This is a genomic window from Neobacillus kokaensis, assembly GCF_014656545.1.
GTDB classification, from domain to species: domain Bacteria; phylum Bacillota; class Bacilli; order Bacillales; family Cytobacillaceae; genus Neobacillus; species Neobacillus kokaensis.
The window spans coordinates 1-57,671 of the sequence record NZ_BNDS01000024.1 but is presented as its reverse complement, the minus strand read 5'-3'; the positions used below and the strand labels follow the sequence as shown (position 1 = coordinate 57,671).

51 protein-coding genes and 3 pseudogenes (1 of these 54 running past the window's edge) are annotated in these 57,671 nt (G+C 38.0%); 22 read left to right on the top strand and 32 right to left on the bottom strand.

The window, feature by feature from the left end; translation table 11 throughout:
* From IE222_RS20590 to IE222_RS20580, 3 genes are all read right to left on the bottom strand, one after another.
* On the bottom strand, positions 1 to 886 hold the 5' portion of the coding sequence (locus IE222_RS20590; RefSeq protein ID WP_191276094.1) for an amidohydrolase. It extends 335 nt beyond the left edge of the window; 886 of the gene's 1,221 nt are visible here — the first part of the coding sequence; it begins with the start codon at positions 884 to 886; its stop codon lies off the left edge, out of view.
* A gap of 12 nt (positions 887 to 898) precedes the next feature.
* The gene (locus tag IE222_RS20585) at positions 899 to 2,137 is read right to left on the bottom strand and encodes an amidohydrolase family protein (RefSeq protein ID WP_191276092.1); all 1,239 of its coding nucleotides are present in this window, start codon (positions 2,135 to 2,137) and stop codon (positions 899 to 901) included.
* Positions 2,138 to 2,213: 76 nt separating this feature from the next.
* Positions 2,214 to 3,791 carry a glutathione ABC transporter substrate-binding protein gene (locus IE222_RS20580; protein WP_370465074.1) on the bottom strand — a complete coding sequence of 526 codons (1,578 nt, stop codon included), beginning with the start codon at positions 3,789 to 3,791 and terminating at the stop codon, positions 2,214 to 2,216.
* 284 nt (positions 3,792 to 4,075) lie between these two features.
* Between IE222_RS20580 and IE222_RS20575 the strand changes: the two genes are divergently transcribed.
* The 8 genes from IE222_RS20575 (at position 4,076) to ncs1 (ending at position 12,274) form a co-directional block, all read left to right on the top strand.
* The gene (locus tag IE222_RS20575; protein ID WP_191276089.1) at positions 4,076 to 4,978 is read left to right on the top strand and encodes an ABC transporter permease; all 903 of its coding nucleotides are present in this window, start codon (positions 4,076 to 4,078) and stop codon (positions 4,976 to 4,978) included.
* A 25-nt stretch (positions 4,979 to 5,003) separates the two neighbouring features.
* Positions 5,004 to 5,924: a nickel ABC transporter permease gene (gene nikB / locus IE222_RS20570; protein WP_191276126.1), complete on the top strand. Its 921-nt coding sequence runs from the start codon at positions 5,004 to 5,006 to the stop codon at positions 5,922 to 5,924.
* 16 nt (positions 5,925 to 5,940) lie between these two features.
* Positions 5,941 to 6,960, top strand: a complete 1,020-nt coding sequence (locus IE222_RS20565; protein WP_370465073.1) for an ABC transporter ATP-binding protein — start codon at positions 5,941 to 5,943, stop codon at positions 6,958 to 6,960.
* Positions 6,960 to 7,952, top strand: coding sequence for an ABC transporter ATP-binding protein (locus IE222_RS20560; RefSeq protein ID WP_191276087.1), 993 nt, complete (start codon positions 6,960 to 6,962; stop codon positions 7,950 to 7,952). Before IE222_RS20565 ends, IE222_RS20560 begins: the two co-directional genes overlap by 1 nt.
* Positions 7,953 to 8,041: 89 nt before the next feature.
* Positions 8,042 to 8,791 (top strand): sensor histidine kinase, encoded by a 750-nt coding sequence (locus IE222_RS20555; protein ID WP_191276085.1) that lies wholly within the window; start codon positions 8,042 to 8,044, stop codon positions 8,789 to 8,791.
* Between the two features lie 18 nt (positions 8,792 to 8,809).
* Positions 8,810 to 9,502 carry a response regulator transcription factor gene (locus tag IE222_RS20550; RefSeq protein ID WP_191276083.1) on the top strand — a complete coding sequence of 231 codons (693 nt, stop codon included), beginning with the start codon at positions 8,810 to 8,812 and terminating at the stop codon, positions 9,500 to 9,502.
* Positions 9,499 to 10,812, top strand: a complete 1,314-nt coding sequence (locus IE222_RS20545) for a sodium:solute symporter family transporter (RefSeq protein WP_191276081.1) — start codon at positions 9,499 to 9,501, stop codon at positions 10,810 to 10,812. Before IE222_RS20550 ends, IE222_RS20545 begins: the two co-directional genes overlap by 4 nt.
* 13 nt (positions 10,813 to 10,825) lie before the next feature.
* Positions 10,826 to 12,274, top strand: coding sequence for an NCS1 family nucleobase:cation symporter (ncs1, locus tag IE222_RS20540; RefSeq protein ID WP_191276079.1), 1,449 nt, complete (start codon positions 10,826 to 10,828; stop codon positions 12,272 to 12,274).
* Between the two features lie 78 nt (positions 12,275 to 12,352).
* On the opposite strand, the gene IE222_RS20535 is transcribed toward ncs1, so the two are convergent.
* The gene (locus IE222_RS20535) at positions 12,353 to 13,918 is read right to left on the bottom strand and encodes a glutathione ABC transporter substrate-binding protein (protein WP_191276077.1); all 1,566 of its coding nucleotides are present in this window, start codon (positions 13,916 to 13,918) and stop codon (positions 12,353 to 12,355) included.
* 555 nt (positions 13,919 to 14,473) lie between these two features.
* Between IE222_RS20535 and IE222_RS20530 the strand changes: the two are divergent.
* Positions 14,474 to 15,103 (top strand): annotated as a pseudogene (locus IE222_RS20530) (transposase); the annotation flags it as partial.
* A 57-nt stretch (positions 15,104 to 15,160) separates the two neighbouring features.
* Here the strand turns inward: IE222_RS20530 and IE222_RS20525 are convergent.
* The 4 genes from IE222_RS20525 to IE222_RS20510 form a co-directional block, all read right to left on the bottom strand.
* On the bottom strand, positions 15,161 to 16,384 hold the full coding sequence (locus IE222_RS20525) for an amidohydrolase (RefSeq protein WP_191276073.1): 1,224 nt from the start codon (positions 16,382 to 16,384) through the stop codon (positions 15,161 to 15,163).
* A gap of 80 nt (positions 16,385 to 16,464) precedes the next feature.
* Positions 16,465 to 18,033 carry a glutathione ABC transporter substrate-binding protein gene (locus IE222_RS20520; RefSeq protein WP_191276071.1) on the bottom strand — a complete coding sequence of 523 codons (1,569 nt, stop codon included), beginning with the start codon at positions 18,031 to 18,033 and terminating at the stop codon, positions 16,465 to 16,467.
* Positions 18,034 to 18,164: 131 nt separating this feature from the next.
* Entirely contained in the window at positions 18,165 to 19,634 is a 1,470-nt protein-coding gene (locus tag IE222_RS20515) for an amidohydrolase family protein (RefSeq protein ID WP_191276068.1), read from the bottom strand.
* A 1-nt stretch (position 19,635) separates the two neighbouring features.
* Complete coding sequence (locus tag IE222_RS20510) at positions 19,636 to 21,147, bottom strand: amidohydrolase family protein (RefSeq protein ID WP_191276067.1); 1,512 nt, start codon at positions 21,145 to 21,147, stop codon at positions 19,636 to 19,638.
* A 216-nt stretch (positions 21,148 to 21,363) separates the two neighbouring features.
* Between IE222_RS20510 and IE222_RS20505 the strand changes: the two genes are divergently transcribed.
* Positions 21,364 to 22,077: a response regulator transcription factor gene (locus tag IE222_RS20505; protein WP_191276065.1), complete on the top strand. Its 714-nt coding sequence runs from the start codon at positions 21,364 to 21,366 to the stop codon at positions 22,075 to 22,077.
* Between the two features lie 31 nt (positions 22,078 to 22,108).
* On the opposite strand, the gene IE222_RS20500 is transcribed toward IE222_RS20505, so the two are convergent.
* Complete coding sequence (locus IE222_RS20500) at positions 22,109 to 22,801, bottom strand: ankyrin repeat domain-containing protein (protein WP_191276063.1); 693 nt, start codon at positions 22,799 to 22,801, stop codon at positions 22,109 to 22,111.
* A 250-nt stretch (positions 22,802 to 23,051) separates the two neighbouring features.
* Here IE222_RS20500 and IE222_RS20495 point away from each other — a divergent pair, with 250 nt between their 5' ends.
* Positions 23,052 to 23,921 carry a cation diffusion facilitator family transporter gene (locus IE222_RS20495; protein WP_191276061.1) on the top strand — a complete coding sequence of 290 codons (870 nt, stop codon included), beginning with the start codon at positions 23,052 to 23,054 and terminating at the stop codon, positions 23,919 to 23,921.
* 71 nt (positions 23,922 to 23,992) lie between these two features.
* Here IE222_RS20495 and IE222_RS20490 read toward each other — a convergent pair whose 3' ends face one another.
* The 4 genes from IE222_RS20490 to allB form a co-directional block, all read right to left on the bottom strand.
* On the bottom strand, positions 23,993 to 24,379 hold the full coding sequence (locus tag IE222_RS20490; protein ID WP_223282829.1) for a cupin domain-containing protein: 387 nt from the start codon (positions 24,377 to 24,379) through the stop codon (positions 23,993 to 23,995).
* 21 nt (positions 24,380 to 24,400) lie between these two features.
* A complete protein-coding gene (gene allE / locus IE222_RS20485; protein ID WP_191276059.1) occupies positions 24,401 to 25,165 on the bottom strand; it encodes a (S)-ureidoglycine aminohydrolase in 765 nt (254 codons plus the stop codon).
* A 20-nt stretch (positions 25,166 to 25,185) separates the two neighbouring features.
* On the bottom strand, positions 25,186 to 26,415 hold the full coding sequence (gene allC / locus IE222_RS20480; protein ID WP_191276120.1) for an allantoate deiminase: 1,230 nt from the start codon (positions 26,413 to 26,415) through the stop codon (positions 25,186 to 25,188).
* Between the two features lie 189 nt (positions 26,416 to 26,604).
* On the bottom strand, positions 26,605 to 27,993 hold the full coding sequence (gene allB, locus IE222_RS20475; RefSeq protein WP_191276057.1) for an allantoinase AllB: 1,389 nt from the start codon (positions 27,991 to 27,993) through the stop codon (positions 26,605 to 26,607).
* Between the two features lie 221 nt (positions 27,994 to 28,214).
* Here allB and IE222_RS20470 point away from each other — a divergent pair, with 221 nt between their 5' ends.
* Positions 28,215 to 29,867 carry a PucR family transcriptional regulator gene (locus IE222_RS20470; protein ID WP_191276055.1) on the top strand — a complete coding sequence of 551 codons (1,653 nt, stop codon included), beginning with the start codon at positions 28,215 to 28,217 and terminating at the stop codon, positions 29,865 to 29,867.
* Positions 29,868 to 29,995: 128 nt separating this feature from the next.
* Here IE222_RS20470 and IE222_RS20465 read toward each other — a convergent pair whose 3' ends face one another.
* The 7 genes from IE222_RS20465 to IE222_RS20435 form a co-directional block, all read right to left on the bottom strand.
* Positions 29,996 to 31,462, bottom strand: a complete 1,467-nt coding sequence (locus tag IE222_RS20465; protein WP_191276053.1) for an amidohydrolase family protein — start codon at positions 31,460 to 31,462, stop codon at positions 29,996 to 29,998.
* A gap of 30 nt (positions 31,463 to 31,492) precedes the next feature.
* Positions 31,493 to 32,956, bottom strand: coding sequence for a sodium:solute symporter family protein (locus IE222_RS20460; protein ID WP_191276052.1), 1,464 nt, complete (start codon positions 32,954 to 32,956; stop codon positions 31,493 to 31,495).
* 2 nt (positions 32,957 to 32,958) lie between these two features.
* The gene (locus IE222_RS20455; protein ID WP_191276050.1) at positions 32,959 to 33,189 is read right to left on the bottom strand and encodes a DUF3311 domain-containing protein; all 231 of its coding nucleotides are present in this window, start codon (positions 33,187 to 33,189) and stop codon (positions 32,959 to 32,961) included.
* A gap of 66 nt (positions 33,190 to 33,255) precedes the next feature.
* Positions 33,256 to 34,509 carry an amidohydrolase gene (locus IE222_RS20450; RefSeq protein ID WP_191276048.1) on the bottom strand — a complete coding sequence of 418 codons (1,254 nt, stop codon included), beginning with the start codon at positions 34,507 to 34,509 and terminating at the stop codon, positions 33,256 to 33,258.
* A 282-nt stretch (positions 34,510 to 34,791) separates the two neighbouring features.
* On the bottom strand, positions 34,792 to 35,394 hold the full coding sequence (locus IE222_RS20445; protein WP_191276046.1) for an NADPH-dependent FMN reductase: 603 nt from the start codon (positions 35,392 to 35,394) through the stop codon (positions 34,792 to 34,794).
* Between the two features lie 59 nt (positions 35,395 to 35,453).
* Positions 35,454 to 35,867, bottom strand: coding sequence for a DoxX family protein (locus IE222_RS20440; protein WP_191276044.1), 414 nt, complete (start codon positions 35,865 to 35,867; stop codon positions 35,454 to 35,456).
* A 109-nt stretch (positions 35,868 to 35,976) separates the two neighbouring features.
* On the bottom strand, positions 35,977 to 36,756 hold the full coding sequence (locus IE222_RS20435; RefSeq protein WP_191276042.1) for a dioxygenase family protein: 780 nt from the start codon (positions 36,754 to 36,756) through the stop codon (positions 35,977 to 35,979).
* Between the two features lie 285 nt (positions 36,757 to 37,041).
* Between IE222_RS20435 and IE222_RS20430 the strand changes: the two genes are divergently transcribed.
* Positions 37,042 to 37,569, top strand: coding sequence for a helix-turn-helix domain-containing protein (locus tag IE222_RS20430; RefSeq protein WP_191276040.1), 528 nt, complete (start codon positions 37,042 to 37,044; stop codon positions 37,567 to 37,569).
* 32 nt (positions 37,570 to 37,601) lie between these two features.
* Here IE222_RS20430 and IE222_RS20425 read toward each other — a convergent pair whose 3' ends face one another.
* Positions 37,602 to 39,014, bottom strand: coding sequence for a SpoVR family protein (locus IE222_RS20425; protein WP_191276038.1), 1,413 nt, complete (start codon positions 39,012 to 39,014; stop codon positions 37,602 to 37,604).
* A 120-nt stretch (positions 39,015 to 39,134) separates the two neighbouring features.
* Positions 39,135 to 40,118, bottom strand: coding sequence for a M14 family zinc carboxypeptidase (locus IE222_RS20420; protein ID WP_191276036.1), 984 nt, complete (start codon positions 40,116 to 40,118; stop codon positions 39,135 to 39,137).
* Between the two features lie 140 nt (positions 40,119 to 40,258).
* Here IE222_RS20420 and IE222_RS20415 point away from each other — a divergent pair, with 140 nt between their 5' ends.
* The gene (locus IE222_RS20415) at positions 40,259 to 40,513 is read left to right on the top strand and encodes a YhdB family protein (RefSeq protein WP_191276033.1); all 255 of its coding nucleotides are present in this window, start codon (positions 40,259 to 40,261) and stop codon (positions 40,511 to 40,513) included.
* Between the two features lie 103 nt (positions 40,514 to 40,616).
* Here IE222_RS20415 and IE222_RS20410 read toward each other — a convergent pair whose 3' ends face one another.
* Together IE222_RS20410 and IE222_RS20405 are read right to left on the bottom strand one after the other, a co-directional pair.
* Complete coding sequence (locus IE222_RS20410) at positions 40,617 to 42,350, bottom strand: phospho-sugar mutase (protein ID WP_191276032.1); 1,734 nt, start codon at positions 42,348 to 42,350, stop codon at positions 40,617 to 40,619.
* Positions 42,351 to 42,528: 178 nt separating this feature from the next.
* Entirely contained in the window at positions 42,529 to 42,927 is a 399-nt protein-coding gene (locus IE222_RS20405) for a DUF5365 family protein (protein ID WP_191276031.1), read from the bottom strand.
* Positions 42,928 to 43,035: 108 nt separating this feature from the next.
* On the opposite strand from IE222_RS20405, the gene IE222_RS20400 reads away from it, so the two are divergent.
* Positions 43,036 to 43,959, top strand: a complete 924-nt coding sequence (locus IE222_RS20400) for an RluA family pseudouridine synthase (RefSeq protein WP_191276030.1) — start codon at positions 43,036 to 43,038, stop codon at positions 43,957 to 43,959.
* A 43-nt stretch (positions 43,960 to 44,002) separates the two neighbouring features.
* Here IE222_RS20400 and IE222_RS20395 read toward each other — a convergent pair whose 3' ends face one another.
* Positions 44,003 to 44,257 (bottom strand): GlsB/YeaQ/YmgE family stress response membrane protein, encoded by a 255-nt coding sequence (locus IE222_RS20395; RefSeq protein WP_191276029.1) that lies wholly within the window; start codon positions 44,255 to 44,257, stop codon positions 44,003 to 44,005.
* Positions 44,258 to 44,598: 341 nt separating this feature from the next.
* Between IE222_RS20395 and IE222_RS20390 the strand changes: the two genes are divergently transcribed.
* Together IE222_RS20390 and IE222_RS20385 are read left to right on the top strand one after the other, a co-directional pair.
* Entirely contained in the window at positions 44,599 to 45,216 is a 618-nt protein-coding gene (locus IE222_RS20390; protein ID WP_191276118.1) for a DUF47 domain-containing protein, read from the top strand.
* 11 nt (positions 45,217 to 45,227) lie between these two features.
* Positions 45,228 to 46,229 carry an inorganic phosphate transporter gene (locus IE222_RS20385; protein ID WP_191276028.1) on the top strand — a complete coding sequence of 334 codons (1,002 nt, stop codon included), beginning with the start codon at positions 45,228 to 45,230 and terminating at the stop codon, positions 46,227 to 46,229.
* 67 nt (positions 46,230 to 46,296) lie between these two features.
* On the opposite strand, the gene deoC is transcribed toward IE222_RS20385, so the two are convergent.
* Positions 46,297 to 46,971: a deoxyribose-phosphate aldolase gene (gene deoC, locus IE222_RS20380; protein WP_191276027.1), complete on the bottom strand. Its 675-nt coding sequence runs from the start codon at positions 46,969 to 46,971 to the stop codon at positions 46,297 to 46,299.
* A 251-nt stretch (positions 46,972 to 47,222) separates the two neighbouring features.
* Here deoC and IE222_RS20375 point away from each other — a divergent pair, with 251 nt between their 5' ends.
* Positions 47,223 to 49,397: an MMPL family transporter gene (locus IE222_RS20375; RefSeq protein WP_191276026.1), complete on the top strand. Its 2,175-nt coding sequence runs from the start codon at positions 47,223 to 47,225 to the stop codon at positions 49,395 to 49,397.
* Between the two features lie 14 nt (positions 49,398 to 49,411).
* On the opposite strand, the gene IE222_RS20370 is transcribed toward IE222_RS20375, so the two are convergent.
* Together IE222_RS20370 and IE222_RS20365 are read right to left on the bottom strand one after the other, a co-directional pair.
* Positions 49,412 to 49,753, bottom strand: coding sequence for a cupin domain-containing protein (locus tag IE222_RS20370; protein ID WP_191276024.1), 342 nt, complete (start codon positions 49,751 to 49,753; stop codon positions 49,412 to 49,414).
* A 144-nt stretch (positions 49,754 to 49,897) separates the two neighbouring features.
* On the bottom strand, positions 49,898 to 50,218 hold the full coding sequence (locus tag IE222_RS20365) for a hypothetical protein (RefSeq protein WP_191276023.1): 321 nt from the start codon (positions 50,216 to 50,218) through the stop codon (positions 49,898 to 49,900).
* A gap of 201 nt (positions 50,219 to 50,419) precedes the next feature.
* On the opposite strand from IE222_RS20365, the gene IE222_RS20360 reads away from it, so the two are divergent.
* The gene (locus IE222_RS20360; RefSeq protein ID WP_191276021.1) at positions 50,420 to 52,558 is read left to right on the top strand and encodes a YhgE/Pip domain-containing protein; all 2,139 of its coding nucleotides are present in this window, start codon (positions 50,420 to 50,422) and stop codon (positions 52,556 to 52,558) included.
* Positions 52,559 to 52,605: 47 nt separating this feature from the next.
* Here the strand turns inward: IE222_RS20360 and IE222_RS20355 are convergent, their stop codons facing one another.
* The 3 genes from IE222_RS20355 to IE222_RS20345 form a co-directional block, all read right to left on the bottom strand.
* A complete protein-coding gene (locus IE222_RS20355; protein ID WP_191276019.1) occupies positions 52,606 to 54,918 on the bottom strand; it encodes a WD40/YVTN/BNR-like repeat-containing protein in 2,313 nt (770 codons plus the stop codon).
* A 652-nt stretch (positions 54,919 to 55,570) separates the two neighbouring features.
* The gene (locus IE222_RS20350; protein WP_191276017.1) at positions 55,571 to 56,584 is read right to left on the bottom strand and encodes a DUF1646 family protein; all 1,014 of its coding nucleotides are present in this window, start codon (positions 56,582 to 56,584) and stop codon (positions 55,571 to 55,573) included.
* A gap of 188 nt (positions 56,585 to 56,772) precedes the next feature.
* The gene (locus tag IE222_RS20345; protein WP_191276015.1) at positions 56,773 to 56,925 is read right to left on the bottom strand and encodes a hypothetical protein; all 153 of its coding nucleotides are present in this window, start codon (positions 56,923 to 56,925) and stop codon (positions 56,773 to 56,775) included.
* A gap of 20 nt (positions 56,926 to 56,945) precedes the next feature.
* On the opposite strand from IE222_RS20345, the gene larC reads away from it, so the two are divergent.
* From larC to IE222_RS26975, 3 genes and pseudogenes are all read left to right on the top strand, one after another.
* Positions 56,946 to 57,101: a nickel insertion protein gene (gene larC, locus IE222_RS26845; protein ID WP_308435615.1), complete on the top strand. Its 156-nt coding sequence runs from the start codon at positions 56,946 to 56,948 to the stop codon at positions 57,099 to 57,101.
* 2 nt (positions 57,102 to 57,103) lie between these two features.
* A pseudogene (locus tag IE222_RS26980) lies at positions 57,104 to 57,184 on the top strand (nickel pincer cofactor biosynthesis protein LarC2); the annotation flags it as partial.
* 76 nt (positions 57,185 to 57,260) lie between these two features.
* Positions 57,261 to 57,401, top strand: coding sequence for a hypothetical protein (locus IE222_RS26975; protein WP_191276012.1), 141 nt, complete (start codon positions 57,261 to 57,263; stop codon positions 57,399 to 57,401).
* Here the strand turns inward: IE222_RS26975 and IE222_RS20325 are convergent.
* A pseudogene (locus IE222_RS20325) lies at positions 57,372 to 57,518 on the bottom strand (nickel pincer cofactor biosynthesis protein LarB); the annotation flags it as partial. The gene IE222_RS26975 and the pseudogene IE222_RS20325 overlap by 30 nt on opposite strands.
* Between the last annotated feature and the right edge of the window lie 153 nt (positions 57,519 to 57,671).

Below are 57,671 nucleotides of genomic sequence, written 5' to 3'. Positions count from 1 at the left end.
CAATTGGAGGGAAAGTTCTATTGATTGGAATGGTAGACATAATAGACATGCCCATGGCACTCAATTTATCGGCGATTTCTACCTGCTGGGATACCGGGACATCACCCAGACTAAAGGCATGGCTGACAGCAGCCCGGTTTTCCCATTTTGCTTCTTCTACCATTTCTGTTAATTTATCAATAGTATAATAACCAACATGGCCGCCGTCATGTAAATGGATATCGATATCGGCATCGAATTCTACCGCAAGATTCATTACTTCATAAAGTGACTTTTCAATATTGCGGTCGATACCAGCCGGATCTAACCCTCCTACTAAATGGGCACCTGATCGCATCGCTTCCTTCATCAATGGTATGACATGTTCTCTTAATAAGCCATGCTGCGGAAAGGCAACAATTTCATACGTTAGTTTATCGGAATAATCTTCTAGTGCCGCTTTTACACCTTCAAGATTTTTTAAACCGATATATGGATCTATATTGACATGGGTTCGGATGTGCGTGGAACCTTGTGAAAGTAGAAGCTCAATCATAGCACTCGCCCGCTGTTTTGTTGTGGAAGCTAATTCCGTAAGTTCCAATGCCTCTAAACGTAACCGTTCCTCTAGGTTTTTTGCTGGAATCGGTGCTTTCCAATCAAGAGATAGGTAGGTTTTATCTAAATGATTGTGCATTTCTTTAAATGTCGGCAGAACTAAAAATCCTTTACCATTCATCGTTTTTTCCCCGTGTGGGATTGGTTCCTTGGCATTCTTTCTCTCTGCAATTCTTCCATCAACAATTTTTAAATGAAACAGCTCCGTTTTTGTTTCATAGACACCTTTGTCATCCTGGATATAGCCAGTTTCTAATCTTATATTTGTCAGCCAATATGGAGTAGACATTGTTTTTCCTCCTTACACTTGATCAGGAATTGATTCTATTAACTTACTTTCAACTTTTTTCCCTTTAAAAAATAATGCTTGCACAGAAGCTCTCCTAGCAACCGCTTCTGCTGAACAGGAGGCATTAACCAGCATCATCGTGGCATCATCGCCAGCCTTTGGCCAGACGCGCTCGCCCTGTTCATTCAGCGAAGTGATCCCGCCTGTTCCATATTTAAGAACCCTAGATAACGAAAATTCATCAGACAAACGGAATCGTTCTGCAAGCGTTCCAAGCTTTTGAATTGTATTTCCTGTTCCGAATGGCGACCAGTGGTCAGTAATGCTGTCATGCCCCACAGATACTGAAATTCCTAACTGATCCAATTTTGGAATTGGAATTGTCGGACGATTAACAGGTACTGTAGTTGTTACATCCATCTCCTGTTCCGCTAAAACAGCTGCAATTTCAGTTAGTGCATCACCTTGCAGATCTCCAAATGCAATGCCGTGGCTGATCGTAGCTCTTCCTTTAAGGCCGGCTTCCTTCGTATAATGAGCCATTCGTTCAAATGTAAATGCTCCTAAGGTATTGGGATCATGCAAATGTATATCGACCCCTTTATTATTTTCAACAGCAATTTCAAAAATGGTAGATAACGATTTTTCGATATTCCGATCCACAGTTGCAGGGTCCACCCCTCCAACCAATGTTGCCCCATTCTTCATGGCATCACGAATCAGTTGAACCGAATCACTCCGTAACAAACCATGCTGCGGAAAAGCAACAATCTCATAAGTTAAGACATCTTCATATTTTTTCAATGCATTGACAGTAGCCTCTAAATTCTTAAGGCCGATTATCGGATCAACATTACAGTGGGTGCGAATGTGAGTATGGCCATTTTTTAAGAATAATTCAATCATTTTCTCTGCACGCTCTTGAGCTGTCGGCAAAAGTTTTGGCAGGAGTTCTTTTTCTTCTTCTAATCTAGTAAAAATCCCTTTTGTGATTGGGGTACAGGCCTTCCAAGGACCTCCATAGTAAGTTTTATCAATATGAATATGCATATCTCTTAACGATGGCAATAAAAGCTGATGTTTAGCGTCAATTTGATTTTCTGTGGAATTCGGTAAATCGGTTGTAATTTCAGCTATTTTTCCATTTGAAATTTTAATATGGCATATTTCTGTCTCAGTACCCGAAATACGATTTTGATCGTAATAGAACCCCTTTTCTAAGCGGACATTGGTCAGCCAAAATGTATTCATTTCCATACCTCCCATTTAAATAAACAGGAAAAGTACTTTTTGCACAAAAAGTACTTCCCCAATGAATTATCATAAATTACTTTATTACTACATCGTCAATCATTAAGTAGTTGGCCGCATTTAACCAAAAACCGCTGACATTCTTGTTATATGCCGCTAAATGCTCATAATTACGAATTGGTATATAGACTGCATCATCCATTTCCTTTTGCATAACCTCTTCGTAAAGCTTTAAGCGTTTTGACTCATCTGTTTCTTTACGTGCTTCATCTATCAGCTTGTCAACATTAGGATTACTGTAGTAAAAATGGTTTCCAGCAGGACCTTGGGAAGATGAATGGAACAGGTTATATTGGTTGTAATCCCCGTCACCTGTCGCATTTCCCCATCCATTAATTACCATTTGATGTTCTCCATTGTTAAGCATTTCAATAAATGCGCCATATTCCATTACTTGAATTTTCACATTAACGCCAATCCCTTTTAATTGAGATTGAATAACTTCAGCCATGTTTACACGTTCTTTACGATCACTTGTTAATAATGTAATCTCAAGCCCTTTTTCATAGCCGGCTTCTTTTAATAATTGTTTTGCTTCGTTTAAATCATAACTATATGGCTTCACTTTGTCACTATAACCAAAAACTTTAGGGCTCATTGCCACATTTGCAAGGGTTCCAACATTATTATAGACACCCTTAATAATGGCTTCACGTTCAATCGCATGGCTGATGGCTTTACGTACTCTCACATCATCAAACGGCTTTTTCTTTACATTAAATCCTAGAAATTCAACCGCTAGCCCTTCAGTACGGTATAACCCCATGGTGTTAGAAGCTTCAATTCTTTCAATTTCCGTAACTGGAACCTGGTCGTTGATGTGGGCTTCGCCTGTTTCTATCATTGCCAGACGGGTTGTATCCTCCGGAACAACCTTAAAGACAACACGGTCGATGTTTGGTTTTTTACCCCAATATTTATCATTTTTCTTTAATGAGATTTCCTGCCCGCTCTTCCAATCCTCAAAGACAAATGGTCCTGTTCCAACTGGAAGTTTTGCAAGATTTTCAGGATTCTCTTTTATCGCTTTCGGACTGATAATGCTCCCTTCCTGGCTTGCCAAGATAGAAAGAAGCGGTGCATATGGATATTCAAGTAATAATTGAACAGTGTAATCATCAACAATCTTCACTTCTTTAATCATTGCAAACTTCTCGCGCTGCGGTGATTGTGTTTTAGGATCAAGCAAGCGGTCAAATGTTACCTTGACTGCTTCAGCATTAAATGGTGTTCCATCATGGAATGTGACATCATCTCTTAACTTAAATTCCCATGTTGTATCATTAACTATTTTCCATTCTTTTGCTAATAAGGGCTGAATTTTGAAATCTTTGTCTGGCACAACAAGACCTTGATAAACTTTTTGATAAATAATATTCGCTGAAGGAATATCCGTAATGAAATGCGGATCCAGCTTAGTTGCATCTGAAAGCCGAACCACCGTTAATGTACCGCCTTGCTTTGCTTCTTCTTTTTTACCATTTGTTTCATTGCCAGAATTTGATTTTGTTGAGCATGCTTGTGCAAATAACAACATTAATCCAATTAATACAAATAAGATACTATTTCTCATGATGCGTTTTGGCCGTTTCATTTTCTTCTCTCCTTTTGTTTTTCATGTACTGCCAATCTATGATGCTTCTCGTTTTCCCCCCTTGTTCCGTTGCATATCTGCATTATAGAAGAATATCAATCTGAATATTTACACAATATTTACAATAATTTTAACTATTTTGACAAACAATTTAAAAAATATTTACTTTCGAATGAATTTTGAATAATTTGTACATAACCCATAAAAAATGATGGATTTGAGAGGAGGAACTTGACAACAAGAACTTGCAGCTTTCACTCAATTAAAATTAAGGAGGGTTTTACATGTCACTTGAAGCAAAAACAGAACAATCAGCTATTATCACACAAACGATTTCTCATCCAAAAGAATCTAAATTCAAAGATGGCTTATCTATTCTATTAATGAACAAAGCGGCAATGGTGGGTGCAATTATTATTCTTTTCTATATTTTAATTGCCATCTTTGCACCGCTCTTGGCACCATATGACCCATACGATATAAAATTAGAAAATAAATTACTGCCGCCATCGGCAGACCACTTGATGGGAACAGATGACAAAGGTAGAGATATATTAAGCAGAATTTTATACGGTTCAAGGCTTTCCATGGGTATTGGTATCACAGCAGTCATTTTTGGTGCCTTTTTTGGAATTATTTTTGGCCTTATTGCCGGCTACTATGGAAAATGGATTGACTCAACCATTATGAGAATTATGGATATCCTGCTGGCATTCCCAGGAATATTGCTTGCATTAGCAATCATTAGTGCACTTGGGCCTGGTTTAATGAATGTTACGATAGCTGTTGGAGTATATTCCATTCCGCTTTTTGCCCGTATTGTTCGCGGTTCTACATTAGAAGTAAAACGACTTGAATATATTGACGCAATCCGTTCACTAGGAGCGAATGATGGAACCATTATCTTCAAGCATATATTACCGAATATTCTCTCACCAATTATTGTTCAAGGAACTTTAAGACTTGCAACCGTCATTCTTTCAGCCGCTGGTTTATCCTTCCTTGGACTTGGCGCACAGCCCCCTTCACCTGAATGGGGGACGATGTTAAGTAATGGCCGGGATTTCTTATTCTCTGCACCTTATATTGCAATATTTCCAGGACTGGCCATTTCCATTTTAGTTTTAGGCTTTAATATCTTCGGAGATGGACTTCGTGATGCATTTGATCCAAGAATGAAAAAATAATTAATTTTGAGGAGGGTGATAAATGATGATGATGTTTATTATACGCCGCTTAATGCAGACAATCCCCGTTGTAGTGGGGGTAACGTTTGTTGTCTTTTTTATCATGCAGCTTGTTCCAGGTGACCCTGCTGTTTTACTTGCAGGTGAAGGAGCTTCAAAGGAAACAATCCAAGCTATACGTGAACAGTTAGGCTTGAATCGGCCATTGTTTGTTCAATATTTCGATTATTTGATGAACGTTTTTCGGGGAGATTTTGGCGTCTCTCTTAAGAACAGTCAGCCTGTTCTGGACGAAATATTAGTAAGATTGCCAATCACAATGGAGCTTGCCTTTTTTAGTATTATCTTCACAATCATTTTAGGAATGACTGCAGGAATTATTTCTGCGATTAAGCCTTACTCTCTTACAGATTCAACCGTGATGATCATCGCATTATTAGGGATTTCATTACCAAGCTTTTGGTTTGGCTTAATGATGATGTACTTCTTTTCAGTAAAGCTGCAAATCCTTCCGGTTGCAGGCTGGGACAGCATTCTTCATATTATCCTGCCAGCTTTAACATTAGGCGCAGGCGGGGCGGCAATTGTTGCACGAATGACAAGATCAAGCATGCTAGAGGTAATTCGCCAGGACTATATCAGAACAGCTCGTGCGAAAGGTCTTCGTGAACGGGTGATTATCTACAAGCATGCCCTGAGAAACGCCTTAATTCCAGTCATTACCGTCGTGGGATTACAGTTTGGGGCGTTACTTGGCGGAACCGTTCTTGTTGAATCTATCTTTGCCATTAACGGTCTTGGAAGAATGATTGTTGATGCTATTCGAATGCGCGATCTTCCAATGGTCCAAGGCGGCGTCCTAGTAGCCTCACTCGTATTCGTAATCGTGAATTTATTTGTCGATGTTCTCTATCGATTCTTTAATAAACGGATTGAATTAAATTAATAGGTGGTGAGTAAACGTGATAGAAAAAAATAAACCGATTTTAGAAGTAAAAGGGTTAAAAACACATTTCTCTACAAAGCGCGGAGTCAGTAAAGCGGTGGATGGCATTGACTTTACCTTGCATAAAGGGGAAACCTTAGGGATTGTTGGAGAGTCCGGATGTGGAAAGAGTATGACATCCTTATCTATACTGAGGTTAATCCCCTCGCCTCCTGGAAAAATTGCCGGAGGGCAAATCCTTTTTAAAGGGAAGGATTTGGTCACCTTGTCTGAGAATGAAATGCGGGAAATTCGCGGAAATGAAATCTCAATGATTTTCCAGGAGCCGATGACCTCACTTAATCCGGTTATTCCGGTTGGCGAGCAAATAGCTGAAGCATTAAGGCTTCATCAAAAATTGGGCCGTAAAGCCGCCTGGGATAAGGCTGTTGAAATGCTGAAGCTTGTCGGTATTCCATCACCGGAAAAAAGAGCAAAACAGGAGCCCTTCCAATTAAGCGGCGGAATGCGGCAGCGGGTTATGATAGCAATGGCACTTGCCTGTACACCTGAGGTACTGATTGCTGACGAACCAACAACAGCCTTGGATGTAACAATTCAAGCCCAAATACTTGAATTAATCAAAGATTTACAATCTAAGCTGGGTATGGGGGTAATTATGATTACCCATGATCTTGGGGTTGTCGCCGAAACCTGTGATACAGTTGCCGTGATGTATGCAGGGAATATCATCGAACATGCACCAACTGACAAAATTTTTGAGCATCCAAAACATCCTTATACGCAAGGATTATTAGATTCCTTGCCAAAAATACATGAAGACCAAGAAGAATTGCGGACAATTGAAGGCAGTGTCCCGAGCCCGTATCATTTTCCTGCTGGCTGCCGGTTTGCCTCTAGATGCCCCTTCCAGCAGCCGATTTGTCACGAGAAGCAGCCAGAGCTGCTAGAACAAAAAGATGGTGTAAAAGTCCGCTGCTGGATGTATACGGATCAATGGACTGGCCCTGTCGGGAAAAAGGAGGCTGTTAAATAATGCAGGCTGCAGCAGAAAAGAAAGTATTATTAAAAGTAGACCATTTAAAACAATATTTCCCTGTAAAAACAGACTCACTTTTTAAGCCTAAAGCTTATGTAAAAGCCGTTGATGATATATCCTTTCACCTTTATGAAGGTGAAACCTTAAGCATTGTGGGTGAATCCGGCTGCGGGAAATCCACCACTGGCAGGGCTATTTTAAGACTGGATGAACCAACCGGTGGAAAAGTCTTTTTTTCAGGCCAAAATATTTTAGACTTAAATAAAAAAGAGATGAGAAAACTAAGAGGTGACCTGCAGGTTATCTTCCAGGATCCTTTCGCGTCCCTCAACCCGCGGCAAACAATTAAACAAATTTTAAATGAGGCAATGGCGATACAGAATGTCGTTGAAAAACCAAATAGAATGTCCAGGATGCTGGAATTGCTGGGCTATGTTGGTCTGCCGGCAGAAGCACTTGACCGCTACCCTCATGAATTCAGCGGCGGTCAGCGTCAGCGGATTGGGATTGCAAGAGCCCTTGCGGTAAATCCAAAACTAATCATATGCGATGAAGCAGTTTCAGCTTTGGACGTATCAATTCAAGCACAGATTCTTAACCTATTGAAAAAGCTGCAGCATCAATTTCAGCTGACTTTTCTGTTTATCTCCCACGACTTAAGTGTGGTCCGGCATATATCCGATCGGGTAATGGTTATGTATTTAGGTAAAGTGGTTGAAATTGCAGATAAGAAGGCATTATTTGACTCACCGCTTCATCCCTATACTCAGGCATTGTTGTCATCAATCCCAGTGCCAAACCCAACACTTAAAAGAGAGCGTATCATGTTAAAAGGAGATGTCCCCTCCCCGATTAATCCGCCAAGCGGCTGCCGCTTCCATACTCGCTGCCCCTTTGCAACGGAAAAATGTAAGGCGGAGGAACCGGCTCTAAGGGAAATGGGTGAAAAACATTTTGTCAGCTGCCACTACGCAGAAAAATTTAGATAGAAAAAGAATTTTAAATAATATAGAATACTAAAATAAAAAGGGAGCAGCATCAGCCTCCCTTTTTCCACATTAAAGGAGAATTTCGAACCATGTTATCAGTTGAAGCTTTCTCCCTTACAATTATGATTGCCTCCCTCGCACCATTGCTGGGGGCTTTTACATTACTTTTTTTATTTCTGTTTGAAAAACGAATTGACCTCCTGGAAAAACAAAAACGAGAAATTGCCTTAGAAAGAGAGCTGCAAACAGCCCTTTACAATCAACTGAATCAAGAAATTCAGCCGCATTTCTTTTTTAATACGTTAAATTCTATCTTGAGTTTAGCCAGACTAGATCGAAAAACAGAATTAATCCGAGCGATTGAAACCCTTTCAAAACTGCTTAAATTTAAGTATCAAACAAATACTAGCTTTATTACGATTGATGAAGAACTAACCTATGTTAAATATTATTTAGAGATTCAAAAAATCAGATTTCGGGACAGGCTTTACTATGAATGTTCTATTGATCCCACTATAAACCAGGCCGTTACAATCCCTTTTCTACTACAAACCTTTGTCGAGAATGCATTTAAACATTCATTTGAAAAATTTATCGGTGAAGCTTTTTTAAAAATAACGATTAAGAAACAGGATCAAGAAGTTTATATTACCGTCTGGAATAATACAACTGAAAGCCGCGATGATCAATCTCATGAAAGAGGGCTTGGCTTAGAAAATATTACGAAAAGGCTGGAGCTCTTATTTCCGACTGGAAATACATCCGTGCAACTAATTAACACAGATGGCGGGACAAGTGTTACAGCAGTTTTTCCGTTTGTTCTAAAGACAGAAATTTAAGGAGGGGTACATTTCTATATGAACATTTTATTAGTCGACGATGAGCCGCTGGAGTTAGAACAGCTTGAATATTTAATACTACAAAAATTCCCAACTTGGAAAATTTTCAAGGCCCAAGATGCTTCGATTGCGCTCCAAATCGCTAAAGAGCATGACATCTTTCTAGCTTTTCTAGATATTCAGATGCCAGGAAAAACAGGATTAGAATTGGCAAAAGAATTCTCCGGGTTATATTCTATGGACATTATTATGGTAACAGCTTATCAAAATTTCGAATATGTACAAACCTCGTTACGCATAGGGGTCGTTGATTATATTACCAAGCCCATTATTGAGGAGGAACTAATAGCTATTTTAGGCAGATATGAGCGATTAGGAAGATATTCAGAACCAATCGTGAACGCGTTAAAGATTATTCATCAGGAATACAGTGAAAAATTAACGTTAAATTATTTAGCCTCTAAAATTCATATTAACTCTGCTTATTTAAGCAGAAAATTTAATGAAGAAGTTGGAATGGGGTTTTCTGAATATTTAAATGACTTCCGCCTAAAGGAAGCCCAAAAAATGCTCATTGATTTTCCTAATTTAAGTATCAGTTCGATTTCTGAAAGATGCGGATTTAACAGTCAACATTATTTCAGTCAAATATTTCGGAAAGTGACAGGTCTATCACCTAGAGATTACCGCTTAAGGGAGACATTCCATTGAAAAAAAGTGACTTTCAACTTTATATAAGCGGTGCTGCCAAGCTTGGGGTCAGTTTCGGAGTTGTTAGTTTACTATCACGCTGGGTAACAGGAAATACAATCCTTTCCTCCCCGGAAACATTAATCACCTATGGACTGATCGGCGGCATCGGCTATTCATTTATGGGAGCCTTATCAATTATTTTGTTTGGCTTTCTGGCAAAAATCATACGTAAACAATTTTCTGAGCAACAGACAATCGGGGATATTTTACGGGAAAAATTATCACCAAGCGGCTACTGGTTTATGCTTACCATTATTTTTATTACCAGCTTTCACTCTTTATTTGTTCAAGCAGTAGGGGCAGCCACACTGATCCATTTAATATTTCCGATTCCCACTTTCGTTGGAATGATGGTTTTCCTTGGATTTTGTTATATTATTGGCGGTATTGGCGGCATTGATCGGCTCCATCAGCTCGCTGGAATAAATGTCACGCTTATTTTTGCAGCCGTTATCGTCATTCCGGTTTATTTTTTTATCCAGGAAGGTATTTATCCGGTTTTCGACGGAATTAAACTCTATCATCCCTATTTATTGTATATAAAAAACCAGGAAGCCATTCTGTTTATCTTCACAGCCCTGTTAGTGTTTGTTGGACAAGTTTTGCTGGACCGTGCCACATGGCAAAGAATCTTTATGATCCAAAAGGAAAAAGTTCGCATGACCTTTACATTAACAGGGGTGGTTTGGGCAACCATTCCGCTTGCTCTTTCATCATTATTAATGATTGTTTTATTTGGCCGGGGGTTCGACAATATTTACTCGTTATTTTTTGAGCTGGTGGACAAAATTCAATCAACTGTCTTAATCATTCTTTTTGTCCTTTTTTGTTTCAGTGCTATTTCGTCGGCCATTAGTGCAGAATTGCATGCAACCACAAGTTTATTTATAAAAAATGCAATGGACCTGTTTCGTCCGCTTTCTAATAATGAAAAATGGAAATATACGTATTGGTTTGCAGGCACTGTCTGCGTTATACTGCTCTTTATTTCTAGTCTTCTTGCACCGAGCCCGCTTAAATTATTGTTCTTTATTGGAAATATTTATGCTGCAATAATTAGCCCGATGCTATATATCATTTTTAGCAAATGCAAACTGCCTTTCATCGTTCCCTTCTCATCATTTATTGGCGCCGTATCCGGATATGTATTTATGCCAATAACCGAAGACTTGAAAGCGATTTGGATTAGCTTTGCCATTTCATCTTTTATCTGTCTAAGTACTCTAGTATTTCATATAATTTCTAAACACATTCGTAATAAATTATAGGGGGAGAACAAAATTGGGACGCAGTCAGGTCCTTTTGAAAGGACAACAAGAATATAGCTCAGATTTACTGCCGACAAATCAAGAAGCACGCACATGGAAAACAGGTCATTTTTTCTCAATCTGGATGGGTTCAGTTCATAATGTTCCGTCCTATGTCACAATTGGCGGTTTCTTCGCCTTAGGCTTATCGATATGGCAGGTATTATTAATCATCATAATTTCTTCCATTTTACTTTCAGCCATGATGGTACTGAATGGTCATGCTGGCAGTAAGCATGGAATCCCTTTCTCGATCCTGCTTCGTACGAGCTATGGAAGGAAAGGCGCACATTTTCCTGGTGTGCTTAGAGGTGTAATTGCCGCTATTATGTGGTTCGGTCTCCAAACCTATGCCGGCAGCCTTGCCGTAAGTATTTTACTAGGAAAGTTTTGGCCGTCTTTTTTAACGTTGGGCGGTAGTTTTACATTTTTAGGGTTAACACTTCCTACCCTCCTGTCCTTTCTCTTATTCTGGGCCATAAATGTGTTATTTATTTTTGCCGGAATGAAGCGGTTAGGAAAGCTAACAAAGATTGTTACTCCGTTTGTTTTTATCGTTTTCGGAGGAATGTCCATTTGGTCTATTAATCTTGCTGGGGGAATTACTCCTATACTAAATTATCAAGCAAAGGGATTTCAAGGAAATAGTTTTTTTATGTTAATGACATGCATTTCTGCTATCATGGCCACCTGGGTGGCGCAAATTTTAAGTGTATCCGATGTTACTAGATTCTCACGTTCTAATAGGGAGCAATCCATTGGACAAATAGCAGGACTTCTCACGACATATTTATTATTTGCAGTGGCAAGTATTTCAATTATAGTCGGATCTGAAATTGCTTTTGGCGTTCCAATCTGGAATGTCCTTGAAGTAGTAGAACGGTTCGACAATCAATTTGCGATTATTCTTTCACTGCTGACAATATGCTTATCCACTTTAACTGTCAACATTGTTGGAAATATCATACCTGCTGGTTATCAGCTGGCTACTTTGTTTCCAAACAGATTAACTTTTAAAACAGGTGCACTGACGGCAACAATCGCTGGCATAGTAATTATGCCGTGGAAGTTAATGGAGAATCCGACTAGTATTTTTATGTTCTTAAATATAGTCGGGGGGATGTTAAGTCCTGTAATTGGAGTTATGCTGACCCATTATTTCTTCATTTGTAAAAAAGAAATAAATGTCGAAGAGTTATATTCTCTAAATGGCAGCAATCAATACGCATATGGAATAAACATTCCAGCCATGCTTGCAACAATATTGGCCGGCTTCATCAGCCTGTTAGGCAGCTTTGTACCGAAATTAGCACCACTTTCAAGTATTTCTTGGTTTACAGGAATCCTTTTGGCTGTCCTCTTTTACCTTTTATTATTTAACTCTAGTAAACTAGTTGAATTTAGGTCATTAAAACAGAATTAAATTAAAAAGGCTGATTTGAGGCAATCAATATTAACTGCCTGCAAAATCAGCCTTTTCTCCATACTATTATAATACTTGTTATTTAATTGAAACGTTATTGATTTCCAAATATCCTGATGGGCTAATGGAAAATCCTTCTACATTTTTCCGGACTGCAGCCATGTTTTCAATTACTCTTACTGGAATATATACGGCATCTTCCTTTTCGATTTCTTGTGACTTGGCATATAATTCGATACGTTTATCTGGATCCTTTTCTTTACGCGCCTCTTCTACTAAGCGGTCAACCTCTTTATTGCTATAGAAGAAAGTATTTCCAGCTGCACCTTGAGAGTTTGTATGGAAAAGATTATATTGATTATAATCAGCATCTCCGGTAGCATTTCTCCAGCTCAGGATAAACATTTCTGAATCTCCTTTATTTACCTGCTCTACAAAAGTTCCATACTCACTAACCTCAATATTTAATTTAATGCCGATTCCTTTTAGCTGTGATTGAAGAACCTCGGCCATATTTACCCTTTCTTTACTATCCATTGTCTTTAACGTCGTTTCAAAGCCGTTCGGATAACCTGCCTCTGCTAGTAATTTCTTCGCTTCATTTAGATTATATTCATATGCTTTCATATCTGGGTGATATCCAAAGACTTTAGAGCCTAATAATGAATTCGCTTTTTTTCCTACATTATTATATACACCTTTTAAAATCGAATCCATTTCAACAGCATGAGCGATTGCTTTTCGAACCCGTACATCATTAAATGGTTTCTTTTGCACATTAAAGCCAATATACTCTGTTCCAAATCCTTCACTTCGATAAACTTCACTCTCTTGAGAACCTTCAACTGTTTCCATCATTGGAACGGAAAGCGGCTCAGCAATATGTGCTTCCCCAGTTTCAAGCATTGCGACTCTTGTCGATTCTTCTGGTACTACTTTAAATACTACTTTATCTACACTTACTGGTTTCCCCCAATAATTCTTGTTTTTATTAAAGACAATTTCTTGCCCTGGTGTCCATGATTCAAATACGAACGGTCCGGTTCCATTTGGTTCTTTAATAATATTTTTACCATATTTTTCAATTGTCTTTGGACTAATGATACCTCCTTCGTGGCTGGCTAGAATAGACAGCAATGGAGCAAACGGCTCTGATAATATAAATTGAACTGTATAGTCATCAATAACCTTTACTTCTTTTACCATTTTGAATACAACAGCCCTTGGTGAAGCAACCTTTGGATCTAATAGGCGGTCGAACGTTGCCTTTACTGCCTTCGCATTAAAATCTGTCCCATCATGGAATTTTACACCTTGTCTCAGCTTGAATTCCCAAGTTGTATCATCCAACTGTTTCCATTCTTCAGCCAGCAGTGGTTTGATTTCTGCGTTTTGGTCACGTCCTACTAACCCTTCATAAATTTTACCATGTGTAACACTTGCCGCATTAATTGTTGACATAAAATGATGATCTAAGTTTTCGGCATCCGACAAACGGGCAATAATTAATGTACCGCCATCTTTGGATGCTTTGTCTTTTGTATTATCACTAGTATTGACGTTCTTATTTGTGGAACAGCCTGTTATCACAATCAACAACAATAGTGATGTAAAAAATCTAGTAAACCGTTTTTTTGCTTTCATAGTCTTAACCCTCCTGTTTTATTGAAAACTCTGTCTATAACCAATTATAGAAATATTCTAACTATTATACCTCAAAAATATTTACTTTTTTTTAAAATATCTTTACTACTTTTGAAAAATATAAAAAACTAAAAGAGGGTGTCCCAAAAGTAGATAACTTTTAGGGACATTCCCTCTTTTGTTTATGTACTCTGAAATTGGTCTGTTGATTTCCGCTCCAGGCGGCTTCGCTTTCCGCGGGGTAGGCGGTGAGCCTCCTCGGCGTAAACGCCTGCGGGGTCTCACCTGTCCCACTACTCCCGCAGGAGTCTTCGCCGCCTTCCGCTCCAATCAACAGAGTGAAAAAAATAAGTCATTATTCTTTGTACAAAAAAATAAGAAAATCATCCATTTGGTATAATGAAGTTACCACACCACATTAACTAAAAGGAATGATTTTCTTGTGTACATGAATTATACTACGACCTAGTTCTACCTATGGATATTGAAGTCTTGATCTCCGAACACCATCTTTGCCGAATCGTTGACTTTGCTGTTGAAAAGATGAATCCAAACTGTTTAATTCCGCATTTCGAAACACTTAAACATTTTAACCGTCCAATGCCAAAGAATTGGATTTCAGATTCTGGTTATGGAAGTGAAGAAAACTACGCCTACTTAGAAGAGAATGAGGTTAAAGCCTACATAAAATATAACAGCTTTGACAAAAAACAAACCAAAGCTTGGAAAAAACAAGTTGGACGCATAGAAAATATGACCTATGATGATGAGCTTGACGAGTGGACTTGTAAGAACAATAAACGCCTTGTATTTCAGTATGAGAGTCGAAGGAAAACGGATATCAGGACTTATTTATGCACAGATTGCCCTAACTGCCCTTTTCAAGAAGCTTGCGCCAAAAGAAAAGAAACGAAAAACATCCAAGTGTCTATAGAAAACCAGAAACAGAGGAAAGAGGTTCGGGTACTTTTGTCCACTGAAGAAGGTGACAAAAAATATAGACAGAGAAAAATGGATGTTGAACCTGTATTCGGGCAAATAAAACATAACCGGGGTTTCAATCGGTTTTCGTTAAGAGGCCTTTCCAAAAATATTACGGAATGGGGTCTTATTTGTGTTGCCCATTCCCCCTGGGGGAGTAAATCTTTAAAATCTAAAAACAAAATGGATGAAAAAGGAAACTAACTCAAAAGAGTCGTTATTCAACGATCTTTTGAGTCAGCCCCCCTTACTTACATAATTTTATAGATTTAATGAACCAGAAACTAAGTTTCCTTCATAAAAAACAGCTTGTCTTTTCGACCTTCTAGCAATTACTTCGGCAGAACAGCTCGCATCTACTAAAATCATATTGGCTGCATCCCCTGATTTTGGCCATACTTGGTTACCATCTTTATCCAGCGGTGTCACACCGCCAGTAATAAATTTTAATGCTTGAGATAACGAGACTTCATCAGTCCATCTATAACGTTCCAGCAACCGGCCGGCCCTTTCAAGAACATCGCCGTTTCCTGTCGGCCACCACGAGTCGTAGATATTATCATTACCTACAGCTACCTCAACACCTAATTTATCCAGTAGATTAACAGGAGGAATGGCACGGCCGCCTGGCAAGCTGGTTACAATGGAAATCCCTGCATCTTTTAATATCTCAGCCATTTCTATTGCTTCTTCCTTCGATACATCTCCAAGACCAAAGGCATGGCTGACTGCTACTCTTCCTTCCCAGCCAGCTTGCTTCGTTAAATACGCAAGCCGTTTCATTGTAAACGTTCCTAAGTGACCCGGGTCATGTAAATGCAGATCGATATCGGCATTGCCTTCAACTGCTAACTCCATTAACTGGACTAATGACACCTCTATATTATTATCGACTGTAGCAGGATCGACTGCCCCGACTATTCCCGCACCATTTCTTAATGCCTCTCTAACTAATTGAACAGTTCCGGGACGAAGCAACCCATGTTGGGCAAATGCGACAATTTCAGAGCTTACTTTATTAGAATAAGTTTCTAATGCTTGTTTGACACCTTCTAAATTTTGTAATTTTACTTCTGGATAAATATCCACATGTGTTCTTACGTGAGTCGATCCATAGGACAACAGCACCTTAAGCAAAGCTTCAGCGCGTTCCTGGGTACTTAAAGAAATAGAAGCAAGAATGTTTTTTTCAATTTCACAGCGCTCAATCACACTTGACGCCGGGATGCAGGCCCTCCAATTCTCGCCCATATAAGTTTTATCAAGATGGACATGTTTTTCGATAAAGGATGGAATTAACAGCAGTCCCTTTGCATCCTTTATAGGAAATTCATCCGTAATAATCTCATTTGCATCTATTAATCTTGTAACTTTACCAGCTGAAATTAACAGATGATATAGCTCTGTATTTGTCCCTGTGACACGGCCATTCTCTCTTTTATAACCAGTTTCTAAACGTACGTTTTTTAACCAATAATTATTCATTAATGTTAAACTTCCTTTCAATGATAGATAAAAGATAAAAGGGTATATCCGATATGGATATCCCTCTATAACATATGTTTCTATTTAATGGAAACATCGTTAATTTCTAAATAGCTGGCCGGGCTGATACCAAATCCGCTCACATTTTTTGCAACAGCTGCCATATTTTCAATTACTCTTACTGGAATATATACAGCATCTTCCATTTCTAGTTCCTGTGCCTTTGCATATAATTCAATCCTCTTGTTTGGATCCTTTTCTTTACGTGCATCATCAATTAAACGGTCAACCTCTTTATTGCTGTAGAAGAATGTATTTCCTGCTGCACCATGGGAGTTTGTATGGAAAAGATTATATTGGTTATAATCTGCATCACCTGTTGCGTTTCTCCAGCTATAGATGAACATTTCAGAGTTACCTTTATTCACTTGTTCTACAAATGTACCATACTCTAATACCTCAACCTTAACTTTTATACCAATCCCTTTTAATTGTGATTGAAGTACTTCAGCCATATTGGCTCTTTCCTTATTGTCCATTGTTTTTAATGTTACCTCAAAACCATTCGGATAGCCTGCTTCGGCTAGCAATTTTTTCGCCTCATTAAGGTTATATTCGTATGCTTTCATGTCTGGATGGTAGCCAAAAACCTTTGGACCCAGTAATGAGTTTGATTTTTTGCCAATATTATTGTATACCCCTTTTATAATTGAATCTATTTCAACAGCATGTGCAATTGCTTTCCGCACACGGACATCGTTAAATGGTTTTTTCTTTGCATTAAAACCTATATACTCTGTCCCAAATCCTTCACTGCGATAGACCTCAACTGAAGTTAAACCTTCTGCTGTAGACAGCATAGGGACTGACAACGGTTCAGCAATATGTGCCTCTCCTGTCTCAAGCATGGAAATTCGTGTTGTCTCTTCCGGTACTACTTTGAATACCACTTTATCAACCTTAGCTTTTGCTCCCCAATATTCAGTGTTCTTATTAAAGACAATTTCTTGACCAGGAGTCCAAGATTCGAAAACAAACGGACCTGTTCCATTCGGTTCGTTGATTATTTTCTTACCGAACTTTTCAATTGTTTTCGGACTTATGATACCTCCCTCATGACTGGCTAGGATGGAAAGTAAAGGAGAGAATGGCTCTGATAAAATAAACTGAACGGTATAATCATCAATGACTTTCACTTCTTTTACCATTTTAAATACATTGGCTCTTGGCGAGGCAACATTAGGATCTAGCAAGCGATCAAAAGTTGCTTTCACTGCCTCTGCATTAAAGTCAGTTCCATCATGGAATTTTACATTCTTTCTTAGGTTAAACTCCCAGGTTGTATCATTAAGCTGCTTCCATTCTTCTGCAAGCAATGGCTTAAATTCTGAATTTTTATCCCGTCCAACGAGCCCCTCATAAATTTTACTATGTGTGACACTTGCTGCATTGATTGTCGACATAAAATGATGATCTAGGTTTTCAGGATCAGACAAACGCGCAATTATTAAAGTTCCACCTTCTTTTGATGAACCTTTACCGTTATTATCTTTTGAACTTACATCCTGATTAGTTGAGCATCCACTGATAACGACTACGATTAACATAAACAGCAACAATCTACCAAATACCCTTTTCACTTTTACCATCACTAGCCCCCTGAATATTTATTTAATTCTATTTAATTATAAGAAATATTCAGACTATTTTGTTTTAAATATCTTTACTAGAATTTTAAATATCTTTACTTGTTTTTTTAATCTCTTGACTTGTTATACTATTATATTGACTTTACTATTTTGAAAGATGGTGCAAGCAGTTCATTTTCAGGAAGCTGCTGATAATCTCTTTCCAAATACCCGTTTCTCATTTTAGCAAAATATTGCTGCCCTTGTTGTTTTATTTGTTCCAAATCTAGTCCAGGAATTTTGCGGTCTTTCATCACAATCTTGCCGTTTATTATCGATAATTTGACGTCCCTGCCGCTGCCGCTCGCAATCATTGTCCGAATAGGATCGTCAATTACTCCCATATGAAAGCCATCTAAGTCGATTGCAATAATATCAGCTTTAGCTCCAACAGCAAGTCTTCCTAAATCGTCCCTGCCGAGGAAGTTTGCCCCGCCGATTGTTGCCGCCCGATATAAATCAGCATAGGTTGAATCTTCTACGTTCTGTTCGATTACTCGTGACAGCATACTGCCTGTTCGAATGTTTTGAAACATATCCGGAGGGAAGGTATCTGTTCCAATAGCAAGATTAACTCCTGCCCTTTTATATTTTGCAAATGATTCTAATGCACTGCCATGCCGGCCAATAATTAGCGGACAATGAATGACCGTTGTATTCGTTTCCTTTAATAAGGCAATATCATCCCCCTCACCGGCTTTGGTCTCGCTGTAACCTGCAATAAAATGAGCATGAGGAATTCCTATTGCTGGTCCCAAGAAGCCAAGATTATATAAATAACGGATAGGCGTTACGCCATGTTTTTCAACCATTCTATGGTATTCAAAGCTACCTTGAGCAGCATGAAGCTTGATTGGCACATTTAATTTTTCACTATAATGTTTCGTTTCTTTGAGACTTTCTTCTGTTTGACACTCAATCCGTTCAGGTGCAAGCATTCCTCTCACCAATCCATCATAGGCGCCGTCAAACTCCTCAACAAACTTAACCGCTCTCTTTAGTCCTGCCCTTCCTGCCTCTTCATCCCAAAAAAGCTTGATGGCTCCATCGGGCTCCACTACTCTAATTCCGGATTGGTAGCTTGGGCCTAAATAAATTCTTAATCCCAATTTTCCAGCATGATGGGCTGCTGCTGCTAATTCCTGATATGTTTCCGCCCATCTTTTATAAAAAACAGAAGTTATCGGCATTGCTGTTGTAATTCCGTGAAGAATTAATTGCGAATAGGCGTATAGGGATTTAAAAGCCTCTTCTTCCTCTGTCATGACTTCATGATATCCATTTTGAACATAGCGCTCTGACCAAAGCAGGTTTTTTTGTCTTTCTGCAATTGCTTCAAGATGGAGTATGTCGTGATCAATATCCCCCAGCGCATTTAAGTCGATAAAGCCTGGACTAATGACCGCATTTCCAGCGTCAATTACCTCATCCACTTCACCTTGATAATTTTTACCGACATAAATGATTGTGTCGTGTTCATAAACAACTTCAGCATTTTCGATTATGACATGATCAGATCCGTCATAGCCAATCACATATCTTCCTTTTAATTTTGTTGCCATTTTAAACATCTCCTTTCAATCTGCTAATACTATAATCTTCTTCGTTATACCGCTTTTCATCGACATAACCACGTGCATGGCCCCAGAAATATTTTGTCGGCTGCATATATTTTTCAAGGCCAGCCCGCTGTATGGTTGCCTTCGCCTCTTCGTTAGCCTCAAATAGGGCTGTTTGTTCATCAACCGAACGGACTTTTCGGCCTTCCATGATGATTTTCCCATCCACAATGACGTGGTCGACATCATTGGCAACCGCTTGGTAAACCAAGCGATGGACGTGCATAAATTCAGGAGCTAAATGCGGCTGGTTGAGGTTAACGGTAATCACGTCAGCTTTTTTGCCAGCTTCCAGTGAACCAAGTTCATCATCCCAGCCAATGCATTTTGCCGCTTCAATCGTTACCATCTCTAACAGCTTGCCAGGCGGTAAATAATATTCATCTCTTAAAGCAGCCTGGTGGACAAACTGTGTTTTTCTCATTGCTTGAAACATATCAAAACTTGTACATGGTGATGTTCCGTCGGTCGATATGGCAACCGTCGCTCCAAGTTCGATTAATTCCGGAATAGGAGTTCGCGCACTTACCTGTGAAATACCTGGGGAAGCACTCACATTTGTACCTGTATCCGCCAAGATTCGTGCCTCATCGAATGAAATTCCCCTGCAATGCTGGAGGTGAACATCAGGTCCTAAAAGTGCGTTGTCGGGGTCCTGAACAGCAAGATGAATCATCCCGCCAAAGGCATCTGAATGGATCCGTGTTTTATACTTCCTAGCAATTTCGCGAATTCTTTTTGCTTGATAGAGATCATGTTCTGTTAATCCATAAAGCCTTGCAGGTGAGGTCGGCCCTGAAGGCTCAACTGAAGTAACGATTACAAATGGTGTAATAAAAGCACGGGTCCGGTCATCATTTGCATGATTCAAAGCTTCAATAACGGCTTCCGCCCCCTGTAACACTTCCTCGTAGGTTACTTCTTTTACAACCCTTTTCCCATCGACCCAGCGGCTGAATAAATGCGGCCATGGCGGATTACAGGGACCTGTACAGACAACCTCTCTTATACCTGCCTCGGCGTAAGCTTTAGCATGGTTGATTGCAAAGATTGGATCATCAGAACGCGGCATCGAACCTAACACAGATACACCTGTTGTAATGCCAGCTTTTAATCTCTCAAGAGCAGAAAGCTTTCCCTCGTAATACCAAAAGTCATCAGTAACGAAATGCTTATACGTATTTGTCATGATTGGCATCCAAAAGTCTATGTTCTCCATAGCAATTGTTTTAAACATCGAATGCCCGCCATGCCCATGAACATCTATTAATCCAGGCAAAATACATTGATGACTACAATCCATCACTTTTTTGGCTGCATACTTTGATTCTATTCTTTCTGTAAGATCAACATCTACTATTCTGCCTGCATGAATTGCGACAGCTCCATCTTGAATTATGCGTCTCTCTGCATCCATTGTTATGACTGTTCCATGAATTAACAGCAAATCAATCATTTTGAACCTCCTAAATTTGTTACTCTGTTAGCTGCTAGGATTATAGGATAATTATAGAAAAAAAATGTTATTGATATTTTCGGAATTATTACTCATTTTTAAACTTTTTCTACTTCTTTAGCTTCTCATATTTACTTCGGAATATATGTTTTGATTAAATGTAATGAAAGCAAGAGCGAGGGCGAGGGCTATTGTCAAGACGGAGGGCTAAGTGAAATGAATGTCTTATTACTCGATGATGAACCATTAGAGCTGGAACAGCTAGAATATTTACTCCAAACTGAATTTCCTTTATGGAAGTATTACAAGGCTCAAAATGCATGTCAAGCTCAATCAATCTGTCAAAATATTGATATCCAGCTGGCTTTTTTGGATATAAATCTTCCGGGAAAATCGGGACTGGAATTTGGCGAGGAACTTAGGAAAATAAATAAAGATGTTGAAATTATAATGGTTACTGCCTGTCAGGATTTCAGTTATGCCCTGCAATCCATTAGAATCGGGGTTATTGATTACTTAACCAAACCCGTTATAGAAAACGAATTGTTAAAAATTCTCGCAAAATACAAGGATAGTCACTTATCCCATCGTTATTCTGCTTTAATTCAAAATTCATTATTCGCAATTCATGATAGATTTACAGAAAAGATCTCTCTATCAGAAATTGCCAGCGCTGTCCATGTTAATCCAACCTACTTAAGCCGCAAATTCCACGAAGAGGTTGGTGTATCTTTTTCAGAGTATTTAATTCAATTCCGGATTCAAGCTGCCAAACGGTTATTGCTTGAGAACCCAAGCTGGTCGATATCTGTTGTTGCAGAAAATAGCGGATTCAGCAGTCAAAACTATTTTAGTACATTATTTCGAAAAATAGAGGGGATGTCGCCAAAGGATTTCCGTGAAGAGAAAAACAAACACAAAATCCCCTGAATATTTTTTTCAGGGGATAACTGATTATTGTCTATTTAGCGCCGGCATCCAGCAGAATCTTTTCTATTTCCACAAATCCTTTTTCCTGTGCATGTGCAATTGGTGTAACCCCATTAGAATCGGGAATATTTACATCCGCTCCGTGTTCTATCAAAAGCTTAATGGTCTCCTGCTGTTTTTTTCCTCCATCATTCAGGATGATCGCTTCTAGTAAAGCCGTCCATCCTAAATTATTTATATGGTTTACATCGACATCGGTTGTTTCCAACAGTTGTTTCACCACGTCAACATAGCCGTGCTCAGAAGCTGGTATAAGGGCTGTTCCGCCGTATCTATTTACAATCTTAGTATCAGCACCAGCTTCTATTGTCAGCTTTAATATATCTAAATAGCCCTCAGCCCCTGCATATAGATACGGATTATTCTTCATGTTATCTTGGATGTTTACATCCGCTCCATTTTCAACTAAAACTTTGGCAGTATTAATATCATTTTCATAAGTTGCAATCATGAGGGCTGTCCTTCCTTGGTGGTCTTTGCTATTGATGTCAACCCCTTGTTCTAATAACTTAATTATCTCTTTGATATCCCCTTTTTTAGCAGCACGGAAAAACTGTTCATTCATGTTATCATTCATCTCCTTCGTTTCTATGTTTTCTTGGTTATTTTGACATCCTAAAAGAAAAATTAATAGTAAACAACATGATAGCGTTTTTAAGTTCATTTTTACCCCCTAGCCATATTTCCTCTAAAAAAAGTAATTCTGAAATTTTCACAAAAAAAATTACGATTGTCAACACAAATGAATTATTAAATTCAGCCTTTATAGTATTAAATCTGGCCATAAAAACTTGACCATGCGAAACTTTTTTTTACTCATTTTAAAAGTATAGCAGAGTGAAAAAAGGTTGCTGTAGACCCACTAGATTATTAATTGTTATGATGTTTAGGGATTAAAATGGAGGTAAGAATTAATGGTTAACAATAAATATCTAGATTTGAAAATGGGAGAAAAAGGTGCCCTCATTAGTATAATTGCTTATTTTTTACTATCTATATTAAAACTATCAATAGGTTATTTATCAAACTCAGAGGCTTTAAAAGCCGATGGATTAAATAATTCTACAGACATCGCTGCTTCCATTGCGGTATTTATTGGGCTTCGATTATCGCAAAAACCACCTGATCAAGACCATCCATATGGACATAGGAAGGCTGAAACGGTTGCTTCAATGATTGCCTCTTTTATTATGGCGGCTGTAGGGCTTCAGGTATTAGTAGAGGCGGCCTCCTCTGTTTTCAATGGTAAAAATGAATCACCGGATATCATCTCAGCATGGACCGGCTTTTTTAGTGCAGTGGTTATGTATTTAGTTTATCGATATAACAAAAATCTAGGGAAAAAAATTAATAGCCAAGCTGTTACTGCAGCGGCGAAAGATAATCTCTCAGATGCTTTAGTTAGTATAGGAACAGCTATCGGCATAATTGGGGCCCAATTTAGTCTCCCTTGGCTTGATCCTTTAACTGCAATAATTGTTGGATTAATTATTTGCAAAACAGCATGGGATATATTTCGAGAATCCTCCCACAACCTAACGGATGGTTATGATGAGATGCAGTTAAAATCATATAAAGAAACAGTTCTTGCTATTAAAGGGGTAAAAGGGGTGAAAAAACTGAAAGCCAGGTCATATGGAAATAATTCTGTAGTTGATATTGTAATTCTTGTGAACTCTAATCTAGATTTACGGAATGCGCATGATATCTCTACAAATGTTGAAGATATATTAATCAAGGAACATGGGGTTTATGATGTTCATGTCCATGTTGAACCAAATTAACCTCCCTACTTTTCATCAAAAAAACGCTATTCTTCTTAAAAACTTTGGCATGAAGAATAGCGTTTTTTATTTTAATATCTGGTAATATCCATCGGTAAAGAACCAGCTGCAAAGCCAACAAACATAAATCTTTCATTCCCTGTATTAAGCATTCCATGGATTTGGTTAGGTTTGGCAAGAATCACCATTCCTTTTCTGATTGGGATTTCATGTTCCAAATCTGGGAAATATGTTCCCTCCCCTTCAATACAAACCCAAATGTCGTCCACATTCGAGTGGGAATGAGTATATACTGATTGTCCTGGTTCAAGGCACCAGATGGCGCCGACAGTTTTATCAGTTTCATAAAAATAGTTCTTTTGCGGTTTATTTATATCGAATTTTGCAATTTTATCAATCTCAAAGACTCTCTCTGCAATAATACTATCAATGCTTGTCAAATTTACCTTTTCCTCCAATTCCCACACCCCTTTATTATTTTATAATTCTGCATCACGGTTACAATCCTTGGAGTAGACGTAGGTTAAATTTTCTCTTCCTACAGCATAGGCTGCCTGTTGAACATAAGGACCCATGAAGATGTAATCACCTTTTTTAACAGGAACCCATTTATTATCTAAGTTATACATTCCTTCTCCAGACAATAAGTAGGCACCATGCTCCTGCACATGCGTTTCAATAAATGGGTGGCAGGCTGCTGGATCAAAGGAGAGAATATGAAAATTCATGTCAAAGTCAAGGTCTGTTGGCAGCAGATCTTTAATGTTGACATTATGCATATTATCGTAATTCCTATATTCAATTCTATTCGCATGTCCTGAAACAACCCATGGGCTACGTCCCTCCAGCGAACGATACCTCTGTTTATACAGGAACAATTTTGATTCGCCCGCTTCAATGTTTTCTAGATACATTTTTGTACCTGGGGGACAGTATAAATATCCGCTTTCTTCAAGCACAAACTGCTGATCATCTGCAGCTGCTATTATTTTTCCTTCAATTACATAGACGAACGTTTCGATATCTAATTGACCGCCGAACCCTTCCCTGTTTTTTCCTCCTTCCTGCATTGTTACAATATAATCAACAAAGCTTGCGCCAAGTTTAGGTGATCCTAGAATAGAAGTAATACAATTCTCAAAGCCGGGAATCGTATTGTTCACCAAACCTTCAGGTGCAATTAACGCATATTTCCCATGCTCAATCATTGATCTACTGGATAATAAGTCTTTAGGGTAACCCATTTCATCGTTCTCCTTTTAAGTTATTCTTTATAGGCTAATTCATATAAAGTTTCTATAAGTGTTTGTACGCCCAATGCTAAATCAGAAGGCTTTGTAAATTCCTCGGGACTGTGGCTGATCCCCTGGCGGCTTGGTACAAAAAGCATCGCCGTAGGGACAATCGGCGCAAAAATTTGTGCATCATGGCCGGCACCGCTATGCATTAATTTATAGCTTACATTAAGCTCTTGACATTTTTTTTCAATAATTCCCACAATCTTTGGATCCATCGGAACAGGTTCGGCATCCATCCACATTTCAATCCCAGTTTCAACATCATGCTCTTTGGAAACTGCCGCTACTTTTTTATATAGCAGTTCAGTGAAATTCTTAAGTGCATTTTTATCTGTATGGCGAACATCAACAGTGAACAATGCATTTCCTGGGACCACATTGACTGTATTAGGAGTTACCTCAATTTTCCCAACTGTAACAACTAACGGATCACCAAGCTCTCTTGCTAAGCTGATAGTTTCATAGATCATTTGGCTTGCGGCATAAACAGCATCCTTACGGTATCCCATTGGCGTTGTTCCCGCATGATTGGCAATGCCGTTGACGCTCACGGTAAAACGCCTTTGGCCGACAATGCTTTGGACAATTCCGATAGCCGTGTTTTCGGTCTCAAGTACATTTCCTTGCTCTACATGGAGTTCCACAAATGCCTGCAAATCCTTTCGGGGAGCAATCGTTTCATCTCGAAATGTAAAGCCAGCTCTCGTCAGGGCTTCAGTAAAGAGAACCCCATTAAAGTCAGCCATCCTCTCGACGTCCTTCCTCTTGACGCTTCCAATAATATTTCTTGAACCCCAGAAGCAATATGGAAACCTGCTCCCTTCCTCCTCTGCTAATGATACGATTTCTAAATTCCGTAATGGCTGACCATAAAATTGCTTTAAGTATTTAATGGCAAGTACGCCTGCCACCACTCCCAATTGTCCGTCATATAAACCTCCGTTTTTAACGGTATCAATATGGGAACCAGTAAGGATAGTTTCATTTCTGTTTCTTCCCTTAATAACTCCGCTCAAATTGCCAATTTCATCAAATTTTGCTTCAAACCCCTCGGATTCCATCCAACACTTTAGAGCATGCTGGGTGTCAATCCATTCTTTTGAATAAAGGAGCCGGGAAATTCCTCCTGCTGGATCTTTTGCAAATTCTCCAAGCCATTCAAGCTTTTCGACTATTTCTTTTTCTAACTGTCTCAGGCCACCGCAACTATCAGACTTGGTTAGTTCCCCCACTATTCAGCCCTCCATATGCAATACTAATAATCTCTTTATGGTAAAATGAAGCATCTGTTATCTTGATTTTAAGCTGTCTAGCTCCTATCGTCATTGTCACTAATCAATAAAAATATGATAATTTTTTGTTTATTGTAACTAAAAAGCAAAACCTCACTGTTTTACACTTCTTTCAGTTCGGTTATTTGTGATTATTTGTCCAATAGGTTTTCCTATAATCCCTAGATTTGCATCGTACACAAGATTTCCTCGAACAAAAGTCTTGGTTACACGGCAATTGATTTTCTTTCCTATATAAGGACTTTGAGGGTGACGGTAATATAAATCTTCTCTCCTAATTTCATAAGAAAGGCTGGGATCGACTAGAATAATATCGGCGTCTTTTGATACGGCGATTTCTCCTTTACCGCTCAAATGGAACCGTTCAGCAGGGTTCCCTGATATTAATTTAACAAACTCAGTCACTGGAAGGCCCCTCTTTAATACCGCTTCATCAAACATTAAATCAACATTATTCTGACAGCCCGAAATCCCTCCCCATACTTCAAACATATTATTAGTGGGACTGAATTTCATTTCAGGCGGACAAGGGGAATGATCCGAAGTTAACAGATCAATCTTGCCTTCTAACAGTCTAGACCACAACTGCTTCTGCTCTTCTATTCCGCGAAGAGGAGGGGAGCATTTGGCAATAGGCCCTAGCTCCTCAAATTCGTCAGCAGAAATTGTAAAATAATGTGGACACGACTCAAGTGTTACATTTTGCCCAGCCTCTTTTGCCTTGGTGATTTCATCAACTGCTTCAGCTGTACTAATATGTACAAAATGCAGCTTACATCCTGTAATACTGGCGAAATACAAAGCCCGTTTTACGGCATCCACTTCAGTAAACACGGGGCGGGAAGCTGCATAATCGGCAGCTGTGACGCTGCCCTGTCTAACCATCTTTTCTGCTAAGCAGTCTGTAATGACATTATTTTCAGCATGGATCAATAATATATGCCCTAATTCTGCCAGTTTTTTCATTCCAAAATACAAAGTGTAGTCATCGACATTCTTAAAATCATTGGGCTCATCTGTTCCGCATGTTGACATAAAACACTTGTAAGCTAACACTCCTTCATTTGCTAGTTCTTCAAGATTATCAAGATTACCTGGAATAAGACCGCCATAAAATCCATAATCAACATAATTCTTACCGTTAGCAGCTTCTATTTTCAATCTAAGTGATTCTTTGTCCACCGTTGCCGGCAGAGCATTTAATGGCATATCGATATAGCTTGTCGTTCCGCCAGCAGCTAAAGCACTCGTACCAGTAATAAAACCCTCCCATTCTGTACGCCCTGGTTCACAAATATGAACATGAGCGTCAATCATTCCTGGCATGACAAATTGTCCTTTTGCATTTATTATTTGGTTTGCCGGCTCTTCTATGTTTTCCTCAATAGTAAGAATTTTTCCATTGCCGATTGCGATATCAACCATTTTTACTTCATTTCTGAGAACAACATTCCCGCCTTTGATTACAACATCATATCTCATATAGGGCCTCCTTGATATTTATGAAATAAATTAATAGCACTTATTATGCATTCCATTCAATCGATACTCCGTATAAAATGTTTTCTAAGACAATCAGCAATCGAACAACAAAGTCATCATTATAAAAATTACAATCTATTTTGTTTTTTATACTCACTGATTTATTATTATCACAACATTCCAATTTCCAAATGTTATATTAGTAGAATTAGAGGTGCAGGATGAAAACAGTTGAAGACTTACTCATGGTGGATGTATTCCAAGAAGCACATATAATTGCCGGACAAACCGGACTCAATAGAAAAGTAGAATCAATCGAAATTTCGGAAACACCGGATGTGATGCATTTTTTGGCAGAAAATTCTCTTTTATTAACAACGGGTTATGCCTTTAGAGATAATCCAATTACTTTATGTGATCTTATTTCACAAATTAACGAACTGCCTTGCGCAGGGATAGCAATAAAATTAAGAAGGTTTATTGACAAAGTTCCCCAGGAAGTAATCGATTTAGCTAACAAACTGGATTTCCCTATTATTCAAATCCCAATCTCTTTAACGTTAGGTGCAGTTGCCCATCAATTACTAAGCTTTCTATGGAATAATCAAATTGAAGAACTCTTTTATGCGATTCATATTCATAAAAAATTCACAAATTTGATGATAAAGGGCTATAACCTGCAAGCATTAGTGGAAAATCTAGGATCATCAATAAAAAGTCCTATCCTCCTGCTTGATCCTATGGGAGACATCACTTCATTCTCACATCATTTTCAGAAGAACAAAACGAAAGCAATGATGGAGAATGTTAGTGAACTGATAAAAAGTAATATTGAATACTACCGTAACAAAACGGAGTTCCATATTCAAAACGCTAATACACTTAATGGAGATATTTCCATTAAAATATTCCATGTAAAAACCATGCATTCCTACCCGTATTTTTTAATTATTTTCGACCCTGAAAAACTTCCATATCCATCATCACAATTAGCAATTGAGCAAGCCTCAACGGTAATATCGTTTACATTACTAAAAAGCGAGGCAATTAGAGATTATACTAGATTGTTAGAGAATAACTTTTTCGCATCACTTGTAGATGGAAACATTCTTAACAAAGAGGAAATTATCCATAGTGGAAAACAATATGGGTTAGTTGATAACCACAAATACGTATGTATTGTTTGCAAGTTGGACGTAGATAAACAAAATCTATTTCAGCAAATCAGTGATGTCATGACCAAACTATATGAATATTTCTATAAATTCCTTGAAAAATCCTTTAAGTATCTTGATGCAAAAAAAATAGTTTTTATGAAGGATTCTCATTTCGTTATTTTATTGCAATTTCCAATGAATATTAATGATCCAAGTAAAAGCATTATTGAGAAAAGTTTAGAAGAATTCCAACATAATGCTTCTTTAAATTTGAAGCTCTCCTTCTCTTTTGGAGTTAGTAACTTATTTAATAACGTTACTGATATTCCTATTTCATATTCTGAAGCCTTAGAAGCGCTAAAAAAGGGATTTGATTTATTTCAACATAAATTTATTTACTTTTATGAGACTAAACAGTTAAAGGAAATGATTCGACTCATCCCTGAAGAAAATTTGCTAGAGTTCTATGAAAACACCTTGCTTTCTCTTGCATATCCGAAGACTAAAGATGAAGAGGACTTAATCAATACTTTAATTGTTTATTTGGATAATTATTGTGAAATTGCTTTAACATCTAGAAAATTGTATATACACCGCAACACCGTTAAATATCGTATTACTAAATGTGAAGAAATTTTAGGATATTCAGTGCATGATTCACAAAACTCACTTCAATTGCGGATGGCACTCCTTATTCGTTCATTCTTTCTGAAATAACATATTAATAACTGATGACCCTTTCCAATCCCAAAACCCTCTGCATGTAAAAATTTGTTATTGTTATTTATCTTAACAGAGGGTTCTTAATTTTAAAAAATACTTAGTAAAAATGTAGAAATAAAAATCTAATTTTTTTTACTTATAATAAATGAAGGCTTAAACAACTCTTCCTGCTGAAGCCGCTGATAGTCTCTTTCTAAATAACCTGCACGCATTTTCTCGAAGTAGTTTTGTGCTTTTATTTTTAATTCTTTTAGATTAACGTTAGGAATGAGTCTATCTTTCATCACAATTCGTCCATTAATAATAGACATCTTCACGTCATTGCCTGATGCAGACATTATCATAGTTCGAATCGGGTCATCTACAGCTCCAATATGAAATCCATCTAAATCTACAACAATAATATCTGCCTTTGCCCCCGGTGCCAGTCGGCCTAAGTCTTCCCTGCCTAGAAACTTGGCTCCTCCAAGGGTTGCAGCTCGGAAGAAATCTGCATAAGAAGAGTCTTTTATATCCCCTTCAAGTAATCGCGACAGCATACTTCCAGCACGAAGATTTTGAAAGAAATCAGGTGGGAAGGTATCCGTCCCAATGGCTAAATTAATTCCTCGTCTCTTATATTGAGCAAAGGTCTCGAGAGCCTGTCCACGGCGGCCAAAAATGAGCGGACAGTGAATAACCGTTGTATCTGATTCTTTCAACAGTTCTACATCATCTCCATCCCCATAATCGACTCCACTGTAACCTGTGACAAAGTGTGCATGTGGAATAGCAGTTCGCGGCCCAAGAAAGTCTAATTCAAATAAATATTGAATTGGTGTTTTACCGTATTTACGGTGCACTTCATCATAGTCAAAACGACCTTGTGCAGCATGAAGTCTTATTGGACACCCTAATTCTTTACTGTACCTTTTTGTTCTTAATAAAATGCCAGTCGTTTGCAGCTCGATTCTCTCCGGTGCCAGCATCCCTCGGATCAAGCCGTTATAAGCACCATCGTATTTTGAAATAAATTCTGCCGCCCGTTCTAATCCGTTCTCACCTTCCGATTCTTTCCAATAAACTTCAATTTTCCCATTAGGTTTTACAACCCTAACACCAGATTGATAACTAGGCCCCGCATAGAGACGCAGCCCAAGTCGGCCAGCGTGATGAATTGCTGCTTCTAGTTCTTCATATGTCTCAGCCCATCTCTTATAGAAAGTACAAGTAATGGGCATTGCCGTGGTCACACCGTTCATTATTAATTGTGTATAAGCAAACAGCGATTTAAACTGTTCTTCTTCAGCTGTCATAACCTCAGTAGCCTTTTCAAAGTATTGAGCCGACCAGAGAAGGTTTTTAACCCTTTCCTGGTCAGCTTCAACGTGAATAATTTCATGGTCAATATCACCAAGTGCATTTAAATCGATAAAACCAGGGCTAATCACCGCATTGCCTGCATCAATGGTCTGATCTACTTCACCCTGAAAGCAGTGTCCAACAAAAATAATTGTATCATCCTCAAATACCAGCTCACCGTCTTGTATGACCGTATGGTCAGTCCTATCAAAGCCTATTACATATTTACCTTTTATTTTTGTCTTCATCTTATCAAACTCCATTAAAAGTCGTTATTACTATTCAACAGCTATAGGCGGATTTTTAAACTTCTGTTCATCATGAACAACATTTCCTTCAATCGGCTGAAATGCAACTGGATTGATAACTTTTTTGTTCTGAGTCAATTTTGTCACAACAACCATCACCGCAACGTTTAAAATTAGAGCTAGTAAGCCAACGTGGATATTAAGTGTTATACCAGCAAGATAGATTCCCATTACAACTAAGTCGCCCGCAATAATTCCGGAAGCTATAGCAATTGGTGTTACTTTGCGGAAGAAGAAGATAGCCAATAAACCAGGCAAAAATTGCCCCAAACCAGCTGAAGCTGTGTTGATTAAACTTACCATTAAACTAGGTGATACTAACGTCAGGACCATTGATACTAGCAGGTAAAGAAAAACTATGATTCTCACCCATCTTCTCTGCGAAGATTCGGGTACATTTTTTACTAAATTACGTGAAACCATACCGCCAACCGCCAAACTGTATGTGGCAAGAACTAATGTTCCGGAAAGCGCCGCACCGCCAGCTACAAGGCCGATTCCCCACGAAGGCAGCAAAGTCATTACGGTTGCTACAAACGCATGGTTAGGATCATCGAGATTTGGTACAGCCACTAAAGAAAAATAAGCGGTAGCAATTAAAAAAGGATACATAAACATATATAAAGGCATGAACCTTTGTGTCCTTTTAATTGTCGCCTCAGATTTTCCTGTAAAAATAACCGGGGCAATTGCAGGTGTACAATAAAACGCAAGAGCTTGAAAGAAAATAGTTGTCATGGCGAATAATAACGCTTGAGAAGAGCCAATTGTAACCGATGCACCTTGTTCTTTAGCCATGGCAAAAAGGTTCGATACACCATCCGTTTTCATAAATACAGCAGTACCTGCAACAAGAATCGCACCAAACATTAAGATATCTTTTAAGACTGAAATAAGTGCTGGAGCCTTTACACCGGATAAATAGATATATAGAAACGCTAAAAACCCAGAGATGGCAACCGCTACAATCGGTGATAAATTAAAACCTAGTGCACTTAGAGCAACAACCAACCCTTCAAATTGCAATTGAGCCCATGGTATCATAAACAGCAAAGCAGAAATGGTTACAATTAGTTCAAGTCCGCGACTAGAATAATGGTCCCTAAACATATCTGGAAACGTCATAGAGCCGTACTTTTTCCCAACACGCCAAATTAAAGGGGCAAGAAAATATCCAATAGGATAAGCCAAGAGTATATAACCTAAAAACCATATTCCATAACTGGGACCTTTTGCATAGATTCCACCCGGAAACCCAATCATCGTACCAATACTGTAGATTTCACCAACTGCTAAGAAGAATAGGAGAAATCCGCTAAAAGATCTTCCTCCAACTAAATATTCTTCTACATTAAGCACATCTTTCCCACGGCGAGAGTAAAAAGCAATGGCAATGGACAGAAGCATAATAACACTAAAAACAAATACCGTCATGATTATCTCCCTCTTTTCTCTGCAGTGTCTTCATATTTTGGTCTATCAAAAAAATACCAGGAAGCGCAAAGACAAAGTGTCGTCAAAAAAAACCATAAAAATACCCAAAAGTACAGGATCGGAAAACCCAAAATACTAAACTCAATTTTTGCAATAAAAGGTAACACACCTATAATCGCAATGAACGGTATAATGAGCCCCACCGTTATGTTCCCTAGTTCACGTTTTGACATTTAAAAGCCCCCTTATTTTCAATGACAAGCTTTCGTTTTTGACATAAACTCTTACTTTGTACCCCGTCACTTTACTAAATCACTATAACTCCCTGTTAACCCAAGCTGCCCACAGACCATCTTTCCGTTATGGATTACAACATGTCTATTTGCTCTTCTTGCTACTGCTTCTGCAGAACAACTGGCATCAACGAGGACCAAATTGGCTTTGTCTCCAATTGCCGGCCATAATCGCTTTCCCGTTTGATCTAGTGTAGTCTTGCCGCCAGTAATAAAACCTAGGGCTTGAGTGAGTGATTTTTCATCAACTAAACGGAAGCGCTCAGCCAGCCGGCCCGCCTTTTCCAAGATGTCACCATTTCCGAATGGGGACCAGGAATCATAGAAGCCATCACAGCCTAATCCTATGGATACTCCCTTATCGTGGAGCAGAGGAATAGGGATTGCAGGTCTATGAATCGGTACTGCAGATGCAATAGATATTTCAAGGGCTGATAATATTTCCGCCGCTTCACTGACCTCTTGTAGGGAGACATCCGCTAATGCATGGGCATGGCTAATCGTGACTCTCCCATTCCACCCGGTTTCCTCAGTTAATGCTGCTAATCTTTTAATTGTAAATAGTCCTAGTTGTCCTGGGTCATGTAAATGAATATCTATATCAGCATCAGCCTCTACCGCAATCTCCATCATCTGTTGCAGCGATGCCTCAATATTCAAATCAATTCCTCCTGGGTCAAGACCTCCAACCAAATTAGCTCCTTCTTTCATGGCTTTTTTCATTAATGCACCAGCCTGAGATCGTAATAGTCCTTGCTGAGGAAAAGCAACAATTTCAAAGGTTAGTTTGTCGCTAAATGTCTGTAATGTTTCACGCACGCATTCTAAATTTTTTAAACCTGAGTATGTGTCAATGTTTACATGGGTACGTATATGCGTTACTCCTGACTCTACAATAACTTCAAGCATCTCCTTCGCTCTTGTCTTTAATGTTTTCGCTAGTTCAGGAGCTTCCTGAGCTTCAAATGTTAAACGGTCCAACAATTTTTTATCAGGCGCACAAGATTTCCATGCCATCCCCATATATGTTTTATCAAGGTGGTTGTGCTTTTCAATAAAACCGGGTAGAGCAAGCAGATTTGTTGCATTATACTGGGGAAGATTTGTTATTAGCGGTCCATCAGCATTTATAACCTTCGTAATTATTCCATTATCAATTAAAAGATGGGAAATTTCTGTTTTTGTTCTGATAATCCCATTATTTTCATACTCGTAACCGCAGTCGAGACGTACATTTGTTAACCAATATTGAAAATCCATACAATAATCACTCCTCCTTTCTACATTCAGAAAATATAATTTTATCAGAAAATTCAGGTTACCTTTTTTATTTTAAGCGCTTCCAGTCCTTCCGTCATTATCACTATTAAATAAAATTACAACCTATATTTTGTTTACTTTAGATAATAGAATTATATAATCTATATAATAGTCCAGTGCTTGAAATAGCATATAAGATTATCCATTAAACAAAAAAAAACGCTATTCTTCTAAAAAATGTAACTAGAAGAATAGCGGTTTTTTATATGTTTATTTTACTTTTTATCGTAAAGTCTTTAATGCCCCGCTCCAAGCAATCACTTGCTCAAGCATTGCATTGACATTATCTAAATGTAATTCGGCTGGTTTAAATGTGCTCATGTTTTCGAAATCAGTAAATAATGATAATGTTGGATGGACACGTACATCAGCAATCAATAATTCTCCGCAGATTCCGCGTAAATGTTCTACAGCACGTGCTCCACCTGTTGAGCCATAGCTTACAAAACCCGCAGCTTTATTATTCCAAACTTCTCGAGCTAAATCGAGGGCATTTTTTAAAGCGCCAGTGATACTATGGTTGTATTCTTGAACAATAAATACGAACCCATCTAAGCTTGCTAGTTTTTCATTCCAAGATTGAATTCCTGGTTCTTGACCAGTACCTGTTCCTAGGAACGGTAAATTATAATCAGCAATATCCACAATTTCATAATTTGCATCGCCGCGTTTATCTGCAATTCCTTTTACCCATTCTCCTACTTGGGGACTTACACGTCCCTCACGTGTGCTTCCTAAAATAATTCCTATATTTAATTTTTCATTTGTCATCGATTTCGTCTCCTTTTGTGAGGAATTTCCAAATAGACTGCTAAAGAATCCCATGCTGTTTACCACCTAATTTAGAATGTGAAACTTACTATTAATTTATCGATCTCACTTGATTAAATCTGTGCAGATTCATTTTTTACAAAAAATTGATCCACTGCTAACTGTTTGCTTCCGTTTATTGCTAAGAATAATGCCATTGCTAGGAATGCCAGATCTAATTCATATCCTGCCATTTGCCCATTTCCCAAGAACCCGACTGCTAGTTTGACCTTGATAATTGCACCAATCATAATTAAGACAAACAATGCTGATACAATCCGAGTTCCAAGTCCAATGATTAAGGCCATTCCGCCAACAAGTTCTATCCCTGCAACTACATATGCCATAAATCCTGGTATCCCAATACTGTCGAACCATCCAGCTGTATTTTCAATTCCGCCTTGAAACTTAGACAACCCATGAATGAGAAATGTTATTCCTAGAATAACCCGTAAAAAAACTGCACCAATTTCATTTTTAAAATTCATTATTTTCTCTCTCCCAGTACTTTTATTTGTTTTTATCTCAGACCTATATATTTTTAATTCGAGATAAATGCCATGAAATATTTTTAGTATAAAATTTTTATGCTACATACTAACCAAACTGCCAAACGCTGTGACTTAGATTTCCATATCGAAAACTGCGATGCAATAATGCTGCTCTCCTTTGATCATCTGCCGACCCCATAGCATAAAAGATTGGAATAAAGTGTTCAGAACCATATGGAGGTACCGCATATTCTGCATTCGGTGCTACTGAATCGTATTTAAATAGTGAAGGTAAATCCCAGTTTTGCAAATGATAGGCTAACCAATCATCGAATTCAAGTGCCCATTGATCTGCTTCCCCATTGTCAACCCACTTTAACGCTCTAAGGTTATGCACTGTACCTCCGCTGCCAATAATTAATACGCCCTTAGCTCTTAATACAGATAGGGCCTTTCCAATATTATATTGTTCCTCCGGTGTAAGTCTAGAATTGACCGACATAGAAATCACCGGTATATCTGCATTTGGATAGAGTAAGCGAAGGACAATCCATGCACCATGGTCCAATCCACGCTGTGCTTCTATATCAAACGGAACTCCACTCTTCGTAAATAAATCCTCAATTTCTTTGGAAATCTGTTCATCTCCTTGTGCAGGATATTGGATTTTGTATAATGCTTCGTCAAACCCTCCGAAATCATATATCGTAGTATATTGGTTTACATTACTGACCATTTGGACCCTAGACTCCCAATGAGCAGAAAATAAAACAATCGCCTTTGGCCGTGGCATTGTTTCTCCTAATTGTGTTAGAAATTGTGTATATTCATTATTTTCAATTGCAAGCAATGGTGCTCCATGAGCAATAAATAATGATGGCATCATATTCAATTCCTCCCTTTCCTTGTTCATAGTATTTTTTAACTTTGTACATCATTTAATACCAATTCTTTAAAATCTTGTAGATTTTCTCCCGTGACTGTATGCCCTTCAAGAAAAATTTTAAATATTACTGGAATACCTAACTTATTAAAGTATTCGACATTTTATTGTATTTCCATATGAATCTTTGTTCTCCTATACAATACCAGAGACATAACTGGCATGTCAATCACTTTTTTGTTAATATGAAATTAAGTTCACCATTAAAAAACTTCTGAGGTGATAAAAATGGAAATTGGTTCAAAAATTCGCTCGATTAGAAATAGGAAAAAAATAACGATTGCGCAAATGTGTGAAGGGACTGGGCTTTCAAAAGGGTTTATTAGCAATGTGGAAAATAACAACACTTCCCCATCAATCAGCACATTACAAACAATCGCTAATTACTTAAAAATTCCTCTTCCATATTTGCTGTTAGAAAAAGATGAGCATATGACTGTTATTCGAAAAAATGAAAGAGAATTTACGTTTTCAAAAAACCCTGATTTAAAAGTTGAGCATTTAGCGTCTAGAGGGGGATTAAGCTTGAGGCTGGTTGAATTCCCTCCAGGGTTTTCAACCGGTGAGCAAAAGGCCCATGAAGGGGAAGAATGCCATTTAGTCTTAAAGGGAAAAATCCTTGCGGAACAAGGGGAAGACTCCTTTATCCTTGAGGAAGGAGATACATTTAGCTGGTGCGCAAGCGTCCCGCATTTTGTAAAGAATATCGGGGATGAAGTAGCTGCTGTCTTAATTGCGGTTTATACCGAAAATTAAAAAAGGCAGCTTTCAGGCTGCCTTCTTTATCGTTATAGATATTTTCGATGTACACCCTTGCCATCGTAGGAAAACAACATTGTTCTCTCTTCAATCACTGTTTCCATATGAACTGGCCTGCCCCAAAGCTGGTGAATATATGGCAATACCTTCTCTAGGTATTTAACATCCAGCTCTACCCCTTCATACCAATGTTTTAAGTAGAGCTCGCCATTTTTCAAATAATCGCCATCATTAACAGTTATATATGGGAAACCTCCATTCACCCTCATATTCACTAATTGGTCGCGGACATGTTCCCATTCTTTATCGACAATCTTATAATCTCTGCCCTGCTTTTGAAAAAGGTACATATCCTCCCTATAAACAAGATCTTTAGTTAAATAATTCCTAAGGAAAGAAATATCGGATTCGATTTCTCGAACCTCAAAGATTTTTTCCCTGCCAGAATTTGCTTCAACTCCTCGTTTTTTCATCTCATCCGAAGGATTATTAAAGCGTTCCTCAATATCTTCAAAAATCTTCAAACCAAGATAATACGGGTTAATTCCTGTTTTCGATGGTTGAACAACACCTGCGTTCAATTTAGCAAATTCAATCGCTTCTCCGCTGGTTAAATTCATCTCCCGCAAAATTCTTTGGTGCCAGTATGAAGCCCAGCCTTCGTTCATGATTTTCGTTTCCAGCTGCGGCCAAAAATAAAGCATTTCTTCGCGCATCATTGTTAGAATATCACGTTGCCAATCCTCTAGTTCCCTGCTGTATGTTTCAATAAATAATAATAAGTCCTTTTCAGGTCTTGGCGGGAATTTCTTCTTTCGCGGCTGTTTTTGCACGCTTTTATTTTTTTCGTCTAAATTCCATAAATCATCATACGGAGACGGCGATCGTTGATCATCTTCTTCCTCGATATCATCTTCGATGGACCAGGTAAGTTTCGGTCTCATTAAGGAAGGGTCAATATGTTCGTCAATAGCCAGCACTGCATCAAGGAAAGATTCAACTTCCTTCTTTCCATATTGAATTTCATATTGATGAATTCGGTCTGCTGTTGCAGCCATACTTTCTACCATATCTCGCTTTGTATTTTGGAAACGGACATTGTTCTTAAAGAAGTCACAATGGGCTAGAACGTGAGCAACAATAAGCTTGTTTTGGATTAACGTATTAGAATCCAATAAAAAGGCATAACATGGGTCGGAGTTAATCACAAGTTCATAAATTTTACTTAGGCCAAGGTCATAATGAAGTTTCATTTTATGGAATTGCTTTCCAAAGCTCCAATGTGAAAACCGGGTAGGCATCCCATAAGCACCAAAGGTATAGATAATTTCAGCAGGACAAATCTCATAGCGCATCGGATAGAAATCTAAACCAAAACCTTTTGCAATTTCGGTTATTTCGGTTATAGCGTATTCAAGTGCGTTACGATCTCCCTCATTCACAAGTTCTCCCCCCTTTTCCTCTTACCACAATGTATGAAGAAAAGGCAGGAATGATGAAACAAGATAGAAAAAACAATCAGCATTTTCCCAATGAAATTGGTAAACCTGATTCGTCCCTATTTAATCCAATATTTTTTCAGCCTCATGAGCAAGCATAAGCCCCACATATTTATTCCTATTCCACTCATTTTTAAACACACTTAATGGCGGATTAGTTTCTCCTACTAGATAACTTATTTCAATTGTCAGAGCAGGACGATGGTAGGTAGTAATAAACCAGTCTGTAAAACCACCGCCTGTTGCCTCCATATCCGGCATTGCTAATTTATACCCCGTCAGCCTCGCCATTTTCCAAGCAATGAGGTAATCCCTAAGTGAAAATATTCCATTTTTGTAGTTCCAAAAAATTTCCCTGCCCGCTGAATGATAGGCAGCTGCAATGGATGGAGACACTTCTTCGATAAACCTTGTTAAAGCCAGAACCTCAGCTGCTTCAAGGGGTTTCTTTCCCTTATAGGATTTATAATAAGGTTCAGAAGGACCTAATTTAAGGTCATTCCAATCTGCAGGATATTGTCTATTTAAGTCCACGCCCTTTCCATTCGCTTTCCATCTCTTAAAATTTCTATCACCATCGTTCATCTTGAGCAGACGCTTTTGATGTTCTAAAGAAAATTCCCCTAAAATATTTTGCTGAATCGTTACTCCATCGGGATTTAACATTGGTATGAACCAAATAGAAACCTCATTAAGTATCCTAGTTGATTTAACTCCTATCTTGCCCTGCTGCTCAAAAGCAGCGGCGTAAGTTTCCAGCATTTTCATCAGCAGCATGGTTGTCATCCATTCGCGTCCGTGATGAGAACCAATTAATACGATTGTTTTATCCCCTTTTCCTAGTTTTGCTGCCCAAATCTCCCTGCCAAGTTCCGATTTACCGATTGATCTGACTCCAACTAGATCTTTATATTTATTTTTAATTTCCACAATGTCATTACTTAACTGCTCATATGAATATGGTTTATTTGTTTCAACCATTTTAGCAGCGGCAGCATTTTCAAATAATAGCAAAAAGATCAGCATCAGACATAAATATTTCGCCATGAACCCTCACCTGTTTTTTAAAAAATATACTGGTAAATGTTAAATAACGCTATTTCATCTACTGTCCAACATTTTCTGCGTGTGTTTCTTTTTAAATGTCATACAATAATCTCAACTCCTAAATAAGGAGGAGAGAATAAATGAATAAAATGGATTACGACCGAGCGTTATTTTATACGCACCGTTCCGAATGGGATAATTTATTAATTCTAATGGTGCGGACAACTGACCATTTTCTATCGAAAAAAATTGAACATTTCCTGCATGCCTACAATTTTGAACGTGATTATACTGTCATTGAAAGAAAGCTCTATAGTCTTCTTCGCTACATCGACCACGCGAATGAGGCGTCTTATGAGGAAATAAATGAGATACCGATGTATAGTCTTTCCTGAAAACAAAAGTGGATACATTTTTTCACAAAACATTCTTACTTAACCGGCGAAAAGAATTCCACCAAAAAAGCACGGCTTTAAAAAAGCCGTGCTTCCTAATGTTTTAAACCAATTGTATTTTTTGTTCCACTAACGCCATGAAATTTTTTTCAATTTCCTCAAGCTTTGCTTTGCTCTTATCGAGGCTGTTGCTATTTACCCCAAAGTAAAATTTAACCTTTGGCTCTGTCCCAGACGGTCTCAAACAAACCCACGTTCCATCTTCAAACGTATATTTCAAGACATTGGATTTAGGTAAGGCAATGTTCTCCTCGCCCTCATTCGTAACTCGTTTCCCAGTTAAATAATCTTCTGTCACTGTAGTTTTTAGTGTACCTAAACTTGTTAACGGTTCACTGCGGAAGGAAGACAAAATTCGCTGGATCTTTTCGGCTCCTTCTTTCCCTTTAAGAGTTAAAGAACGAAGGCCTTCTTGATAAAAACCATATTTTTCAAAAACTCTCATTAAACCATCATATAGAGACATTTCTTGTTTTTTATAATAAGCACAAACCTCCGTTGCTAACAGCGCAGCTTGAACAGCGTCTTTATCCCTAGCAAAATCACCAATTAAATAGCCATATGATTCCTCATAACCAAATAAGAATGTATTCTCGCCGCTTGATTCATATTGCTTAATTTTTTCAGCAATAAATTTAAAGCCGGTTAAAACATTCACCGTTTCTAATTGGTAAGCGGATGCAATCTTTCTTCCAATCTCCGAAGTTACAATCGTTTTTAAGACAACTCCATTTTGTGGCAGGGTTCTTTTTTCCTCTTTCTGTGTTAGAAGGTAATCAAGGAGTAAAGCGCCAGTTTGATTTCCTGTTAGAACAACATATTCTCCTTCATTGTTTTTTACGGCAATTCCTAAACGATCTGCATCTGGGTCAGTGGCGATTAAGATATCCGCTTCTATCTTTTTTCCGTCGCGAATCGCTAATTCAAAGGCAGCGTGTTCTTCCGGATTCGGGCTTTTTACAGTTGAAAAATTAGGATCCGGCAATTCCTGTTCTTTTACCACCGAAACGTTTTTATAGCCTAAAGCGGCTAATGCTTCACGGACTGGCTTATTAGCAGTTCCATGTAACGGAGTAAATACAATCTTTATATCTGTTTCTTCAGCAAGTCCCGGATTTTCAGAAATTGTTTTTAATTTTTCTATATAGGCTTGATCAATCTCTGAACCAATTGTTTTGATAAGACCTAAAGTGCGTAATTTATCTTCGCTCTTAACTTCGATTAATAATTCATTTTCGATTTCATTTACCTTTACGATTAGTTCATCGGCTTCTTTTGGAGGCAACTGCCCGCCATCCGAACCATATACTTTATAACCGTTATATTCCGGTGGATTGTGGCTGGCAGTAACGACAATTCCAGAAAAGGCATTTAGATGCCTTAAAGCAAAAGACAGTTCTGGCGTTGGTCTTAGCTCATCAAAAACATATGTTTGAATACCTCTAGAAGCTAAAGTCTTCGCTGCTTCCATTGCAAATTCCGGAGATTTATGACGTGAATCAAAGGCAATGACAACACCTTGTTTTTTAGCTTCATCACCAAATTGCTCTATGTATGAGGCAAGTCCTGCCGAAGCCTTCCGGACGGTATAGATATTCATACGGTTTGTTCCCACGCCGATTTCACCGCGCATGCCGCCTGTACCAAATTCTAAATTCTTATAAAAAGCTTCTTCTAAATGTCTTTCATCTTTTTTTAATTGGTCTAATTGCTGCTTTAATTCTCGATCTAATTCTATAAATTCCATCCAGCTTTTTGCCGCCGTTTTCCAATTCATCCAATAGTCCCCTCCAGTTTTTATGTACTGTATTATTCTTTCTAAGTTTTATTAGGTAACTCCTTTAAAACTTTCCCGAAATTAACCGACAATTTTTTGCAAAAAATTTCAATCCATCAATACCAATACCATTTTACCAAATAATAAAAAAAGAAAAAGCCATTAATCAAGGCTTTTTCTAAATGAGAAGTTCATTATCCGCTTTTGAATATATACTTAACATTATTGGTTTCATATTTTTTGCAGCTTCAAATTGCTCGAATTCAAAAGGAAAAAACAATCCTAATTCATTCAAATTATCCGCATTTTTATTGAATACCTCTGAATACTGTTGATTCAAATGAGATGACTCAAGAATAGAGATCACTGTTTGGATACTTGTCATAACCTGAAATGCATCCTTTAATGTACCAATCTCATCGAACTGTTTTTTGGATATGTGCAATACTTTTAGTTGTTCAAACTGTGAAATCTCATCATCGGTAAAGTAAAGCGGAAAAATATTGGAATAAATATATCTTACAAGATCACAGATTTCTTGCTCTTGACTTTGAGTCGAGGCAAAAACTATTTTCACTTAAAACCCACCCTTGCCATCGCTTTTTTCTCTCATTATATATATGATAAGAATAACATAATTAAGATTGCCGTAACGGTGGTAATTAGTGGAGACAAAGGAGATATTATGGAGAAGACAATGCGTTTCGGAGAATGGTTCCAACTAATCATCCCAACTAGGTGGGAAGGAAAGACAATTGAGGAGCTGTTTCGCACGGAATGGGATGTTCCTAAAAAACTAACTCATTCTTTCCGGATGTCAAAAAGTGTTCAAGTTGATGGGAAAGATTTCAATTGGAATAATCCTCTTTCTAAAGGTTCAAAACTACAAATTCGACTCTTTGAAGAAGAAAAAGTCTTCATCACTCCTTACTTTCATGCAATAGAGGTTCTTTACGAAGATGATCACCTAATAGTGATAAACAAACCTCCTTTTATGAAAACACATCCCAATGAACAAAAGGAAGATGAAGAAACGCTTATAAATGCTGTTCAATTTTATTTACTTTCAAATGGTGAAGTGAGGAACGTCCGGCAAGTACATCGTTTAGACCGGGATACAACCGGGGCCATTTTATTTGCAAAACACGCTTTGGCCGGAGCAATCTTAGATAAAATGCTTGTTAAACGAGAAATCAAACGAACATATTTGGCGATGGCGGAAGGACTTCTGCGAAAGAAAAAAGGATTGATCGATTCACCGATTGGCCGGGATCGCCATCATCCTACAAAAAGGAGAGTTTCTCCTACAGGACAGTCCGCCCTTACTCACTTCCAGGTGATAAAAGAAGATAAAGAAAGAATGGTATCATACGTAAAATGCTGGCTGGAAAGCGGAAGAACCCATCAAATTCGAGTTCATCTGCAGTCTATAGGACACCCATTAGCAGGCGATACACTTTACAATGGAAAACCTACTGTCAATAGGCAGGCTCTTCACGCAGCGAAGCTTGAATTCTGCCACCCCTTTACACATGAAAAAATCGAATGCTTTGCTCCTTTTTTGGACAAACCTGAGATATTTAAGAATATCGATATTTACTCACTTTAAAAGCCTCCTGATTCAGGAGGCTTTTATCATCCATTTTATATTGTTAATCTGCTTTCCGGAAGGCTCTCATAATGAAGCTCAGCAGGAGTACTAAAACTGCCGCACCAATTATTGCAGGGATAATCGCAAAATCAGCTACATGCGGTCCCCAGTTTCCTAAAACAGCTGTTCCCAGCCATGCACCAACAAATCCTGCAATAATATTACCTATAATGCCCCCAGGAATATTTCTTCCTACAATTAGACCTGCTAACCATCCAATAATCCCGCCGATAATTAAAGACCAAATAAAGCTCATGTAAGAACACTCCTTTTCAGTATTCGGTATTTCACTTACTCGATAAGCGTCTGAGCAAATCTAAGACGAAAGAAAATCCTTTCTTCCTGTCTATACATTTTAAATTACCCAATTTTATTTTTTATACTCATAAAAATTTTTGAAATCCCATTCACATAAATTAAAATTTAAAGGAAAAAGTAACATAAAATATGTAAAAATTATAGGCAGAAAGTAAAATTCAGAAAATTCTAATGTTAAGTTTTTGTAAATTTAGTTAAGATTTGTTTCATTCTTCGACAATTTTCCGATAAAATAATGAAGTTAATTTAGGCATTATTTATTTAAAGATGGAGGTACCAATTATGGCTAAGAAACATGATAAATTTTACAATTTGCTCAATAATATTTCAGTAAATTTAAAAGAAGGTTCTCAATTTTTTACAGATTATGAATTAAAAAACGTCAGTGATTTAAAAATTTTCTCTGAGAAAATGAAGGAATATGAATCAAAGGGAGACACGTTTGTTCACGAAATTATAAAGGAACTAAACGATGCCTTTATTACTCCAATTGAACGCGAGGACATCCTTGCACTTGCTATGACGATGGATGATGTTATTGATGGTTTGGAAGCTACTGCTGCATTGTTTGAAATGTATTCCATCACCCAGGCTGATGAGTTTATGAAAAAATTCGTAGACGCAATTCATAAAAGCGTTCTGGAAATCGATAAAGCAATCGAGTTGTTGTCGAATAAAAAACTTCCACAATTAAGAGAGCATGCCATTAAAATAAAGGATTACGAATCTCAGTGTGATAATATTTTAAGACAGTCCATTAAAAATTTATTTAACATCGAAAAAGATCCGATTCGCATTATTCAATATAAAGAGATCTATGAAAACCTTGAGAATATTGCGGACAGCTGCCAGACAGTTGCCAATACTCTTGAATCCATTATCATGAAAAATGCATAAGGAGCTTATTTATGAGCGCGATATTGATTTTGACCATTTTAATTGTAATAGGTGCTCTTGCATTTGACTTTATTAATGGATTCCATGATACGGCAAATGCAATTGCAACTTCTGTTTCTACTAAAGCCTTAAGACCTAGACAAGCAATTATGTTAGCAGCAATAATGAATTTTGTTGGTGCCTTGACATTTACTGGTGTTGCTAAAACAATTTCTAAAGATATTGTTGACCCATTTATGCTTGAGCATGGTTCAATCGTTATTTTAGCAGCATTAATTTCCGCGATTGCGTGGAACTTGATTACGTGGTATTACGGTATCCCGAGCAGTTCCTCCCATGCACTAATTGGATCAATTGCCGGTGCAGCAATTGCGGCTGAAGGGTTAAATGTCCTTAACTATACTGGATTTTTAAAAATCCTTCAAGCACTCATTATTTCACCTATTCTTGCATTTGTTGTCGGTTTCATCATTTACAGTATTTTTAAAGTCGTTTTTAAGAATGCCAATCTAACCAAAACAAATCGAAATTTCCGTTATATTCAAATTGCAACGGCGGCACTGCAATCCTATTCTCATGGTACGAACGATGCTCAGAAATCAATGGGTATTATTACATTGGCCCTGATAGCCAACCAATATCTCCCGCATAACGCTGATGTCCCTTTCTGGGTTCAATTTTCCTGTGCGGCTGCAATGGGTCTTGGAACTTCTATCGGGGGCTGGAAAATCATTAAAACAGTTGGCGGAAAAATCATGAAAATTCGTCCAATCAACGGTGTTGCGGCTGATTTAACAGGTGCGGCCATTATTTTCGGGGCTACTTACATCCATTTACCTGTAAGTACAACACATGTTATTTCTTCAGGGATTCTCGGTGTAGGGGCTTCTCATCGTTTAAAAGGGGTTAAATGGGATACAGCCCAGCGTATGTTGATAACATGGGTTATCACCCTTCCAATATCTGCTTTAATAGCGGCAATTTCTTATTTTATTTTACACCTTTTCTTTTAGGTACAAAAAAAAAAACAGGGTCCCTCCCGAAAGAGGAGAACCCTGTTTTTTTATGGCAGTATTTTGCTTAATAACTACTATTGGAAACCTCACCATTGCAAATAGCTACACCTGAACTTGCTCCAATTCGGGTTGCACCTGCCTCAATCATCGCCAGGGCATCTTCCCGGCTGCGGACGCCTCCAGATGCTTTTACCCCGATTTCAGGACCGACAGTTTTACGCATCAACCGGATATCTTCGACAGTTGCCCCGCCGGTGGAGAATCCTGTTGAAGTTTTAACAAAATCAGCTCCAGCTTTAACAGAAAGCTCACACGCTCTTATTTTCTCTTCATCCGTTAATAGGCAAGTTTCAATAATAACTTTTACTAACGCTTTTCCTTTCGCTGCTTCTACAACACTGCGGATATCATTTTCCACTTTTTCATCCTGCTTGTCCTTTAATGCACCGATGTTAATGACCATATCCACTTCAGATGCTCCATTTTCAATTGCATTTTTTGTTTCAAATGCCTTTGTTTCAGGTGTTGTTGCCCCAAGTGGAAAACCGATCACTGTACAAACCTTAACATCTGGAGTATCAGCGAGCAGTTCTGCAGCTATGCGTACCCATGCCGGGTTAATACAAACGGATGCAAACGAATATTCCTTTGCTTCATTGACTAATTTAACGACTTGTTCCTTTGTTGCTTCTGGTTTTAATAATGTATGGTCAATCATTCTGGCAATATTTTGTGTCATCTAAACAACCTCCAAATAATACGTTGATTATTTTACAAAGTAACTATAACAAAGAATGGCAAGCGGTTCCATTATTATTTTATTTCCGAATAACAAATTTAGTCTTCTGATATTTTGTATTTTATATTTAGATTAAGGGAAAAGTTATGGAAAGTTATTTGATTATAAAAAGACATAATAAAGTCTGTCTATTTGGGATTTCTTTTGTATAATGGTAGGAGGAATTTGTTTCCTTTAAAGGAGGCTTGAACATGCAGAAATTGGGTGGATATATTTATCAATATCGAAAATGGGTCCTTATATTTTGGATTGCCATTATCTTTCTTTTAGGCTTTTTTGCATTAAGGCTGCCTTCTGTTTTAAGCGGGAATGGCTTTGAATATAAGGGTGAATACAATGAAACACGAAAGATACTGGAAAAGGAATTTGGACAGCCAAAATCATCCATAATTTTAGTTTTTGAAAAAGACAGAAATGTAAGTTCTGAAAAGTTCACCGCGTATATTAAAGATACTTTTAACAACTTAAAGGGCTTTGATGCTGCCGAAAAAATGACTTCTCCACTTGACCGTCCCGGGATGGTGAAAGAAAACTATGCTTACGGCCTTATAGCCTTTGATAAAAAAGCAGAAAGCCTAGGAAAAGAAATTGACCAATTACATACGAAGTTGAAAAACAAGGATGGCTTAAAAGTCACAATGACTGGAGAACCAGTAATTGTCAAAGACCTTAATAGTGCTAGTCAAGAGGACCTTGCTAAAGCAGAAATGATAGGGCTGCCAATTGCTTTAATTGTGTTAATTCTTGCTTTTGGCAGTATCATAGCAGCCGCACTTCCAATTGTCATCGGTGTTATCTCGATTTTAACCACAATGGGCATTGTATACTTTTTTAGTTATCGTGCAGATTTAACGATTTTTATATTAAATATTATTCCAATGATTGGTCTGGCTTTAAGCATTGACTTTGCCTTGCTGTTTATTAACCGCTATAAAGAGGAATTGAAGCATAAACCGGTAAGACAAGCGATTGAAGTTACTGTTGCTACTGCCGGCCGTTCGATTATTTTTTCGGGGCTTTGTGTGTTTATTGGATTATCAGGACTTTGGTTTATTCAAATTGATATTTTTCAAAATGTAGCTCTTGGCGGGATGACTGTTATTTTTGTTTCCGTTTTCTCTGCCTTAACCTTTCTCCCGGCATTACTGGGGATTATTGGGGAAAAGATTAACAAATTCAGTGTACTTCGGGTGAAAGACCAGCAAACAAGTATGTGGCATACGTTTTCTGAGTTTGTGATGAGGCGGCCTGTCATTATGACAATTGCAGCCCTAGCCATTTTGTTAACGGGGTTAATTCCAGTTAAGGAAATGATTTTAAACATCCCTGGAACTGATTCTCTGCCTTCAAGCTATCCTTCCAGAGTTGCGTTAGAAACATTTCAAGACCAGTTTATAGCCAAAGAAAAACGTGACCAAAAAAAGGTATCGATCATTCTTGAAACAAATGGTAATGTGTTAGAACAAGACAATCTCAACATGATTTGGAAGACAATTGATAAGCTTGAAAAGGATAAACTTGTTTTTACTGTGGACTCACCTTTTTCTGCTCTAAGCGCAAAGGATGCAAAACAGCTTTCACAGATATTAGAATTTAGTGACCAGTCAAAGGTAGCTCCTGTCATAAATCACTTTATCTCGAATGATAAAATGTTGGTTGAAGTTTACTTAAAAACAGGCGAACATTCAGCAAAAGCACGCAAGTGGGTCAGCGATTGGTCAAATCGACATTTGGATGTAAAAGTTTCATTTGGCGGGCCGATTAAATTTGAACAGGAAATATTTGCGGAAATTTATAAAAAAGCTCCTTACGGGTTGCTGCTAATAGTAGTTTCAACGCTTATTATTTTGATGGGAGCGTTTCATTCGGTTCTCATTCCGATTAAAGCGATTTTAATGAATATTTTAAGCTTAGGCTGTACCTTTGGGATTGTCGTCTGGATTTTTCAAGAAGGACACCTTGGGATTTCACCTGTTCATATTGCCTTAGTCCTGCCAGTATTTGTATTTACCCTTGTTTTTGGGCTATCAATGGATTATGAGGTCTTTCTGATTTCGCGGATACAGGAATTTTACCTTAAAACAGGTGATAACAGTCTAGCGACGATTTCCGGTTTAACCCATACAAGTAAAATTATCACATCGGCAGCAGCAATCATGATTGTGGTTACAGGTGCCTTTGCCTTCACGGGCGTTATGCCTGTCAAGCAATTAGGTGTGGGTATTGCCATCGCGATATTTATTGACGCAACAATCGTAAGGATGGTTCTTGTTCCTTCATTAATGAAGCTTCTTGGTGATTGGAATTGGTGGTTTTTCGGTTTAAAACATAAAAGCGTTCCGGAGCATCGAAAAAAGCCAGCTTGACACTGGCTTTTTTATTAGACATTTTTAGCATATTGCTCGCTTGGGATTTTGCTTAATACCACATATAGGCTAAGCGGTTCATTACCGCTGTTTTTAAAAGACATTTCTTCTTCTCTGTTAACATGGATTAGATCTGCTTCGGACACTTCAGATTCCTTTCCGTCTGTGATAATAGTGCCGTTACCGGTAATTACGTATAGATATACCTCGGTTCCCGGATGCTTATGTGCAGGGAGTGACTGTCCAGGCAGGAAGTTTAAGACAAAGGCCGTTGTTTCCCCTTTTTTATAAATAATCCTTTTGGTAAATTTCTCTTCACTGTATTCCATAAAAGCTTTCATTGAGTTTTTCTCCATTTATAATTCCTCCTTTTGTTATTCTGCTTTAAGTGTAATTGAAAATCATTTTCAACTAAGTGAGTCGTATCACATTTATTACTATTTCACCGTTTACCTGAAATTAACAGGATCTAAAGAAAAAGAAGCTCCGAAGAACTTCTTTTATGCCATAAATGTAAGAATGACCTTCTGCGGTACATCTGCTTCCTGATCGTTTTTTCTCCTTAACCGTTCACAAGAAGGCATTTCAAAAGAGAAATCCATCACGCTTGGCGGAATAATCCCTTGCTGCTGCAGGCTGTTAAAGACTTTTTCCATCGCTTCTTCCGTTGTAAGAGATTCGTCTGAATCCTCCGGCTGAAAGCATTCCACACATGTTTCTATGATATTTTCTTCAATTTGTTCCTGCGCAAAAACTAATTTTGCTCCGGCTATTGCTTCGACTTCGTGATTTTGCAATTCAATAATAGTGGTGATATTCATTACTCATACCTCCTCTTTTCTATACCCATATTATAAAAAATTTTTAACCCAATAATAGTAAAAAACAATAGTTTTCATTTTTTATTCACATGTTTTTGACAAATTTCTGTCTCTTCCTTTTTTCCCTTCCCTCCTATGGGTATCATCTTTACCATTAAACAAATAATAAAAGGAAATAAGAGGATTAGGTGGTTTATGTAAGTGAAAAAGGTCTTTATAATCTTTAGGGATGATTTACTAAGTATCACCAAAAATTGGGCAGCAGCAATTATTATCATCGCGTTAATATTCCTTCCCTCTCTTTATGCCTGGTTAAACATAAAAGCTTCCTGGGACCCGTACAGCAATACAAAAGGGATTCCCATTGCCGTTACAAATAACGATGAAGGAGCGATTTTAAGAGGCAGAAGTATTAATATTGGAAATGAAATCATCACATCATTGGAGAAAAATAAGTCATTAGGGTGGAAATTTGTCAAAACAGCCGAAGCAAACGAAGGTGTAAAAACGGGAAAGTATTTCGCCAGCATCATGATACCAAATGATTTCTCCGCTAAATTTGCGACTGTTTTAAGTGATCAACCCAAAAAGCCAGAACTTATTTATACCGTAAATGAAAAAATAAATGCCATCGCTCCGAAAATCACCAGTAAAGGGGCAAGCGGGATAAAGGAAGAGGTTAGTAAGAATTTTATTAAAACAGCCAACGGGGTGATATTTGATATATTTAACCAGCTCGGAATTGAGCTTCAAAAAAACCTGCCCAATATTGAAAAACTAAAGATGATGATTTTTTGGCTGAATGATCATTTGTCTGAAACAGAAAAGCTTATCACTACAGCTGATGCTGATACAACTCAAGCTCAAATGATCATTGCCGGTTTACAAAAAAATATTGAAACCGCTGAATATGTTATTGATCATGCTCGCGGAATTTCCGAAGGAATTACACAGTTCCTTGAGGAAAATAAGGGCGCGTTTGCTGACCTTGTCCCTGCTGTTAAACAAAACCTAACCTATTTAAAAACGGCAGCAGGAACTGTTGAACAATTAACAGGACTCCTGCTTGCAGACAATATTAGTGAAGATGACAAAAAAAAGGCGATACAGGAAACCATCACACGCCTAAACGGTCTGATAAAAATCCAAACACTGGTGATTGAGCTATTCAATCAATTAAACCATATCTCGGGTAATGCTTTCTTTGACAGTGAAATTTCAAATCTTATTGAACAGAGAGATCATTTAGAAAAGCTATTACAAAATTTAAAAACACTTCAAGCATTCAATGCTTCTACGCAGGAATTATTGGAGCAAACGAACCAGCTGGCCAAAAATGCTTCAACACATGCTGGTCAAATATTAAATCGGTACGATTCCGATATCGCACCAAAAATTAAAAATATTAGCGAAACAGCAAAAAATGTTCCAATCAAAACCAGTGAATTTTTCACAAAAGCGGATCAAACACTTCCGCAAGTAAAGAAAATCCTGACTGATGCTTCAAGAGGAATTGCCATTGGCAAAAGAGACATAGATCTAATCAAACGAAACTTTCCAGCGATTAAACAAAAAATAATTTTACTTACCAAACAGATCAAGAACTTTGAAAAATCCGAGGATATTCGAGAAATCATTGATTTATTGCGGAATGATGTAAAAAAAGAAAGTGATTATTTTGCTGAACCGGTCTTACTAAAGGAGAAACGGCTATATCCAATCCCTAATTACGGCTCGGCAATGTCACCATTTTTCACTACCTTATCATTATGGGTTGGAGCCACACTGTTAATTTCTTTGATTCCAGTAGAATTAAACGGGCTGTCAGAAGACTATCATCCGAATCATATTTATGCCGGTAGACTACTTACGTTTTTAACGATTGCTCTGTGCCAGGCCATTATAGTCACATTAGGGGATATTTATCTGTTAAAAACGTATGTGTCCGCGAAACCGTGGTTTTTCATTTTTGGTTTACTGATCAGCAGCGTATTTACCTTAATCGTCTATACACTAGTTTCGATTTTTGGAAATGTTGGGAAAGGACTAGCAATTGTGGTTCTTGTACTGCAAATTTCAGGAGCCGGCGGAACCTTTCCTGTCCAAGTAATGCCGGTCTTTTTCCAAAAGCTAAATCCTTATTTGCCTTTTACTTACGCGATTAGCTTAATGCGGGAAGCAGTCGGAGGAATTCAATGGGATGTTGCTAAAAGGAATCTTACGATCTTTCTATTTATCACGATTGTTACATTATTATTTGGACTTGTTTTGAAAAAGCCGATTGAAAAATATGGCGGCCGTTTAAAACAGAAAGCGAAGGAAAGCAGGCTTATTCATTAAAGGATAATTAATTGGGTGACAGGTAAAAAAACTGTCACCCACTATATTTATTTAAGCTTAATCTCGAATATCCCGCGTCCAAAAGTTGAGGCAAATAAGGTGTTTGTTGGTTCATGCATGACTATGTCTGTAACGGGTGCCAATGGCATTCCTGAACCTAAGCTGTACCACTTCTTTCCGTCATTCTTTGTCATGAATACGCCAACGTCTGTAGCAATATAAAGATTATGACGATTTTTAGGATCGATGACCAGATTGTTTACAGGTGTATTCGGAAGATTGCCGCTTATGTTCTCCCAAGTATTCCCGCCATCCTCACTCTTAAAGACGTGAGCGCTGTCTTCGCCATTACGGAAACCTGAAAAGGTTACATAAACATAATTTTCATTTTTGGCATCGACTTTCAACTGTGTAACCCAGCGATTAGGTAATACCTTGTTAATTATTTCTGTCCAATTCTTCCCTAAATCAGTAGTTTTCCATAGACGGCCATCATCCGTCCCAGCATATAACACCTTTCCATTGGACTTAGAAACCGCGACAGTTGTAATGGTTCCGTACGGATAAGAATCTTCGGATTTCCCTTCTGTTAGGCTTGGGCTTATTATCTCCCACGTTTTTCCGCCATCAGTTGAACGGTTCACACGATTACCTGCATAATACATGATAGATGGGTCATTGGGATCAAATAGAAGTGGACTTAACCAGTTACGGCGATTAGATACAGTCTTATTGGTAAAATAAGTCATGGTATTTCCCCCGTCTTCAGACCAAGCACAGCTTCCATATTGATAACAAGCGTAAACTTTTTCTTTATCCTTATAGTTAATTAAATTTCTTAATCCATCGCCGCCATAATATTCATTCCAATCATCTTTTCCCCAAGAACGAATCGATCCGTTATCCTGTGTTCCACCCGATATACGTTTGATATCCTGCTGACTTACATCCATTGTATAAAATTGGGTAGCTGGTAAATCAACGGCCTTTTCCCACTTTCCAGTGACGAGACCATTTTCCTCGGAACGGTAAACACCGCCATCATTTCCGACATATACCCGGCCCGGTTGTTTGGAATCCCATGCAACAGCATGCTGATCTGCATGAATCCCTTTTGAACTTGCCCAAGTTTTTCCGCCGTCTTTTGATTCCATCATGTTTACACCTGCGACAAAAACGTGCTTTTCATCGTTTGGATCTACCCAAATGCGGCCAAACCACCAGCCAAATGAAGATTGAGCATTTGAAAATGTTCTCGAAACTTCTTGTTTTGTCCATGAATCGCCGCCGTTTTCTGAAATATAGAATCCTTCATAGTAACCATCTGATTTAATGGTAATTGCGTATAAGCGATCAGGCTGTGTTGGGGAAAGTGCGATTCCGATACGTCCTAAATTTTTATCAGAAACTGGAAGCCCATTTGTCAGCTGCTCCCATGTGTTTCCACCATCATTAGAACGGTATATACCGGACCCCTCGCCACCGTATACTCGGTTATTCGGATATCGTACATGATCCCACATTGCTGCATAAATTCGTTTTGGATTTTCTGGATCAATCGCTATATCTACAGCTCCTGTTGTGTTATTTTTCCCATTAAGAACCCGATTCCACGTCTTTCCTCCATCTTGTGAACGATATAGTCCTCGTTCTCCCCCAGGATTAAAGAGCTGACCTGCAGCTGCTACGAAAATTTGCTGTGGGTTTTTCGGATCAACTGCAATTCTTCCAATTGCTCCTGAGTCTTTTAATCCAATGGATTCCCAATTATCCCCTTGATCTGTTGATTTATAGATACCTGTTCCTCCAAAAACGATACTTCCACCACCTGGATTGGCTTCACCGGTACCAGCATAAAGTGTTCCATCAGATGTTACAGCTAAAGCCCCCATCGATTGAGTATTATTATCATCCCAGGCTGCAGTAAAGGTTTTTCCTGCATCAACACTTTTCCAAACTCCTCCTGTTGCAGCCGCTGCATATACCGTGTCTTTTTGTTTCGGATCAATGGCCATATCAACAATCCTGCCACCAACAATCTTTGGCCCAATAAATGTCCATTTTTCATTCTTAAGCTCTGGTAACTCCTTCACCGTTGTCTCTTTCAATTTTTTTGCCTGTTTAGTAGCATTCTGAAAGGCTTCTTGTGGGAGTGTTTTGTTTGGAAAAACTTTTTGACTAATAAACCAATCATCCCGTTTTCCAGGACCCTTAATCATATTTTCAATTTCTTTAACTTCATCGTGTTCCTTTGTTTGAATACTAGCTTCTTCTGTACTTTTGTTTACCGTGGATAGAACTGCAAGAATAATAACAAAAACTAGACTCCCTGTTATTAGGGCTAGCCATTTTTTTGACATGACAAATCCCCCTTTTTAATATAAATGAAACATCTTTCAAACAAATTATTTATTGCAATAACCCCTCCTTCCTTGCTATTTAAATATCTCTTATTCTGACAGGACAATTAAGGTGATGTGTACAAAAATTGTTTTGGTAAATATACGTGTTCCAGTTGAGAATAATCTGATATATATAAATACAAAAAGTAAACGTAAACTTGTAGAAATAAAGAAAAAAGCTAATTCATAGACACTATGTAATAAACATTTATGTTTCTAATTTAGCATTCATTTAAGAATGCTTATTCTAGGCCGAGTAATTTGTTAGCTATATCTTATAAGGATTACAAAATAAAAACAATATATTCTGAAAATTATGATTATTAATTACCATTATTTTCTTTTGAATTGGGAGAAAAGAACTGATTACTGAGAAAGGATGAAAGGTATAACGGACTTCCCTTAAATAAATGTCATTTTTATTTTAAGAATAACTGTGATCTTCAACATAAGTATATTAAAGGAAAGATTGGTTTTATCTAAGTGAAGTTTGTTGTTTGAGGAATATAGCGATATGATGTCAGGTGATTCACACTGGAATAAGCAAAAGAATAATTAAAAAAAATTAGTTGTCCGGCTTCTATGCTCTAGCCGGACAACTACCTAATCATTAATAAAATACAAAAAGAACAATAAAATAAAGAAGCATTGTTACAAGGCCGACTGGAACACCGAATCTGGCCCATTCTTTACTTGTGATATTAAGCTTACCTGCGGCAATAATGTTTGGGATGTTACCAGGAATAAGCATTCCACCGCTAATAAGAAGCCCAAGTAAAATAGCACGGATTGTTTCGCCATCCATAGCAGGACTAATTTCTGCTGCTGCAAGAGTAGCATTATCTAGAACAGCGGAAATCATGTTTATCCAATATAAAATCATCGGGTGGAGCCCAAGGACATACTCATTAATTAACGGTTCGAATCCATGTCCAAGGAATGTTAAACCCATAACGAATAAGTAAATTTTAGCAGAACGAATTAAAATTTCTTTATAGCTTTCTGTTTTTTCTTCCGACTTTAGTCCATCAGTACTTTCCTGTGGTTTTACAAGAAACATAGATAAGATACCAAAGATGATAACTGCAGGGATTACTTCAACCCCAATTAAGTCTATTAAATAGAAGAAATCTTCATTCATTTTACTGACTGTAATAGTAGACAAAGGTTCGCCAATCGGTGTAAGCGCTGCCCCTAAACCGATGGCGAAACAGGCTAAAACCGTAAATCGAATCTCAGACTTCCTGTCAAGCGGCAGGACATTTATGACAATAACAAGAACAATGGCAGCAATAATAGCTGTGATAATGCTTGATGCTAATCCTAAAACAATAACTGTTAATGCTAGAAAAATCCTTGGTGTCAATAATTTGCTCATCGCTAAAATAGACTTTTCCAACGGACTTTGCGCCCACTTTGTAATTAAGCCGGCCAATAATACAGCAATTGTAATATTTATAGGATCGACAAGGGCTTTAGTGATTAAATGTTTATCCATCATACCGCTGATAAAAGCAGCGGCTACCCCCATAATAAAAAGGAAAACCTCTAAATTGTGCTCTACCTTTTTTACTGAAAAAGGCAAGAACAATACCAAAATCAATATTATGATTAACCCTATCACTTTTTCCTCTCCTTTTTGCCAAAATAATTATGTAAATTATTAAACTATTATAAACCTTTTTCGAGAATTTTGCATGTAATTCTCCGATTTTTAGACAAAATTAGACTTTAATTGCGGGTATCAGTTTATTTCCAATCTTATAAAATAACAGCTGCGTTTTTATTTGCAGCCGTTATTTTCATAAACTGTTATTCAAAAATCTTTCCTTCCTCACTTAATGACTTCCAGACTTGCTCATAAACTTTTTTTAAGGGAATATGATGAAGTTGTGCAATTTGTTTACACTCCTCAAACTCCGGGGCAGACTGGACGATTTGCCCATTGAGAATTCCCTCTTTCACTGTTACAGGTCCCCATTCTGTTGTTACCTTTAGAAATTACTACACCAACAGGGGCAGCAATAGTTTCCGTTCTTTCTGAGGAATTCGGCGCCATTCCGGCAATGACAGTGAAGTCAATCGGTTATGGAGCAGGCACAAAGACATTTAAAGACTTCTTTGTTCTATGGAAAACATAAATAGGATGAAGGATATATTATTTAGAGAAACAACTACATTGGGAATCCGCTATTCTCCATTAACTGTCCATCGATTGGAAAGGGTGCCGTTTCCTTTACTTGCTCGGACAAGCCAGCATCTTCAATTAGCATGACAATATCTTGATAAGCACGATGGTGATGATCGTGACTGTGATGATGAACATGATGATGGTCATGTTCATGTCTGTGATGATGATGCTCGTGGTCAGGGTGATGTCCATCGTCTTGCTTATGCTCATGATCATGCTGATTCACAACACTGATTCCAGAAGCACATGAATTTAGCATGGTCAGTAAGGCTGACAAGCCGTTAAAGTTAGCTCCATAGCCAACGCTCGTAGGAACAGCAATCACCGTATGGGAAACAAGCCGTCCAACTACGCTTGGCAGAGCCCCTTAGGCGCTTTGTATTCCTCTATATAACCTTAAGTCTTTATTTAAGACTGTTGTTAAACTTGGCTGTTGATTTACGCTACATTCGCTTCGCTTTCTGCGGGCATTCCGGCGAGTCTCCTTGGCGCTTAGGCGGAGGCCACTGAAAAAGTACAC

Bases quoted from the DNA above. Each gene is read 5' to 3' on its own strand.
- IE222_RS20585 (WP_191276092.1), bottom strand. From the start codon at position 2,137: ATGAATACATTTTGGCTGACCAATGTCCGCTTAGAAAAGGGGTTCTAT.
- IE222_RS20580 (WP_370465074.1), bottom strand. From the start codon at position 3,791: ATGAAACGGCCAAAACGCATCATGAGAAATAGTATCTTATTTGTATTA.
- IE222_RS20575 (WP_191276089.1), top strand. From the start codon at position 4,076: ATGTCACTTGAAGCAAAAACAGAACAATCAGCTATTATCACACAAACG.
- nikB (WP_191276126.1), top strand. From the start codon at position 5,004: ATGATGATGTTTATTATACGCCGCTTAATGCAGACAATCCCCGTTGTA.
- IE222_RS20560 (WP_191276087.1), top strand. From the start codon at position 6,960: ATGCAGGCTGCAGCAGAAAAGAAAGTATTATTAAAAGTAGACCATTTA.
- IE222_RS20555 (WP_191276085.1), top strand. From the start codon at position 8,042: ATGTTATCAGTTGAAGCTTTCTCCCTTACAATTATGATTGCCTCCCTC.
- IE222_RS20550 (WP_191276083.1), top strand. From the start codon at position 8,810: ATGAACATTTTATTAGTCGACGATGAGCCGCTGGAGTTAGAACAGCTT.
- IE222_RS20535 (WP_191276077.1), bottom strand. From the start codon at position 13,918: ATGAAAGCAAAAAAACGGTTTACTAGATTTTTTACATCACTATTGTTG.
- IE222_RS20525 (WP_191276073.1), bottom strand. From the start codon at position 16,384: ATGAATAATTATTGGTTAAAAAACGTACGTTTAGAAACTGGTTATAAA.
- IE222_RS20520 (WP_191276071.1), bottom strand. From the start codon at position 18,033: ATGGTAAAAGTGAAAAGGGTATTTGGTAGATTGTTGCTGTTTATGTTA.
- IE222_RS20515 (WP_191276068.1), bottom strand. From the start codon at position 19,634: ATGGCAACAAAATTAAAAGGAAGATATGTGATTGGCTATGACGGATCT.
- IE222_RS20510 (WP_191276067.1), bottom strand. From the start codon at position 21,147: ATGATTGATTTGCTGTTAATTCATGGAACAGTCATAACAATGGATGCA.
- IE222_RS20505 (WP_191276065.1), top strand. From the start codon at position 21,364: ATGAATGTCTTATTACTCGATGATGAACCATTAGAGCTGGAACAGCTA.
- IE222_RS20500 (WP_191276063.1), bottom strand. From the start codon at position 22,801: ATGAACTTAAAAACGCTATCATGTTGTTTACTATTAATTTTTCTTTTA.
- IE222_RS20495 (WP_191276061.1), top strand. From the start codon at position 23,052: ATGGTTAACAATAAATATCTAGATTTGAAAATGGGAGAAAAAGGTGCC.
- allE (WP_191276059.1), bottom strand. From the start codon at position 25,165: ATGGGTTACCCTAAAGACTTATTATCCAGTAGATCAATGATTGAGCAT.
- allB (WP_191276057.1), bottom strand. From the start codon at position 27,993: ATGAGATATGATGTTGTAATCAAAGGCGGGAATGTTGTTCTCAGAAAT.
- IE222_RS20470 (WP_191276055.1), top strand. From the start codon at position 28,215: ATGAAAACAGTTGAAGACTTACTCATGGTGGATGTATTCCAAGAAGCA.
- IE222_RS20465 (WP_191276053.1), bottom strand. From the start codon at position 31,462: ATGAAGACAAAAATAAAAGGTAAATATGTAATAGGCTTTGATAGGACT.
- IE222_RS20460 (WP_191276052.1), bottom strand. From the start codon at position 32,956: ATGACGGTATTTGTTTTTAGTGTTATTATGCTTCTGTCCATTGCCATT.
- IE222_RS20455 (WP_191276050.1), bottom strand. From the start codon at position 33,189: ATGTCAAAACGTGAACTAGGGAACATAACGGTGGGGCTCATTATACCG.
- IE222_RS20450 (WP_191276048.1), bottom strand. From the start codon at position 34,509: ATGGATTTTCAATATTGGTTAACAAATGTACGTCTCGACTGCGGTTAC.
- IE222_RS20445 (WP_191276046.1), bottom strand. From the start codon at position 35,394: ATGGGATTCTTTAGCAGTCTATTTGGAAATTCCTCACAAAAGGAGACG.
- IE222_RS20440 (WP_191276044.1), bottom strand. From the start codon at position 35,867: ATGAATTTTAAAAATGAAATTGGTGCAGTTTTTTTACGGGTTATTCTA.
- IE222_RS20435 (WP_191276042.1), bottom strand. From the start codon at position 36,756: ATGATGCCATCATTATTTATTGCTCATGGAGCACCATTGCTTGCAATT.
- IE222_RS20430 (WP_191276040.1), top strand. From the start codon at position 37,042: ATGGAAATTGGTTCAAAAATTCGCTCGATTAGAAATAGGAAAAAAATA.
- IE222_RS20420 (WP_191276036.1), bottom strand. From the start codon at position 40,118: ATGGCGAAATATTTATGTCTGATGCTGATCTTTTTGCTATTATTTGAA.
- IE222_RS20415 (WP_191276033.1), top strand. From the start codon at position 40,259: ATGAATAAAATGGATTACGACCGAGCGTTATTTTATACGCACCGTTCC.
- IE222_RS20410 (WP_191276032.1), bottom strand. From the start codon at position 42,350: ATGAATTGGAAAACGGCGGCAAAAAGCTGGATGGAATTTATAGAATTA.
- IE222_RS20400 (WP_191276030.1), top strand. From the start codon at position 43,036: ATGGAGAAGACAATGCGTTTCGGAGAATGGTTCCAACTAATCATCCCA.
- IE222_RS20395 (WP_191276029.1), bottom strand. From the start codon at position 44,257: ATGAGCTTTATTTGGTCTTTAATTATCGGCGGGATTATTGGATGGTTA.
- IE222_RS20385 (WP_191276028.1), top strand. From the start codon at position 45,228: ATGAGCGCGATATTGATTTTGACCATTTTAATTGTAATAGGTGCTCTT.
- deoC (WP_191276027.1), bottom strand. From the start codon at position 46,971: ATGACACAAAATATTGCCAGAATGATTGACCATACATTATTAAAACCA.
- IE222_RS20375 (WP_191276026.1), top strand. From the start codon at position 47,223: ATGCAGAAATTGGGTGGATATATTTATCAATATCGAAAATGGGTCCTT.
- IE222_RS20370 (WP_191276024.1), bottom strand. From the start codon at position 49,753: ATGGAGAAAAACTCAATGAAAGCTTTTATGGAATACAGTGAAGAGAAA.
- IE222_RS20365 (WP_191276023.1), bottom strand. From the start codon at position 50,218: ATGAATATCACCACTATTATTGAATTGCAAAATCACGAAGTCGAAGCA.
- IE222_RS20355 (WP_191276019.1), bottom strand. From the start codon at position 54,918: ATGTCAAAAAAATGGCTAGCCCTAATAACAGGGAGTCTAGTTTTTGTT.
- IE222_RS26975 (WP_191276012.1), top strand. From the start codon at position 57,261: ATGATCGTGACTGTGATGATGAACATGATGATGGTCATGTTCATGTCT.